General features: G+C 43.7%; 38 protein-coding genes and 1 tRNA gene. 22 read left to right on the top strand and 17 right to left on the bottom strand.

All coding sequences use genetic code 11. The features are described from left to right. Nucleotides 1-377: 377 nt before the first annotated feature. The 8 genes from DWY57_RS19060 to DWY57_RS19110 all read left to right on the top strand — a co-directional run bounded on the left by DWY57_RS19060 (nt 378) and on the right by DWY57_RS19110 (nt 9,862). Nucleotides 378-1,529 carry a hypothetical protein gene (locus DWY57_RS19060; RefSeq protein WP_119962278.1) on the top strand — a complete coding sequence of 384 codons (1,152 nt, stop codon included), beginning with the start codon at nt 378-380 and terminating at the stop codon, nt 1,527-1,529. Nucleotides 1,530-1,835: 306 nt separating this feature from the next. Then, nucleotides 1,836-2,777, top strand: a complete 942-nt coding sequence (locus DWY57_RS19065) for a helix-turn-helix domain-containing protein (RefSeq protein WP_007557696.1) — start codon at nt 1,836-1,838, stop codon at nt 2,775-2,777. Between the two features lie 131 nt (nt 2,778-2,908). Continuing rightward, nucleotides 2,909-4,027: a tyrosine-type recombinase/integrase gene (locus DWY57_RS19075; protein ID WP_007557695.1), complete on the top strand. Its 1,119-nt coding sequence runs from the start codon at nt 2,909-2,911 to the stop codon at nt 4,025-4,027. A 228-nt stretch (nt 4,028-4,255) separates the two neighbouring features. After that, a complete protein-coding gene (locus DWY57_RS19085) occupies nt 4,256-5,086 on the top strand; it encodes a hypothetical protein (protein WP_007557693.1) in 831 nt (276 codons plus the stop codon). A gap of 209 nt (nt 5,087-5,295) precedes the next feature. Beyond that, nucleotides 5,296-5,670 carry a helix-turn-helix domain-containing protein gene (locus DWY57_RS19090; RefSeq protein ID WP_040312055.1) on the top strand — a complete coding sequence of 125 codons (375 nt, stop codon included), beginning with the start codon at nt 5,296-5,298 and terminating at the stop codon, nt 5,668-5,670. 5 nt (nt 5,671-5,675) lie between these two features. Further along, nucleotides 5,676-6,824: an AAA family ATPase gene (locus DWY57_RS19095; protein WP_007558561.1), complete on the top strand. Its 1,149-nt coding sequence runs from the start codon at nt 5,676-5,678 to the stop codon at nt 6,822-6,824. 181 nt (nt 6,825-7,005) lie between these two features. Further along, entirely contained in the window at nt 7,006-8,118 is a 1,113-nt protein-coding gene (locus DWY57_RS19105; RefSeq protein ID WP_040312054.1) for a DUF6371 domain-containing protein, read from the top strand. Between the two features lie 277 nt (nt 8,119-8,395). Continuing rightward, a complete protein-coding gene (locus DWY57_RS19110; RefSeq protein WP_171028056.1) occupies nt 8,396-9,862 on the top strand; it encodes a mobilization protein in 1,467 nt (488 codons plus the stop codon). Nucleotides 9,863-9,915: 53 nt separating this feature from the next. Here DWY57_RS19110 and DWY57_RS19115 read toward each other — a convergent pair whose 3' ends face one another. The 7 genes from DWY57_RS19115 to DWY57_RS19145 form a co-directional block, all read right to left on the bottom strand. Further along, nucleotides 9,916-10,683 (bottom strand): hypothetical protein, encoded by a 768-nt coding sequence (locus DWY57_RS19115; protein ID WP_007558554.1) that lies wholly within the window; start codon nt 10,681-10,683, stop codon nt 9,916-9,918. A gap of 89 nt (nt 10,684-10,772) precedes the next feature. Further along, nucleotides 10,773-11,615 carry a DUF4848 domain-containing protein gene (locus DWY57_RS19120; RefSeq protein ID WP_007558552.1) on the bottom strand — a complete coding sequence of 281 codons (843 nt, stop codon included), beginning with the start codon at nt 11,613-11,615 and terminating at the stop codon, nt 10,773-10,775. Between the two features lie 26 nt (nt 11,616-11,641). Next, on the bottom strand, nt 11,642-12,268 hold the full coding sequence (locus tag DWY57_RS19125; RefSeq protein ID WP_007558550.1) for a hypothetical protein: 627 nt from the start codon (nt 12,266-12,268) through the stop codon (nt 11,642-11,644). A gap of 15 nt (nt 12,269-12,283) precedes the next feature. Continuing rightward, nucleotides 12,284-13,264: a DUF4249 domain-containing protein gene (locus tag DWY57_RS19130; protein ID WP_007569488.1), complete on the bottom strand. Its 981-nt coding sequence runs from the start codon at nt 13,262-13,264 to the stop codon at nt 12,284-12,286. A gap of 4 nt (nt 13,265-13,268) precedes the next feature. Further along, nucleotides 13,269-15,830 (bottom strand): TonB-dependent receptor, encoded by a 2,562-nt coding sequence (locus tag DWY57_RS19135; RefSeq protein ID WP_007558544.1) that lies wholly within the window; start codon nt 15,828-15,830, stop codon nt 13,269-13,271. Beyond that, entirely contained in the window at nt 15,827-16,630 is an 804-nt protein-coding gene (locus DWY57_RS19140) for a FecR domain-containing protein (RefSeq protein ID WP_007558542.1), read from the bottom strand. The genes DWY57_RS19135 and DWY57_RS19140 overlap by 4 nt, the downstream gene beginning before the upstream one ends. A gap of 71 nt (nt 16,631-16,701) precedes the next feature. Beyond that, nucleotides 16,702-17,217 carry an RNA polymerase sigma-70 factor gene (locus DWY57_RS19145; RefSeq protein ID WP_007558540.1) on the bottom strand — a complete coding sequence of 172 codons (516 nt, stop codon included), beginning with the start codon at nt 17,215-17,217 and terminating at the stop codon, nt 16,702-16,704. Nucleotides 17,218-17,427: 210 nt separating this feature from the next. On the opposite strand from DWY57_RS19145, the gene DWY57_RS19150 reads away from it, so the two are divergent. Beyond that, a complete protein-coding gene (locus tag DWY57_RS19150) occupies nt 17,428-17,712 on the top strand; it encodes a hypothetical protein (RefSeq protein WP_007558537.1) in 285 nt (94 codons plus the stop codon). Nucleotides 17,713-18,249: 537 nt separating this feature from the next. Further along, nucleotides 18,250-18,903, top strand: coding sequence for a hypothetical protein (locus DWY57_RS19155; RefSeq protein WP_119962279.1), 654 nt, complete (start codon nt 18,250-18,252; stop codon nt 18,901-18,903). 264 nt (nt 18,904-19,167) lie between these two features. Here DWY57_RS19155 and DWY57_RS19160 read toward each other — a convergent pair whose 3' ends face one another. After that, a complete protein-coding gene (locus DWY57_RS19160) occupies nt 19,168-19,902 on the bottom strand; it encodes a hypothetical protein (protein WP_119962280.1) in 735 nt (244 codons plus the stop codon). 106 nt (nt 19,903-20,008) lie between these two features. Between DWY57_RS19160 and DWY57_RS19165 the strand changes: the two genes are divergently transcribed. Genes DWY57_RS19165 through DWY57_RS19185 form a run of 5 tightly spaced genes read left to right on the top strand, consistent with a single transcriptional unit; the run spans nt 20,009 to nt 23,790 of the window. Continuing rightward, on the top strand, nt 20,009-20,371 hold the full coding sequence (locus DWY57_RS19165; protein ID WP_133302467.1) for a helix-turn-helix domain-containing protein: 363 nt from the start codon (nt 20,009-20,011) through the stop codon (nt 20,369-20,371). Between the two features lie 3 nt (nt 20,372-20,374). Beyond that, nucleotides 20,375-22,027, top strand: coding sequence for a phage/plasmid primase, P4 family (locus tag DWY57_RS19170; protein ID WP_119962282.1), 1,653 nt, complete (start codon nt 20,375-20,377; stop codon nt 22,025-22,027). A gap of 16 nt (nt 22,028-22,043) precedes the next feature. Next, nucleotides 22,044-23,015: a BT4734/BF3469 family protein gene (locus tag DWY57_RS19175; protein ID WP_119962283.1), complete on the top strand. Its 972-nt coding sequence runs from the start codon at nt 22,044-22,046 to the stop codon at nt 23,013-23,015. Nucleotides 23,016-23,064: 49 nt separating this feature from the next. Further along, nucleotides 23,065-23,259, top strand: coding sequence for a hypothetical protein (locus DWY57_RS19180; RefSeq protein ID WP_133302468.1), 195 nt, complete (start codon nt 23,065-23,067; stop codon nt 23,257-23,259). A gap of 57 nt (nt 23,260-23,316) precedes the next feature. Then, nucleotides 23,317-23,790 (top strand): hypothetical protein, encoded by a 474-nt coding sequence (locus DWY57_RS19185; RefSeq protein WP_119962285.1) that lies wholly within the window; start codon nt 23,317-23,319, stop codon nt 23,788-23,790. Nucleotides 23,791-24,151: 361 nt separating this feature from the next. Here DWY57_RS19185 and DWY57_RS19190 read toward each other — a convergent pair. Continuing rightward, nucleotides 24,152-24,225: transfer RNA gene (locus tag DWY57_RS19190), tRNA-Met, on the bottom strand. A gap of 256 nt (nt 24,226-24,481) precedes the next feature. On the opposite strand from DWY57_RS19190, the gene DWY57_RS19195 reads away from it, so the two are divergent. From DWY57_RS19195 to DWY57_RS19210, 4 genes are all read left to right on the top strand, one after another. Further along, entirely contained in the window at nt 24,482-24,868 is a 387-nt protein-coding gene (locus DWY57_RS19195; protein WP_005824726.1) for an START-like domain-containing protein, read from the top strand. A 76-nt stretch (nt 24,869-24,944) separates the two neighbouring features. Then, on the top strand, nt 24,945-26,846 hold the full coding sequence (locus DWY57_RS19200; protein WP_119962286.1) for an LptF/LptG family permease: 1,902 nt from the start codon (nt 24,945-24,947) through the stop codon (nt 26,844-26,846). Between the two features lie 14 nt (nt 26,847-26,860). Next, nucleotides 26,861-28,075, top strand: coding sequence for a bifunctional 3,4-dihydroxy-2-butanone-4-phosphate synthase/GTP cyclohydrolase II (locus DWY57_RS19205; protein WP_117967010.1), 1,215 nt, complete (start codon nt 26,861-26,863; stop codon nt 28,073-28,075). A gap of 81 nt (nt 28,076-28,156) precedes the next feature. Beyond that, entirely contained in the window at nt 28,157-29,350 is a 1,194-nt protein-coding gene (locus tag DWY57_RS19210) for a pyridoxal phosphate-dependent aminotransferase (protein ID WP_119962287.1), read from the top strand. A 383-nt stretch (nt 29,351-29,733) separates the two neighbouring features. On the opposite strand, the gene DWY57_RS19215 is transcribed toward DWY57_RS19210, so the two are convergent. The 4 genes from DWY57_RS19215 to DWY57_RS19230 all read right to left on the bottom strand — a co-directional run bounded on the left by DWY57_RS19215 (nt 29,734) and on the right by DWY57_RS19230 (nt 35,926). Beyond that, the gene (locus DWY57_RS19215; RefSeq protein WP_005834872.1) at nt 29,734-29,904 is read right to left on the bottom strand and encodes a 4Fe-4S binding protein; all 171 of its coding nucleotides are present in this window, start codon (nt 29,902-29,904) and stop codon (nt 29,734-29,736) included. 236 nt (nt 29,905-30,140) lie between these two features. Next, nucleotides 30,141-32,102 (bottom strand): HAMP domain-containing sensor histidine kinase, encoded by a 1,962-nt coding sequence (locus DWY57_RS19220; RefSeq protein WP_119962288.1) that lies wholly within the window; start codon nt 32,100-32,102, stop codon nt 30,141-30,143. Beyond that, nucleotides 32,099-33,970, bottom strand: coding sequence for a sensor histidine kinase (locus DWY57_RS19225; protein WP_119962289.1), 1,872 nt, complete (start codon nt 33,968-33,970; stop codon nt 32,099-32,101). Before DWY57_RS19225 ends, DWY57_RS19220 begins: the two co-directional genes overlap by 4 nt. Before the next feature lie 141 nt (nt 33,971-34,111). Continuing rightward, nucleotides 34,112-35,926, bottom strand: coding sequence for a DNA polymerase III subunit gamma/tau (locus DWY57_RS19230; protein ID WP_119962290.1), 1,815 nt, complete (start codon nt 35,924-35,926; stop codon nt 34,112-34,114). A gap of 142 nt (nt 35,927-36,068) precedes the next feature. Here DWY57_RS19230 and DWY57_RS19235 point away from each other — a divergent pair, with 142 nt between their 5' ends. Together DWY57_RS19235 and DWY57_RS19240 are read left to right on the top strand one after the other, a co-directional pair. Next, nucleotides 36,069-36,377: a septum formation initiator family protein gene (locus DWY57_RS19235; protein WP_005824736.1), complete on the top strand. Its 309-nt coding sequence runs from the start codon at nt 36,069-36,071 to the stop codon at nt 36,375-36,377. Then, nucleotides 36,374-36,718, top strand: a complete 345-nt coding sequence (locus tag DWY57_RS19240) for a hypothetical protein (RefSeq protein WP_117601294.1) — start codon at nt 36,374-36,376, stop codon at nt 36,716-36,718. The genes DWY57_RS19235 and DWY57_RS19240 overlap by 4 nt, the downstream gene beginning before the upstream one ends. A gap of 93 nt (nt 36,719-36,811) precedes the next feature. Here the strand turns inward: DWY57_RS19240 and DWY57_RS19245 are convergent, their stop codons facing one another. From DWY57_RS19245 to DWY57_RS19260, 4 genes are read right to left on the bottom strand one after another with little or no spacing between them, the layout of a single operon-like run. Continuing rightward, nucleotides 36,812-38,143, bottom strand: coding sequence for a DUF5125 domain-containing protein (locus DWY57_RS19245; protein WP_117601293.1), 1,332 nt, complete (start codon nt 38,141-38,143; stop codon nt 36,812-36,814). Between the two features lie 27 nt (nt 38,144-38,170). Continuing rightward, nucleotides 38,171-39,670, bottom strand: coding sequence for a glycoside hydrolase family 30 protein (locus DWY57_RS19250; protein ID WP_117601292.1), 1,500 nt, complete (start codon nt 39,668-39,670; stop codon nt 38,171-38,173). Nucleotides 39,671-39,701: 31 nt separating this feature from the next. Further along, entirely contained in the window at nt 39,702-41,228 is a 1,527-nt protein-coding gene (locus DWY57_RS19255) for a RagB/SusD family nutrient uptake outer membrane protein (RefSeq protein WP_117601291.1), read from the bottom strand. A gap of 19 nt (nt 41,229-41,247) precedes the next feature. Continuing rightward, a complete protein-coding gene (locus DWY57_RS19260) occupies nt 41,248-44,232 on the bottom strand; it encodes a TonB-dependent receptor (protein WP_117966992.1) in 2,985 nt (994 codons plus the stop codon). A gap of 370 nt (nt 44,233-44,602) precedes the next feature. Here DWY57_RS19260 and DWY57_RS19265 point away from each other — a divergent pair, with 370 nt between their 5' ends. Then, nucleotides 44,603-46,318 (top strand): DUF6377 domain-containing protein, encoded by a 1,716-nt coding sequence (locus tag DWY57_RS19265; RefSeq protein ID WP_117601289.1) that lies wholly within the window; start codon nt 44,603-44,605, stop codon nt 46,316-46,318. The last annotated feature ends 155 nt before the right edge of the window (nt 46,319-46,473 follow it).

Consider the following 46,473-nt stretch of genomic DNA (forward strand, 5'->3'; position numbering starts at 1 on the left):
AGAGGACGTTTAGACGCAAGAAGGACGCTGAAGAGCTTAGTTGCGGATTTGAGGTTTATGAGATGTAACTTTGTGATGTGCCTTATTTTTTCTAATTTTGCATCGTCATGGCAACATGGCGGACATATTAGAAATTTAAGGTACACGAAAGTGTTTAACTGATTCTCCGGAATAAAGTCTGGTAAACTATTAACGAACGGGAATAAGTTAGCATCTCTCGCGTCATATCCATATATGGCGTGGGGAGACTGTTGCTTGTTTTAGTTCAAGGGTTTTACCAGAGCCTATTCCGTAAAATAAGTTAGCAGCCCTCACGCTTTCGCATTTTATAAACTTCTTCTGTGTGGGCGGGAAGAATGGAATAAATACTGGTAATTATGAAGAAAAATTATTGTTTCGTTTTAAGTTTGTTCCTGTTTGGAACAATGCTGTCAAGTTGCGAAAAAAGTGGGAACTATCAGGAATTTGACCGTAATGAAATTTACAAGCATCTTTCCTCTGTAAATGTTCGCGATGCAAAGATGATTTATACGAAAGAAGGTACTAATACTCGTTCTGGGGAGTCTGGAACTTTTGGTGGAGTGTGGAAAATTGACCAAAATGGCAATGAATCCAAATTAATAATCACAGGTTCTGACGGCAAGACAAATGTTTTGAATATCTATGAAATCAACAAATTATCAGACAATGTATTATTGATGTACCCCGATTTTTTTGATACAAATAGAATCCGCAAGGAATGGGAAAAAGCACATAATGATGACCCGTCAGATTTTACGACGAGTGTTGGACCTGATGGAAAACCTATACTACATGGTGCAGATACATACTACGCAATGCTCTTGAATAAAGAAACCGAAAAATTATATAGGTTTCCGGAAAACGTATCAACACCTGATAAGAATGATAACATTTCCACAGATAAACAAGGTAATATCTATTACAAGGGCTATTTGAAAGGTAATCAGGTTTTGAAGTTGTCACCTGAAACAATGACTATTGAGGCTTTGTTGCCGGATGATATACGCTTTGATAATTTTTCGGTAACAGGTGATGGATTTGTAGTATACTGGAATGGAAACGAGCAGCAATTTAATTGTCGTGTCAAATGTCCGGGTGGTAAAATCTATCCGATTACAGACACTTATACTTTCATCTTTAGTGGTGATTTATATTCGGTTCGTGACAATACGATTATCAAATATGAAACAGTCGGTATTAATGATTTGAAAGAAAAAATAATCTGTACAATACCGGAAGATAATAACTACTGGGCATTTACGCCAAATTATGTACGTAATACAGTCGTAATAAATGGGAATTTGGAGTTTGACGGAGAGCAATGTGTTAAACTGGACAAGTATGTGAATATCGGAAATATTCGTACAAGCAAAGCATGGTATATTCTAAACAATACCATGTTCTCAAAAACAACAATGAAAGATTATCAGGAATCGCAATTTCAAGTTTCGGAATATGTATTTAGAATCTCAAAACAACCAAAAATAACCAGAAATATTCAAGCGTAAGTCTTTATCTATCAGAATATTCTAAAAATTAACACTTTTCGGCTGCTTTTTGATGCTTCCCAAATTTCCACATATTTTTGAGACGTATTTCTGACGTGGAGAATTTGCGGAGCTTGTTTTTTGCCACATCGTGCGGACAGTTGACAAGGGTTTACAACCGTTTACGATGAGCGACAACAACCGCCCTGATATGCAGCAATAGTAACATTGTGCAGAAAGGCGACAACGGTTGACCTCCGTTTACATCCGTTCACCATTTCAGAGATATACGATTGAAGGAATGAACCAGTAAACGATAAAAGCAGCATGAAAACAACCAGAAAATGCAATTTTTGCAGCAAGTCATTTGTAACCCGGAGCGGGGTACAGAAATATTGCAGCGAGGCTTGTCAGGCGGAAGCCAAACGAGCTAGAACGGAACAGAAGAACAACCTCTTCAAAGCTGTCCGCCCCTTGATGGAGATACAGCATCAGGAGTATCTCACCTTTTCCAAAGCAGCAGTACTCATGGGCTGTTCCCGACAGTACATCTATAAACTCGTAGCCCTCGGCAAACTGAAAGCCTCACGTATCAGCAACCGCATGGCGTTTATCCGCAAGACAGACATCGAGCGGATGCTGGAGGGCAATCCCTACCACCGTGTCCTGCCCGGCAGTACTTCCACTCCGAGAAAGTCCGCTTCATCTTCCCCGCTTGCCAAAAAAGAAAAAAGGGAAAAGGAAACCTATGAAGTGCTGGACTTCTATTCTGGCGAGGAGGTGATGTCGCTCTTCAAGGTCAGGCAGTCGTGGCTCTATACCACAGCCAAGCGCAACCGCATTCCCATCTGCCGCATCGCAGGGAAAAACTATTACAGCAAGAAACACGTTGACGAGTTCTTCGGTATGGCTATAGATACAAGCAATATCACCGATTGGCTCCTGATTGAAGAAGCGGAAGAACTGTTCGGCATGAAACCCTCCGCACTCCGGGCATACGCCTACCGCCACAAGATACCGACCAAAAGAGAATACGGGCGCACCTATTACTCCAAATCCCATCTGGACGAACTCCGCAGGACAGACCTCGTGAACGATGAACGCTACTACACCGTGGAGCAAGTCCGGCAGATTTACGGGCTTTCCTCCGCCAACATCAGCCATATCGTCAAGGTGAAGCACATCGAAAAGATAAAAGTAGGCGTGAAAAACCTGCTTTTACGCTCCGATGTGGAGCGTGTCATGGCTGAAAGGGAGAAACAACCGTGAGCAACCGACATTGCCGGAAAATTATTTCAAAATGATTGTCGTGGAGGTATTCACGGTTGTTTCACGTTGTTCCTTTGCCACCGTAAACACGGGAACACCCCCGAAAATGTACAACTTAAAACATCATCAATATGAGCAAATGCAAGACAGTTACCTTGCGCAAGCGCAAGATTAAGAACGGAACACAGTATTCGCTGTGTCTGGACTATTATCCCGGCTACCGTGACAACACCACCATGAAGGTGATTACACGTGAAGCTCTTGGGATTTACATCTTCGCCAAACCTGCCAACCAGCAGGAGCGTGATTTCAACGCACGCATGATGAAAAAAGCGGAGATACTGCGTAATAGGCGTTATGAAGCCATCTTCAACGAGAACAACGGCTTCTTTGACAAAGCCAAGATGAAAGGCGATTTCCTCGCCTACTTCAAGGGGTTGGCAGACAGGAAGAATATCAAGTGGCAGCACGTCTATAAACATTTCGAGCGGTTCGTGAACGGCAAATGCACCTTTGAGGAGGTGGACGTGGATTTGTGCCGCAAGTTCATGGAATATCTGCTTAACGCCCCACAATCCATACACACCAGCCAAAAGCTGCATATCAATTCTGCGGCGGGCTACTGGTCGGCTTTCCGTGCGGTACTTCACACCGCCTACCGGGACAGGAAGATAAAGGAGAACCCAAACGGATTCTTAGACCGCATCGAGTGCATTCCCACCATGAGGGAACATCTGAGCCAAGAGGAACTGATACGGCTTGCCGAAACGCCTTGTGAGGAAGAGGTATTGAAAAGGGCGTTCCTTTTCGGTTGTCTGACCGGACTAAGAAAGAGCGACATCAGGCAGCTCACTTGGCAGCAGATACAGCCGTACACCAACGGCAAGATGTTCGTGACCACCCGTATGCAGAAGACCAAACAGATTGTACACAACCCCATCAGCGATGAAGCCTACGGACTGCTTGGGGAACGGCACGAGGGACTTATCTTTGACGGTTTCAAGGACAAGATGCTGCAAGGACCACTCAAACGCTGGCTCTTGGCGGCAGGCATAACCAAGAAGATAACCTTTCACTGCACCCGGCATTCATTCGGAAGCCTGCACGTGGAAATGGGTACGGACATGGCTGTCATCCAAGCCTATCTGGGACACAAGAACATTACCACCACGCAGATTTATTCCAAGATGGCGGCACAGCAGATGTGCGAGGTCGTGGACAAGATAACCCTGAAACGCAAGGAAGCGTAAGGCGGTTCAAAATCCATGATATTCAGAGGGAGCGGTTATTGTTTGGAGCTTTAACCGTTCCTTTTATTTTGGTTGGTACTTAAAGTATGATAATTGAGTATGATTCCGGACATTTGGTGAAAAACATTGAAAAAGAAACCACTGACAAAGGATAATGAGTAATAATTGAAAGAAGACTATTAAATTTGCGAAAACAGTAACAAGTAACAACCGAATAAGACAAAGAATATGGAACCGTCCGTAAAAGACAAACATATCATTTTAGGATTTGTCGGCTTTGCCATCCTCCTAATATCTTCCATAGCGACACTGATTGTCGCTGAGAAATTCAACCAAGACACCTTTGTAAGGCTGATAGTCTTTGTGTGCAGCAACCTGTTGGGGTGGCTGCTCTACTTCTCCTTCCAGACAGTCATTTTCGATACATACGAAATCTACAGAATCAAGTTCGGCAGGAAAAAGACACCTGCCGAAATCACAGAAATTCAGGAAGACCAGTCCCAAGATGCACACAAGCCTGTAATATCGGCATCAATGCCAACAGGTGGAGAAGCGACCCCGGATATAAAACCGACAGAGATTGCCATATCCCCGGAGCTTCACGAGAAGAACCGTGCCGATTACGAGGACAGGGAGCAGCGGGAAAATGAGGAGCGCATCGCTATGGTCATGGAATACATCCATTTCATCATGCCCCGTATTGCTGACAAGGAGACCGTGAACCACATCTGTGCCGAGGTCAACAACTGGATGCGGCTCCACAGTTACAAGCCCAAGCCGATAAAAGGGCGGCTGACCAAAGATATTTCAAACATTCCGCTCCGCCATTTCGTGTGGAATATCTCCGAGCGTTTCATGTACAAGAAATACTACACGGGGGATAACCGTGCCCGCTTCATCAGCACCCTTTTCCCACGGGAGTTTGCCGATACGGACATAGCTACCATCAAGAACTTCAAGGTAGAGCCGTTAAAGACACTGATTCCCATTGACGAGCCTGAAAACGGCAGACTGGATTTCCATTATCCTGCGGATTATGTGCAGGAGAAGCGGATTTAAGCCTGTTTTAGAGTAATCACGATAATAACGACAAACAGCCAAAACTCATAATCCTCTGTTATACAATAATTCCCGAATAACTTTACCCGTCATTTGCGGTTGGGCATCGTTATTCGGGAATTATTTTGCAATGACCTTTCGTGGAGATATTCACGGCTGTATCATTCCAGTCCTTTGCGCCAAGCCTTACAAAAGAGGCGAGTACGCAAATGGAAAAAACAGTGATTACATTCAACGACCTCCCGGAGATTGTGGCTCAGCTTCGGGACGAGGTGATGAGCCTTAGAAGCCTGCTTACTGAGCAGCGCAGTGTGAACAACGCAAGGGCGGTGGACACCCATGTCCCCATGTCAGTGGAAGAGGCGGCGGAATATCTGGGCATTCCCAAAGGCACGCTCTACATGAAGCTGTCGGAGGGAAGCATTCCCGCCACCAAGCCCGGCAAACGATATTGCCTTTACAGGGACGAACTGGACAAATGGCTGGAATCCTCCCGGAAGAATCCCGTACCCCTGTCCGATGAGGAACTGAGCGAATCCTTATATTCTTCCCACCGCCGCAAGCCCGCTCCGCGTAATTGGTAAACGTCATGGAAGAGGACAAGAATTATATCAGTCTGATACATGGCGACCTGACGAGGGCGACCCAAGTACAGCACGGGATGCCGGACAGCATCGGCGTGATGAGTATCAAGACCGCCAACCGGACGATACTCGAAGCATCGCTGCTGCCCACGCCCCGTGCGCTCTGGGACAGTTTCTGGTATGAGGGGGAACTGTCCTGCCTCTTTGCGGATTCCAATGTGGGCAAGTCCATCCTTGCCGTGCAGATAGCCGACCGTATCGCCCGGACTGACGATGTGCTGTATCTGGACTTTGAACTCTCCGAAAAACAGTTCCAGCTACGCTATACCAGCGAGCATGGAACGCCATACATCTTTCCTGAAAGGCTGTACCGGGTATCGCTTGACTGCAATTCGTTGCTGGAAGCCGATTTCGAGGAAGCCATCATGGGAGGCATAGAACAGATGGCTCTGCAAACCGGGTGCAAAATCTTCATCGTTGACAATCTTACCTACCTGTGCTGCGCCATGGAGAAAGGCGATGCGGCAGGACGGCTGATGATACAGCTCAACAACCTCAAAAAGAGATACGGATTGTCCGTCCTTGTTCTGGCACATACACCCAAACGCTCTTTGGACTGTCCCATCACTTCCAACGACCTTGCCGGAAGCAAACGGCTCTACAATTTCTTTGACAGCGTGTTCGCCATCGGGAAGAGTGCGCAGGACGGAGGGCTTCGCTATGTGAAGCAGCTCAAAGTCCGGTACGGGACATTCTCCCACGATGCGGACAATGTAATCATCTACGAGATTGAGAAGGTGGACGCTTTCCTGCAATTCGTGTTCAGGGGTTATTCAACGGAAAAGGAACACCTGAAGAAACTGGGTGACAACGAATCCAGCCAGAGGGATTGCCAAATCCTGCAATTGTCCCAGTCCGGCAAGTCCGTCAGGGAGATAGCCTCACAGGTGAACTGCGGCAAGTCCACCGTCAGCCGGATAATCCAGCGCAGCAAGGAGGACAGGAATGCAGCCGTCCCAAGTGTCCCGCTGTCCCAACAGACAGGAAGTGGGACAATGGGACAGGTGGGACAGCATGGGACAAGCGGGACAGTAAGAGAAACAAAGCAGGCAGAGTTGTTTACAGGATATGGGAAAGAGGAGAATAAGGCATGAAAAAGCAGTCTGCACATAGCTGTATAAAGGATAACCGCTTCATTTACGGTACAAGGGATGATACAGGCAGAAGCCTGATGTCCCAAGGTGTCCCGGGGTGTCCCACTGTCCCAAGTCTTATAGGGACGGGACAATGGGACAGCGGGACAACAATCGAAAAACTCAAAAACAAAGACAAGCCATGAGCAACTATTCGTTACAGAAATATAAAGGAACGGCAACACGGCATACTTGCCCGAATTGCGGGGACAAGCGTTCTTTCACATGTTATGTGGATGAAAGCGGTATGCTCCTGCATCCGTCTGTCGGCAGGTGCAATCATGAGAGCAGTTGCGGGTATCATTATACTCCCAAGGAGTATTTCCACGACCACCCCGAATGCCATACCGACAAGGGGTTCTCTTTTGACAGGCAAAGGTCAGAACGGAAGCCCGGACAGACATCACCAAAAGCAAGCATAGGCTACATACCGCCAAAGTATGTGGAGAGGTCGCAAAGCGTGCACAGCAACTTCTTCCGCTTCATTTCCTCGCTCCTTGATTCCTATTACGGCAGCAAGGCAAAGGAAGTGTTGAAGCGGTTGCTGGAAGAGTACCGTCTTGGAGCAACCCGTGACGGGGCTGTCATCTTCTGGCAGATAGACCGCACAAACAGGGTACGCACGGGCAAGGTGATGCAGTACAATCCAGAGGACGGACACCGTATCAAGGGAGGAGAGGTGTCGGCAGTGGACTGGATACACAGCATACTGAAAAGGCAACGGGTACTGCCGGAGGATTGGCAACTTTCCCAATGCCTGTTCGGGGAACACCTGCTGAATGTCTATCCCGACAAGGTAGCGGTCTTGGTGGAATCCGAAAAGAGTGCCGTTATCGGCTCTGCCCTCTTTCCCGGTTATGTATGGCTGGCGACAGGCGGCAAAAGCCAGTTGAGAGAGGAAAAGCTCCGTGTGCTGAGCGGACGAACCGTGCTTCTCTTTCCCGATGCGGACGGATATTCGGAGTGGAAACAGCATGCCAGGGACATGACCTATTGCAAGGTTGTCGTGTCTGACATCATAGAGAAGAACGCCACACCGGAACAGAAGGCAGCCCATATCGACATAGCCGACTGGATTGTCTTCCAGATACGAGAAAGTAAAATAATGTGTACAGCCAATCATCTTGTAGAGGCGGAAAAAGTCCTCCGGCGGATGATAGAGAAGAACCCCGTCCTGCAAAAGCTGATAGATGATTTCGACCTTGTACTGGTCAGTACATCCCCAATCGGCAGTGGCGATGAAAACCCTCCTTAATGGAGGAGAGCGGAAGCCGTAGGCTGTAGCGGACAGACAAGGGCTTGCCCTTGATATAGCCCACTATAACTACACGCTCCGCTTTCGTAGTTGTGGGCTCTCCCGAGGGGCTGGGCGTTGCCCCGTCCCACTCAGGGCGTTTCACCCCTGAGAACCCCGAGCAAAGAGTGACCCTCTCTTTGCAATCTCCCTTATGGGCACAGCCTCTAAGAACCCCATAGCGGTTATGAGCGAACAGCGGCAAACAACTTTAGTTAATAACCAAATCAACATAAAAATGGCAACAAAATCAAGCATACATATCAAGCCCTGCAGAGTCACATCAAGTGGGGCTCATAACCGGAGAACTGCCGAATATATGCGCAATATCGGCAAGTCTCAAATCTACATCGTACCCGAATTGACTGCCGGTAACGAGCAGTGGATAAACCCGGGCTTCGGCAATCCCGACCTGCAGGCGCACTATGACTACATCAAGCGGATGGTCAAGGAAAAGACAGGACGTGCGATGCAGGAGAAGGAACGTGAACGAAAAGGCAAGAACGGGAAAATCACCAAGGTGGCTGGATGCTCGCCAATCCGTGAGGGCGTGTTGCTCATCAGACCGGACACGACACTGGCAGATGTGTGCAAGTTTGGCGAGGAGTGCCAGAGACGCTGGGGCATCACTCCTCTCCAGATCTTCCTGCACAAGGACGAGGGACACTGGCTGAACGGTCAGCCGGAAGCGGAAGACAGGGAGAGTTTCAAAGTCGGCGAAAGATGGTTCAAGCCGAATTACCATGCCCATATCGTTTTTGACTGGATGAACCATGACACAGGCAAGAGCTGCAAGCTCAATGACAAGGATATGACAGAAATGCAGAATCTGGCATCCGACATACTCCTGATGGAGCGTGGGCAGTCAAAGGCTGTTACAGGCAAGGAACATCAGGAACGTAACGACTTTATCATTGGGAAGCAGAAGGAGGAAATGAAGCGGCTTGATGCCACGAGGCAATACCGGGAACATGAGCTGGAAATGGCGAACAAAAAGATGCATGAAACGGAAAGCATTACCAACGCCCTTATCGAAAAGGCAAATGAAAAGGAACGGCAGAGTGAAGACCTTGACAGGGCTATCAGCGAGAAACGCTCCAGACTGAACAAGGAAAAAGGAAGTGAACTTCTGAACGCCGCTGTCGGCTGGGCTACCGGGAAATCGAAAGCCCTGAAAAATGAAATAGAGGATTTGCGCTGTGAGATTTCCACGCACGAGGAAACCATCGAACGGTTGCAGGATAAAATCCAGACCATACAGAACGACCACAGCCGTGAGCTGATGCAACTGGAGGCCAAACACCGGTCCGAACTGAACCGCAAGGAAACGGAACATGTACAGGAAACTACGAGACTCAAGAACCGGATTGCATGGCAAAGCCATATTATCGGCTGCCTCAGTTTCCTGCTGCTAAAAACAAGCGACATCTTCCGCAAGGCGGTACACAGTATCATCCGTTTTGCCCGTGATTATTACAAGTCCCGTTTTGACACGGAACAGGTATATGACATCAAGAACGCCCTTAACCTGTTCGGGGATGACAGACAATCACATCAGGCGGCAGGGGATTTCCTGTACTTCACTGCCAGGCAAAAGGGTGAATTTGACAACCGGGAGCAAATCAAAGCCAGACGGGAAGTTGACAATGTGGTGGAAGGGAATTATGACCAGCAGCAGAAAAGAGGTTTTTCGATGAAAAGATAATACCTTTATCTTATAATCCTCGCTTCAGGAGTAACGATAGAAATCAGTGCAGGTTATTTGAATAGCAAATTAAATAATCCGCCACCGATATCAATACCCAATTTGTTGCCTTTATACTGAAAATACGGAGCTACTATCGGAAGCGTTTTCGTTTTATGCAACGGAAAATCGGTATGGCTTCTGACGCCGAAATCCATCCCCCAGTTGGGAATGATGTCATAGGAAACGAATCCCCCGTAATTCGAGGAACTGAAAGGAGAAGAAAGAATGAAGGAGTATGAGGCAAATGTGTTTAGACGAATTTTCTCGTTGACGGGATATGTCAACAGCCCGGACAATCCCAATAGCTGACTCTCGCGTCTGGGGACACTCCATTTTACGGTATATGCCTGCAAGTTAAATGACCAGCAACCGGGAGAATATACATATCCGATACCTGCATAGTTCATTGTTCCCAAGCCGATGAAGTTTTCCTGCCTGCCTATGCCGTAAAAATAGCCGGAAGGATAGCTTTTAATGATACCGGAGGTCGAATATTCCCCCTCATGCAAAGGCGATTTGTCGGTAGGGAATGTCGGATTATATGGGTTCTGCACGTCAAATGTTATCTGGGACGGGCAACTGCCGGAAGAAAGATCAACCGCTTTCCGTATATCCAAAGGCTTTGGGGTAATGCTTCTTTCGTTATGAGGCGAAGTATTTCCTTCCTGAACGGAAACCTTGACGGTGTCACGCGACACTTGAAATTCCTGACCGTAAGAAGCGGCTTTATTTAGAAAAAAGAAAATCACTATAAAACAAGTAAATACTTTCCTGCTCATAAAATGATAATTTTAATATTCGGGACGAACATTTGGCTATATCAGAGATTCGTCCCGAATGATTGGTGAATAATCCGGTTCAATAAGGATTACAATTGCACAGTCATTATTCCGCAGTTTTCTTCACCGGTACCGCGAGTCCACATATACAATTTCGCTCCATTTGGGAAAGGATTGCCCACGATCATAATGTCATGACCGCTTTTCACTTCTTTACCAAATTGTACAGGGCCGTTAGGCGTGTATTTCCAATAGTACGCAGTCGTATATTCCACCCAGCCCCATAAAACTTTTTTAGACGCATTTACACGGATAGCCTGTTGGTTTCCTCGCATACCAATCTGTGCGGTGAACTTTCTTTTCTTCGTTTTCACGTAAACCCTGTTTATACCATTTTCGATCGTTACACCCAGCGGGACAGGATAAAGTAAAGAAAGTTCTTTTTTATATCCGTCATAATTTTCAAACTCCTTCATGTTCTTTCTCTCACCGGCGATACATACGAACCCTTCGGGGGTCAATGTGATTGCCTTGCTTACATTCAACACCGGCATATATATCGACAAATCGGTGCTGTCCTTGTCGTTGAATATAAAATCAGTCTGGTAAGCAGTCTTAATGGATTCATATTCTTCCTTGCATGTGGCGTTTAATATCTGTCCCAAGGCTTCGCTGTGCATCCTGTACATGGAGGTGAAGCCTTTCTGTCCGGATTCCCATTGCAGAAGTTCCTCATCGGACAACGTGCCCAAGGAATCGAGCAAGGCATTGTATTCCTCCTCACTGGAAAAGGAAAGAATATTTTCATGCAAACTTCTGGAGGCCGGGAAAGAATGGTTCTCCTCATTCATCGGATTGTTCACTATGTCATCAGAACTACATGATGATAAGACAGCCATTGCCAAAGCAAGACTAAAAAGCGTTTTTCTCATAATTGAAAAAATTTAATAATTGGTTATTATTTAAACATGGGCACATATAATGATATGCCGAACTCTTTGTTATTCTTTGTATTGGAGGCAAAAGCATTGTCATACAATGGCTTGAAACCATGCTTGTAGGAAGCGGACAATTTCATGCCGTTCTTAAACTCATAGCCTAAGGTGAGGACTATCGGAAAGTCGAAAACCCGCCCTTCCAAGTTTTCCTTCAATTTATCGGTTTTGAAATAACCGGTGGGTTCAATGCCAATACCGGCATACAGTCCGGAACAGATGCGGTAATTGATTGAGCCGTTCAAAGCAAGTCCCCATATCCATGCCTTGTCAGACCAGGGAACAACGTTGTTTCCATTCAAATCGAAGGACTCTGCTTTTCCCTGAACGGCTTTTCCCAATATGGAAGCATCAATCCAGAAACGGTTGGAAAGATCGAAGCCAAACTGGTAGCCCAAATTAAAGCCTACTCCGGGTGTCCATCGGGTTTCGGGGTAGGAAGAGTTGTTCGCCGTTCCCGTACTCATGTAAGCATATCCCGAATATTTTCCCAAATGTCCGTCCGTCACACCGATGATAATGCCGGATTTTTGTGCAAAGCATCCTATTCCTGCCAGCAAGAAAAGCATTGATAAAATTGTCTTTTTCATTTTTTTTATTATTATTTAGTTTTCCTGTAAATTGTCTATCCATTTCGTCTGGAACATCCTGCATCCTCCCACGACACCTATCCCGTTTATGACATTGGTGTAAGTAGAGCGTATGGGAGCCAGTTCAGAGTTTCCAAGCCCGTTGTTTTTCTGGTCGTTCAGTGATTTCAGATACCTGTAAAACTCTTCCGAAAGGCTGTACAGGCTGATTCTGTATTTCACTTGGCGTTTGATATGTTCGGTTCCGTCAGGGGTTATGAAGTCGTCTTCATAGTCTGCCTCGTAATTGGTATTCAGACGAACCGTGTAGCTTTTCCCTTTAATTTTCGTATCGTCCCAGTAATACAAATTCCGGTAGAACCCGTTTTCAATCATCAGGATATCGTCTAACCCGGAAGATGTATTCAGCAGAGGTTCGTCGTCCAAGTTCAACGCGAGGGTACTGCTTTCTTCCGAATACTTGCCATCGTTCCAGAACAGTTGTTTACGCTCCACCTTCAACGCATAATAGTCTTTTGTCTGCGCATTGTCTGTAAAGCCTATCCGAAACTGAAGCAGGTTCGGTTCACCGTCTTTGAGAGCCAATTTGATTGATGTCAAAGGGAATCGGGACGGGACAACCGTAGCGGATGAAACCGCTTTCATTCTTTCTGCCGCTGCGGTTATGTTGACCTTGTCGCCATCTTCATACGCCTTTACCGCGTAATAGCTTTGGGCGGGGACTCCCGGTATGGAATCGTCCGTCCATGCAAGGGGTACCGCTTCACCGTTTACGGACAGGTGGACGTCCGCTCCCTTCAGTCCCCGGACGAGCTCGCCTTTCTGACTGACGGGAAGGCTGCGTGAAAGGTGGACTACCGTTGTGTCGCCGCTTCCCGGATAGCTGTATAGCACCAGTTTGGGAGAAGCGCCCACATCGTCCAGTTCAAAATGATAGGTACAGGACGAAAGTAAGCCGATATACACGGGCAGTAATATATGATATAAATGTTTCATGCACTTAAAATTTGAGGGTATAACTAAACGAGGGTATAATCGGGAAAATGCCAAATCCCTTACCCCTGAAACCGCCGTCGGGCAGACGCTCTATCCGGGTATAAAACGCATTCATACGGCAATAGGCGTTATAAATGCTGACGTTCCAGATACGCTCGAATCCCCTTTTGGTAGTACGCCGGAAATTGACACCCAAATCGAGCCGATGATATGCCGGGAGCGTGATGTTGTTCGGTTTCTCGTAAACCAGTTCCGGTTCGCCTGAATCCGGTATGCCCGGAAAAGAGGGCCCGTTTACATACTGGTTCGGGACGGTGGCACGGTCGCCGCTACGGTAAACCCATGCGGCGTAGGCATCTATACGGTCATTGAACTTATGCCGGTAGGCGATGTTCAGTTTATGCCGGTTGTCGAACTTGCTGGAATACCAGCCGGGATAAAAATCAGTAAACTTTTGCAAGCTCCATGAAAGCGTATATCCTGCTTCGATGACATTGTAACGGTCTTTGTATGCCAATGACAATTCTACGCCGTAAGACTTTCCCTTGCCGGTCTTGACCAGATTGTCCCAGTTCTCGGCAGGAAGCATCAGGCTGTTGCCCCCGTCGTATTCCAGCAGTTGGCTTGTGGTACGGTAATATCCTTCCACGTTCAAACTGATATGCCAAGGCAACTCCGTATATATCCCGGCTGCCACTTGCCTTGAACGCATGGGACGAACTTTGCGTGTGGAAGGAACCCAACTGTCTGTCGGCAGGTTCAGATAGGTGTTTGACAGTTGGTGCGCAAATTGGCTCATTTCCGTATAGGACACTTTCATCGTGGCTTTTTCCGAGCATTGGTAACTCATGGCCAGTCTTGGCTCCAAGGAATGGTACATCTTTCCGTCTGTCTGATAAAGGGTGTAATGCAGTCCCGCGTTTAATTTCGTCCTGGAGGACAGCCGCATTTCATCTTCCACATAAAAAGCGACCTCGTTACCCTTATAGCTGCTTGCGTTTTCTGTCGATAAGGTATCCCTGTCCGTCTGGTTTCTGGAAGCCGTGCTTTGCGGATGATATATGTGATGCAGATAATTGCTGCCAAAGCGTATATGATGATTCGTGCCGGGACGGTAGTCGAACTCCATGCGGTATCCCATGTCGTCGATTGTGGAACGGTTGGACCGTTCCATTCCCGTCATGGAAGTTTGTTCCCCGTCGGAAAAGAAACGGCTGCCTTCCACATAATCATACATGGAGATATTGCGTGAATAGACACCGGTGAAACTGCCGGACAACTTCGGGACGATTTGACAGTTCCACGTCAAAGCCGTAGTCAGGTTGCCCCATTGAGCCTTGAAATCGGAGTCGTAATGTTCCCCGTCTTCGAACGTCTGCCGGGCTTTTGTCTTCAGCAGGTCATTTCCGGAATACACACTAAGGGACAGTTTATTATTGTCCGAAAAACGGTGGGTGATTTTCCCGTTGATGTCGTGAAAGGCATAGCGCACGTTCTTTTTGTCATCGGGATTGGAACGGTTGAGCAGGAAGAATGCCGGAGCTGTGAAAAGATCTGCCCAACTTCTTCGCATGGCTATGTTGAACGAGGTCTTGTCTTTTATGATCGGGCCTTCAAACTGGACTCTGCCATCGAGCAGCCCCAAGGAGAAAGTCCCGTGAAACTCCTTCATGTTCCCCTCTTTGGTGCGTACATCCACTACGGAAGAAAGTCTGCCGCCGTAACGTGCCGGGAAACCGCTTTTATAGAAATCCACGTTTTTGATAATATCCGTATTGAAAGCGGAGAACAGCCCGCCCAAATGGTTGATCTGGTAAAGCGGTGTTCCGTCCAGCAGAAAAAGGTTCTCATCGTTCTTGCCTCCGTGTACATACATGCCGGAAAGCAGCTCCGTTCCGGAAGCCACACCGGGAATATTCTGGAGGGTCTTTACCAAGTCCGGTGAACTAAGCAGCGAAAACTCCGTATTCAACTGTTCCGAGGTCAGCGACACTTTGCCGGTCTGTGTCGTGCGGAGGGAAGCGTTCAAGTCTGCAACCACTACTACTTCTTTCAGCGAAGTATTGCTTTCTTTCAGGTAGATGACACCGTTGTAATTGGATGTCAAATCCACCTCCTTCACCACATCCTGATAACCTATATAAGAGAAACGAAGTTTGTGTTTCCCCTCCGGCAGCGTAATGCTGAAAAATCCCTGTTCGTTACTCAGTGTTCCCGTTTGGGTATTCAAATCGAAAATGGTCACGTTGATCAGCGTTTCTCCCTTATCCTCGCATATGTGGCCGGAAAAAGTATAGTTGTTCTGGCGGAACAGCAGGACATATTCTCCCTGAATCTCCCATCGGATGCCGGTTCCGCTGAAAATCCTTTTTAGGTTCTCAGGCAAGGAACTGCTCCGCTGGAAGATACCTTTGGGCTTTATATTTGCCAAGGAAGAATCGTATACGAAATGAACAGAATACATTTTTTGCATGGCATCTATGGCTTTTTTCATTTCGGTTGAATCCTGTTGGGCTTTAGCACCCAGAGAGACACACAATATAATCGCAATGATTGTTAACTTCATTGTTTTACTTTTTCTATCTTTACATTCAACACTTTCTCTATAAACCTGATTATTTCATCAAGGCTTTTGTTCTTGAAGCTGGCCGTCAGGCGTTTATTCTCATTGCTTGCGGATAGTTTGACTTTATAATATCGGGACAATTCCTCAAGTACCTTTGGAAGTGGGGCGTTGTCGAAAATAAAGCTGCCCGCTTTCCGTTCTTTGATTACCTGTACGTCCGGTTGTTCTTCCGTCACTTGCGCTGCCATGCCTCCGGTCAGTATCACAACGTCCGGTTGCCCGATTGCTGAGAACTGCACCTTTCCCGATGTGACTTGCACGATAGCTGTGTCTGCACGGCTCTCATCGACGGTAAAGACAGTACCCAATACCCTGACTTGGGACAGTTTCCCTTCTACCGTAAACGGGTGGGCATTGTCATGCTTGACAGAAAACGCGACTTTTCCTTCCATGTGAACTTTGCGGCTGGATTTCCGGTAATCTTTTGCGTGGAAACGGACGGAAGAATGCGGGAACAGGGTTATGGAGGAACTGTCCGGAAGCATATAATCCACGGGGTGCGAGTAAGCCGTTACCTCCTTCCATGCTCCGTTTTCCCGGAAGCGGGGATAAATAAGGACTGCGACCAGAATGGCTGCCGCCATACCGGGAAGTATCCACCACAAGCGGAAGGATTTCCGTTCCTGTTCCGTTATCTGGTATTTCTCTTTGAAAGCCTTCAATGCTTTTTGCGTATCCAACTTGTTCTTCTGATAGTGGCGCAAGACAAAATGAAGGCATTTTTCATCCGTGGTTCTCATACTCTTTTATTTTGGTTTTCGTATTAATGACTGGGATTACAGACAAATTCACTATGCGGAATTTGTGAATATTAGTTAAATAAGAATGCGTAAACTTTCTGTGTCCCTTCCCGTATCAGTCGGAGCGCCTTGCTGATGTGGTTATCCACCGTATTTACGGAAATCTGGAACTTGGCGGCTATCTCCCTGTATTTCATGCCGTCGCGTTTGTTCAGCAGGAATATCTCCCGGCAGCGTTCGGGCAAGGCATCAATGGCAGTCCACATCCGCGCTTCCCTGACCGAACGTTCCTCCGCTTCCTCATCGCTCAACGTATCTTCAAAATCAGAAGGGGAAAGATTCGGATCATAAATCTCCTCCTTCTTCAGATAGTCCAGGCTGCGGTTGCGGGCAGTCGTATAAAGGTAGGCTTTGACATTTTCTATCTCGGCTCCACTGATACTTAATTTCTCCCACAAGGCAGAAAAACTATCTTGTACGATGTCTTCTGCAATATCCGTATCATGGACATAGTGCAGCACGTACAAGCATAACGAACGATAATGGTATTTAAATGTTTCGTCTATGTCTATTGTAAATTTATTCATACAAATAGGCTTATTATTCTGTGTGTCTACATAAAAGGACACAAAATAAGGCAAAATTCACTATTTCATATTGTTAAAGAAATATAACGTACCCCTTTCCCATATACACATGGTGGAAAACATCACGGGGTTTCCGCACTTTCCTTTCCGTTTTTCCACATTCTTTCTTTTTTTCCGTCCTATATCTATCGGAAAATAAAAAATACGTTTATGGAAGAAAAAGAAGTTGCGCAAGGTTTATTTGATGGTGGAGTTCGGAAAACCTTTTGCGGTAAAAAGGAGATGTATGTAGCCCTCATGGCAGAACCAACTTTTTCGCAGTTCTCCAAGTTCATGCCCGTATCCAAGAAAGACGAGGTATCGGCTATGAGAACGCTTATCAAGGACTGCTTCATCGAAGGTGACCACGAACTGGTAAATAATAATTTCCGGTTCCTCTTCGGCTTGATGGGACAACTCACCGACTTATTATCACCCGCTAGAGCACGCTCATAAATTAATAGAATGTTGGGCGGTACGTGACGACCAGCAACATCCGGCAACAGATGATTTACGCGCGTCACTACTTTCCCGGCGTCAACCAACATAAGGTGACGGACGAGGAGCCCGAACAACTTTCGGAAGAAGTACTCTGACTGTACGAACAGGTGATAATAAGTCAAATAAGCTAAGAAATAATAAAAATGTTAAATCTTCATCCTTTAGAATGTACAATTAAAGACAACGACCATATTCCTGACTTATTGCTTATAAAATATTGAGGAATAATTAGTTGTAAATACAGCTGTTGAAATACAAAGTCTTTCGGCAAATTCTGAAAGTTCTAATATCGCATTCACCGGTTTCAGATATTCGGACGGTACCAATGTTGTAGGAACTATCACAGAATCAGATGAAGTTGTAATCAACAGTATTGCTGATAATGGAAACAAAATCATCAATCTTATTTCGTTGAACTAATATCAACTCAAAATAATATCCTCTTGTTGCTTATGCAATGAGAGGATTTTTTATACCCAAAATTTTAAAATTATGAATAACAGAATTACCCCTTATAACATTACGGAACTGAAAACAAATGAAATATTCGTGTTCGGTTCAAACTCAAACGGTGTACATAATGGAAATGCCGCAGCAACAGCGATGAAATTCGGAGCTATTATGGGGCAGGCTGTGGGAATACAGGGGCAGACCTATGCGCTACCTTCCAAACACATTGAGAATCTTAAAAAACATATTGATGATTTTCTACTATATGCAGAACAACATTCGGAATATACTTTTTTAGTTACAGAGATAGGATGCGGAATATCCAAACATTCGCCATTTGAGATTGCGCCGTTATTCAAAGAAGCGGTTCATATAAAGAATATCAATTTGCCTTTGTCCTTTTGGGATGTTCTGAACGGTGGTATACAAGTCAGAATCAAACAGGTTGCCGAAAAAGAATCTCCTTCCGTTCCCGATTTTTGTCAAAGAACGGGATTGTCTTTTACTATACTGATGAACATTTTATTCAGAAAAGAACTTCCTACCGTCTGGATTGTGCAAAAGATACTAATCACCTTTCCGTCTATAAATGCAAGGTGGCTACTTTTGGGAGAAGGCGATATGAAGCTCACGAAACGCAACAGTTTTCTCACAAGAATAAACGATTTTCTGCATGTCCTTTTCGCTTCCAAATAGACGTGAAATTATTATTTCCCCATACCAAAAATGAGGCTGTTTTCGTCTCACGTATTGAGCTTTTCTCTTGCCTCTAATACTCGGTATAAAGAAGCATGAGCTTATCTCAAATATGGAAGAATAAACTATAAGTAGAAAAATATTACATAATGAACAAAATGAATAGTATTATAGAAAAAGTATTTTTTAAAAGAAAAATATATGATATATGAAATAAAAAAATAATGTTCTATAAAAAGGTTCATTTTGTTCATTATTATAGCTTTAACTACAAATAATCAAGGCTGAGTGGTTATCTTCTATTTTGTAATCTTTGGGTTTGAAGAAAATTCCAGGGTATAATGAACAGCCACTTGCGGATATTTTATTTTCTGTTTCTTTATTTATACATGTCTCTTTTTCTCCATTTGGCATTTCTTCCTTATAACGGCAAACTTCATAGGCGTAGATTAAACCGAAACCATAAGCGGTTATTTTCTGTCCGAGTTGAAAACGTTGCCGTAAATTATAGGACCGCGATGTAATTTCAAATATATAGTTACCTAAATATTTTAATTCGACGAAATATTGTGGAAACCATCCAAACCTAAAAGTATATCCTTCTGCCATGTTTTCTACTTTGAAATCCTTAGGGTCAAAGTAACTGTCTATTTTTATTGCTCTACGGGTGATTTCTTTAAAACAGTTCCAATTGTCATATCCCATACTGACACAGATAATATCCAATTTTCTGGGATTAGGCCGTTCATCATTATTTTCTTTATCAGTCTTTTTGTCTTTGTCTCTTGACCAATAATATCTCAATGTGCGTGGAGAGACTTCTTCTGTTTTTCCCTCATCATTCAATTCTGCATTATTAGAACTCCTCTTTTTAAAATATTCATCGTTTATATATTGAGCCGCTTTATCATAATCGGATAGACTGACTTTAAATTTTTCTTCAAATTTAAAATCAAGTTCTTTCATTAAATCCCAAAAGTCATCGTCTGTATCTCTCATTGCGTGTGGTTAAAATATGTTTAAAACTTGGTCGAAAAATAACTCTGCCAACTTCTGCAAATTTAAAAATCAATATTTGCAGGCAAATAATAAATATGCAATGTATATGGAAAAAGAAATCACATTTGACTCGTTACCTGCTGCTGTAATGAAGTTGTCAGAAAAAGTAGATTTGATAATAAATTTACTGGGTACAAATATAGAGAAAAGGGAGGAAATTCCCAAATATTTAAGTACGGAAAATGCACTGGCCTATTTAAAAAAGACAGGCTTTCCAATGAGCAAATCCAAATTGTATAAACTTACATCTTATGGAAGAATACCTTTCCATAAAAGCGGTAATACATTATTGTTCATTCCGGAAGAACTTGACAAATGGTGCGAAAGCGATATTTACGCTGATGATGAGAAACATCTTAATAAATTGATTATTAACAAGACCCCAAAAATGAGTCATAAAAATAAATAAATTATGAGTTGCGAATATGTTAATGGCTTAGAAAAAGTCGAAAGTACAGACGATGTATTAACTGGCAATGTAGGTAAAGAGTTTGTTAGTTATTGTACGCGGTACATGAGGGAGTTAGAACAGTACAGTTTACTTAAAAGTCTTCTTGACGCAGTTGAAAAGATTGATTTTCTTCTCGCATATTATGCCGGAAAGGATACAGAATCTTATATTCTAGAATTGCGTGAAGAGTTCACGAAAACCAATGATGAGAAACGAAAAAAGGAGATAAAAAGGTCCTTAAAAGAAATCGACCCTTCAACAGAATCAAAATTGACTATTGTTGTTGAAAATTTGATGAGTATAACTGAGCATAAAAAGTTCGGTTTGGGTGTCATGAATGAAACACCATACTATTATAATGGTTGTTATTGGGAAATCCTTCCTGAAGGACTTGTCAAGCACTATCTTTCTGCCGTTGCGGAGAAAAGTGGTCTGCCCCATTTTCAAGTGGCAAAGGTTAAAATACAAGATGTGTTGTATAAGCAGTTCTTAGCTACTGCCGCGATGCCTCCAAAAAAACAGAGTGTTCAAAAAGTTATGATTAACCTTAAAAATGGAACTTTTGTTTGTGAAAACGGAAGCTATGAAATACGTCCGTTCTCACCGGAAGACCGGCTGACATATCAATTATCATTTGAATATGACCCTAATGCAAAAGTGCCTAAGTTTTTGCAATTTCTGGATGAAGTTATTCCGGAAAAAGAGGCAAGAATGGTTGTTGCCGAATATATCGGCTATATTTTTGCCAAGCATCTGAGGTGGGAAAAATGCCTCGTTTTATTGGGAAGCGGTGCAAATGGAAAATCCGTTTTGATTGATATTGTCACTGCTTTACTTGGGGCGGAGAATGTATGTCATTTTTCTTTAAATCGTTTAACTGAGGCCAACGGATATTATCGGGCAGAACTTGAAAAATTCCTCTTAAATGCTTGTTCCGAAATAGGAATCAAGAATAGTGAATCCGAAATGGTAAAACAGTTGTTTAGCTGTGACCCAGTTGCTGCCCGTTCTCCTTATGGAAAGCCGATAACCGTATCAAACTATTGTCGCTTTATGTTCAGTGCCAATTTAATATCGAACAAAGACTTGGAGCAATCTCATGGATTTTTTCGAAAATTCATGTACGTAGAGTTCAATGCACCGGTTCCAGAATGGAAAAAGAATCCAAATCTGGCAAAAGAAATTATTGAAGAGGAACTAAGTGGAGTTTTCAATTGGGTACTGGAGGGATTGGGAAGGATTTTACAAAAAGGAAAAAAAGGATTCACTTTTTCCGCACACATTGATAATGTAGGTAAACGTATTGAAAGAAATAGTAATAGCATTGCTTTATTTATGGATGCATATAATTATCAACGTTCTTCTAATCATACTGACTCGAAAACTCTATATTCTGAATATAAAGACTATTGTGATGAGAATCGTTATGGGGCTACTAGTAAACAAGTATTTCTAAGTCGTCTTGAAGAACAGTTGAAATTCGAAGTGAAACGTAATGCTACTGATAATGCAACCTGGGTGTTTTGTGAAAGAAAGATGCTTCCTGCTACAGATGATGAAGACAAAAGAATAGCAGATGAGTTGGAAAGAGCACTGAAGAAAATCAAAAACTAACTTATATTTAGAAAGTATGCTGAAGATTAAAGTCTCAATGTTTAGCCATCGTTTATCAACCACTCCTATAAAAACAATCAACCTTTGGGAGTGGTTGCTATTGGAAAATAAATATACTCCATATATAAACGATATTCGTGCTTCCTCTAATGAAGAAGAACGTAAATTTTTGAAAAGTAAATTGCCTGCTATTACTCCGAGTGGTGTTTTTTCTAAGCGGAAAGCAGATTGTTTGGTAGAACCTACAAATCTAATCTGTATTGATATTGACGGAAAAGACAATCCGTCAATATCCGATATGGAAGAGCTCAAGAAGAAGTTGAGTAAGTTATCTTATATAATGTATTGTGGTTTGTCTGCAAGTGGGAAGGGGCTGTTCTGTATCATTCCTTATAAAGATTACAGAAATCACAAACTACATTTTAATGCGCTTGAACAAGAGTTTAAAGATATGGGAATTGTCGTTGATTCAAGTTGCAGCGATATAGGACGATTACGATTTTATTCCTATGATGAATATCCTTATGCTAATCCTGATGCGGAAATATATACACGTACATTAGAGAAGGTGCCCGAAATAAAACAGTCGAGATTTCATCAAAAAACAGATATTGTACATAATTCTAATCAAACTCATCAAAATATTGATAAGAATACGATGTCATTGGAAGAGTTTTTCTTAAGTCCGACAAATATGGATTACGCAAGTGCTACTCCATTGAGTAAAACTCAAAAAGTTGAGAGGCTTTTGAAACGAGTAATTGAAGAAAAAAAAGACATCACGCTAATACAAAAGGATTGGATTGCTATCTGTTGCATAATTAAAAATCTTTTTGGTGATGAAGGTCGTGAATTGTTTCATCAAGTCAGTAGCTTTTATCCAAAATACGACTATGATGAAGCGGATGATGAGTATTCTAAAGATAGAAGTAAATACTTATATAACACTGACCGCTTATTTGAAATAGCTGCAAAATATGGATTTTAATAACAGAAAGGAGATACTTTTTATCTTTTTAATTAAATATTTAATAAGTATGAATCACAATTTAAGAGTAAGCAATGGTACAAGCGAATTGGAAGTCAATGTTTCTTTAGAAAAGAATATTGCTTCCATAACTGAAAATGTTATTGTAGTGGGACAAGGTTCAGGAATGAGTTTCTGTGCGGAACAGATTCTATTATTTATGAGGAACTTTAATCAGCAACAAATTACATCAATTCATAAATAATTGAATTCATAGGAAGAAGATACCTTTTTATCTTCATTAATTTTAATTTTTTTAGCAATGAAAAATTATGTTCAAATTGGTAACAACAGAGTCAATACAAAAAACACTGTTGGAGTTAAGAATCGTACTTTGCCTAAGTCTACTTTGGATGGGAAGCAAAGTCTTGAGCAATTCATGTATGATTGCAATGTCTTTCAATCAGAAAGGGAATATGTGTCACTTCAAGATTTATATCAGGAGTATAGAGCATATTGTGAAAATGAGAATAATGATGAGTGTTGCTTTATTCCTATAAACATAAAGGAATTTTTGCGTTACATGGAGAAGCGTTGTTTGATGAAACGTCATAGTACAAACTATCAGACACGTCTTTATCTGAAAAAGTCACCATGTTCTTGTGTGAGTGGACTGGCGGTAGATGAAATTTTGCAAAAGAATGATTTGGCGGCTATTAGTGAATCAGAACTTCTCAAACCTTTGGATGATAAAGGAACTGAGGAAATTTTGATTACTGATAAAGTTGATTGTTAAGAGTCCGCTGTAATGTAACGAAGTGAAATAATAAGGCTTTCGTCTTTTATTTGATTTTGTCGCGATTAAACGAGATAACTACCGGTGTGTAGCTTATCTCGTTTTTCACATCTATTGGTGCAATTTCTTGTGCAAAAAGCCTCAACTCAGGCAGAACCCCCATGTATTACTAAATAAAGCCAAGCAATGAAAAGAAAACAGAAGAAAGAGATTTTAAAGTAGATTTATCTTACGTTTTCATTGATTATCAGTGTTTTACATCGGAATTCGTGCAAAATCTGTGCAAATGCCCTTATAAACAAAAAAGACAACCAAGAGTGGAATCCTCCTAATTGCCTAATTTACAAGCCTTTCGGCTTAGTAGCGGGACCCGGGATTGAACCGGGGACCTCATGATTATGAATCATGCGCTCTAACCAGCTGAGCTATCCCGCCATCATTTCTCGATTGCGGGTGCAAAGATATAGCTTTTATTTAAATTGCCAAAACTTTTATGGATATTTTCTGCTTTTTCTTTTGCTGATAGGGTGCTGAAGTGGTTTGCAGTACTTTTTATTAAACGTATTTGTATAACATTATCAATGAATTAGGGGTGTATGGAAAGGGAGATATAAATAAATTTGATGATTTATTTTCTGTAATTAGAAAAAAGTATTTATCTTGGCTGGCGCAATAAAAAGCAGAATAGACTATGGAAAGAAAGAAAATACATTTGGAATATCTCTTGAATGCGACTTCTAAAAGTATTCTTTGGGCAGCGATAAGTACCCCTACTGGTTTGGAGGGCTGGTTTGCTGATAGGGTTCAGTCAGACGATAAAACAGTAACCTTTTTTTGGGGAAAAACAGAAAAACGTGATGCCGAGATTATTGCCGTGCGAGCGTATTCATTCATCCGCTTCCGCTGGCTGGACGATGAGAACGAGCGAGAATACTTTGAACTGAAGATGACAAACAATGAGTTGACCAATGATTTCGTATTGGAGATAACAGACTTTGCCGATATAGACGAGGTGGGTGATTCGCGTGAATTATGGGAATCGCAAGTGGATACTTTGCGAAGAACTTGTGGTTTTTAGTTAACTTTAGATTAAAAATTTCCCGTACTCCCTTTTTTGTACTACTTTTGTGCTCTCATTGCATGAAACGAGTAAAATGCTGCGCATAAAAAAGTTAGATATATTTGTTTTGAAGAGCTTTTGCATGCTCTTTATGGGTACTTTCTTCATTTGCCTCTTCATCTTTATGATGCAGTTTTTATGGAGGTATGTGGACGAAATGGTAGGAAAAGGATTGGAGATGACTGTCCTTGCACAGTTTTTCTTTTATTCTGCGCTTTCGTTGGTACCTGCGTCGTTGCCGCTGGCTATTCTGCTGGCTGCCCTTATCACCTTTGGAAATTTCGGAGAACGTTTTGAATTACTTGCCATGAAGGCAGCCGGTATTTCTTTATTGAAAATCATGCGGCCCCTGATTATCTTTATTTGTTTCATCTGTTGTGTCTCTTTCTATTTCCAAAATGTCATAGGACCAAAAGCCCAAACAAAATTATGGACTTTGCTTATTTCCATGAAGCAGAAATCTCCCGAAGTGGATATTCCTGAAGGTGTGTTCTACGATGAAATAGATGGTTATAATCTGTATGTGAAGCATAAGAACCGCAAAACTGGTATGCTGTATGACGTACTGATATATAATTTTGAGAAAGGTTTTGAGAATGCTCAAATTATCAAGTCTGATTCGGGACGTCTGGAGATGACGGCTGACAAACAGCATTTATATTTGCATTTATACAGTGGTGAGCAGTTTGAGAATTTGAAATCGCAGAACATGAACCAAAGGAATGTGCCTTACCGGCGTGAGACATTCCGCGAAAAGCATGCAATCATTGAGTTCAATTCGGATTTCAATATGGTGGATGCAGGTATCATGAGTAATCAGTCCAACAGTAAGGATATGAAAATGCTGCAGGCGGACATTGACTCCATGAAATTGCAGAATGACAGTGTGGGGCGTGGTTATTATAAAGAAGCTATGGCAGGAACTTATAAGGTGACAGCCGGCTTGTCTAAAGAGGATACATTGAAGATTGAAAAGGCTTATTTAGGGGAGTACAATGTAGACAGCCTCTACAATGTGGCTACACTGATGCAGAAACAGAAGGTTATATCCACGGCCGTCAGCCGTGCAGAGAGTGCGGGGAGTGACTGGAGTTTTAAGAGCTTTAATATATCGCAGACTGAAAGCAGCCTTCGACGGCACATGACTTCCTGGCATGAGAAACTGACTCTTTCTCTGGCATGTCTCATCTTCTTCTTTATTGGCGCGCCACTCGGAGGAATTATCCGTAAAGGAGGCTTGGGAATGCCGGTGGTGGTTTCTGTATTGATTTTTATTATCTATTACATCATCAACAATACAGGGTATAAGATGGCCCGTGACGGGCAGTGGGTTGTCTGGATGGGTATGTGGACCAGTACCGCTGTCTTGGCCCCATTGGGTGCGTTCTTGACATATAAATCCAACAATGATTCAGTGGTATTGAATGCTGATGCCTATATAAATTGGTTCAAGAAGGTTGTGGGCATTCGCAGTGTACGCCATCTGTTCCGTAAGGAAGTAATCATCCATGATCCTGATTATACACGTATTCCGGAAGAGCTGAAGGCTTTGTCCGTAGACTGTCGTGAATATGCTGATAGAAAGGGGTTGAAACGTGCTCCCAATTACTTTAAATTGTGGATGACTGATAGCCAGGATGAGGCAGTGGAAGATATTAACGAACGTTTGGAGAGTCTGATAGATGAGATGTCGAATACAAGATCCGTTACTTTGTTGACAGCGCTGAACACCTATCCGGTCATCCCCGTCCATGCGCATGTCCGTCCGTTCCGCAATTATTGGTTAAACTTGCTCTGCGGTATTGTTTTCCCGATAGGCTTGTTCTTTTATTTCCGTATCTGGGCATTCCGTATCCGTCTGAATAAGGATATGGAGCGGATTATCAAGACAAATGAAGATGTGATTGGAATTATAGAAAGAGATCAGAATAAATAAAAACAAAATAGATTATGGAAAATGTAAAGTTGAATACGATAGAAGAGGCCATTGAAGACTTCAAAGCCGGTAACTTTGTGATTGTTGTGGATGATGAGGACCGTGAGAATGAGGGTGATTTGATAATTGCAGCTGAAAAGATTACACCGGAGAAAGTAAACTTTATGTTGAAGCATGCCCGCGGTGTGCTTTGTGCTCCAATTACAGTTTCGCGTTGCAAGGAACTGGATTTGCCGCATCAGGTATCGGATAATACTTCTGTATTGGGTACTCCCTTCACAGTTACTGTTGATAAATTGGAAGGCTGTAGTACTGGCGTTTCTGCGGCAGACCGCGCTGCTACTATCCAGGCGTTGGCCGATCCGGCTTCTACTCCGGCCACTTTCGGGCGTCCTGGCCACATTAATCCGTTGTATGCCCAGGAGAAAGGTGTGTTGCGCCGTGCTGGACATACGGAGGCGGCTATTGATATGGCACGTTTAGCTGGACTTTATCCGGCGGGAGCCCTTATGGAAATAATGAATGAGGATGGTACAATGGCTCGTTTGCCCGAATTGCGTAGAATGGCAGATGAATTTGGCTTGAAATTGATTTCCATCCGTGACTTGATTGCCTACCGTTTGAAGCAGGAGTCTATTGTAGAAAAAGGAGTGGAAGTGGATATGCCTACAGACCACGGTCATTTCCGTTTGATTCCTTTCCGCCAGAAGTCGAACGGTTTGGAGCATGTAGCTTTGTTCAAGGGTACTTGGGAATTGGATGAACCGATTCTGGTGCGTGTACATTCTTCTTGTGCCACTGGTGATATATTCAACTCCAAACGCTGTGATTGTGGCGAGCAGCTGCATAAGGCAATGGAGATGATAGAGAAAGCCGGTAAGGGGGTAGTTGTATATCTGAATCAGGAAGGTCGCGGCATTGGTCTGATGGAAAAAATGAAAGCATATAAATTGCAGGAAGAAGGCATGGATACTGTAGAAGCTAATATTTGCCTGGGACATCTGGCAGACGAGCGTGATTATGGTGTAGGTGCCCAGATTCTTCGTGAGATAGGAGTGCACAAAATGCGGCTGATGACCAATAATCCCGTGAAGCGTGTAGGCTTGGAGGCTTACGGTTTGGAAATAACGGAGAACGTAGCTATTGAGACTACTCCGAATCCATACAACGAGCGTTATCTCCGTACCAAGAAAGAACGTATGGGACATACACTTCATTTCAATAAGTAACTGTCTTTTTGTTTTCTTATATCAAAGAAAATCGCTTATTTTGCAACCGGATTTGCGTAACAATCATTAAATAGTAACAAAATGAACCAATTATCAGATCGTTTAAACAGTTTGTCGCCTTCTGCGACACTGGCTATGTCTCAAAAGAGCGCAGAGCTGAAGGCTCAAGGCGTAGACGTAATTAACCTGAGTGTGGGAGAACCGGACTTCAATACTCCCGACCACATTAAAGAGGCTGCGAAAAAGGCGATAGACGATAACTTTTCTCGCTATTCTCCAGTGCCGGGTTATCCTGCCTTGCGTAATGCAATTGTAGAGAAGTTGAAGAAGGAAAACGGTCTGGAATATACCGCCGCACAAATTTCTTGCGCCAATGGTGCCAAGCAGTCGGTTTGCAATGCAATCCTGGTATTGGTAAATCCGGGTGACGAAGTAATTGTGCCTGCTCCCTATTGGGTCAGTTATCCGGAAATGGTAAAGTTGGCTGAGGGTACGCCGGTTATCGTACCTGCCGGTATCGACCAGGACTTTAAGATAACACCTGCACAGCTGGAGGCTGTCATCACCCCGAAGACAAAGGCGCTGATTCTTTGCTCTCCCTCTAACCCTACGGGTTCGGTGTACAGCAAGGAGGAGTTGGCAGGCCTGGCCGCAGTATTGGCAAAGCATCCGCAGGTTGTTGTGATTGCCGATGAGATTTACGAACATATCAACTATATCGGCAAGCATCAGAGCATAGCGCAATTTCCCGAAATGAAAGAGCGTACGGTCATTGTGAATGGTGTTTCCAAAGCATATGCAATGACTGGTTGGCGTATCGGTTTCATTGCAGGTCCGGAATGGCTTGTGAAGGCTTGCAATAAATTGCAGGGACAGTATACTTCCGGTCCTTGTTCTGTATCTCAGAAGGCTGCTGAGGCTGCTTATACGGGTACACAAGCTCCGGTGGAGGAAATGCGCAAGGCTTTCGAGCGTCGTCGTGATTTGATTGTAAAGTTGGCCAAGGAAGTTCCGGGTTTCGAGGTGAATGTACCGGAAGGTGCTTTCTATCTGTTCCCTAAATGCGATTCATTCTTCGGTAAATCTGCCGGCGAACGTAAAATCAATGATTCAGATGATTTGGCCATGTATCTGTTGGAAGTGGCTCATGTGGCTTGCGTAGGCGGTGCTTCTTTCGGAGCTCCTGAATGCATTCGTATGAGTTATGCAACCAGCGATGAAAATATAGTTGAAGCTATCCGTCGTATAAAAGAAGCACTGGCTAATCTGAAGTGATTCTAACTTCTTCTACAAACTTATTTTAGCAAGACATCTGTCATGCTGTCACGAGCAGTTCGTTTCATCAAAGCGGACTGCTCGTTTTGTTATGGCAAACACTCTGCTTCATTATGGCAAATACTTTGTTTCATTATAGCGAACACTCTGTTCCATACAGTATAAACACTTTGTTTTATACTGTACGAACATTTTGTTTTCTACAGTATGAACACTTTGTTTTCTACTTATGGAACAAAGTGTTCATGTCTGTGAACTAATGTGTTATCCGTATATAGAAAATAACAATGAAGGGTTTGAAGGTACTGAATCTTACGTGGGGGATATAAAAAAGCGCAGGCAGTTTATCTGCCCACGCTTTTGTTTTTGATACTGGGATTGTATTATTCTCCCGGATGAATTGCTTCAGAAGGACAAACATCTGCACAAGTACCACACTCTGTGCAAGTCTCAGGGTCGATATGATAGATATCACCTTCAGAGATAGCGCCAACCGGACACTCGTCGATACAAGTTCCGCAAGCAATACAATCGTCACTAATTACGTAAGCCATTTTCTTTTAGATTTAAATTATTATTAGTACTAATTCGTTCGGCAAAAATAGTGGTTTTCTTTATTACTTGCTATCAATCTTGATTAAAAACGTATAATTTGTATGTCGTCTAAATAAGGAGTCGAGAAAGCGGCATAGTATACCGCAGAGACTGAAAAATGTTCATTTTTGAACTTCGTAAACGAATTGCTCTGATACTATTGGCTTTAGCTGGAACTTAAGCAGGTTTTCAGCTTTTAAGAAAGAGTCGGATAGGTAAAAGTAATCACTGCGATTTCTCCTTCTTCGACATTCTCGGTTTGATAGGTACCTTTGAAATGTTCAAAGAACAACTGGTTGATTTTCTGTTGCACTGATACTTTTTGAGAGGCAAACCTGGGATCGGCTATCGGGCTGTTCTCTATCCGGCATGCTATGATGTGTTTGTCCGGATGGTTGACCAAGAACATGCTGACTTTGCGCGTTTCTTTACAGTCGTTCGGATAAAGCAGCATACTTGTCACTATTTGTGTAAGGCGGTTGACGTCGGTATGGATACGCGCATCTCCTACCTCCACTTGTAGTTTCAGGAGGATATGGCCTTCACTGCGCATTTGTATTAGAAAACCTAGTTCGTTGCACCATTCTTTTACATAACAATCCTGCAATTGAAATTTCATCATATTCGCTTCCAGGCGTGAGAGGTCCAATACGTCGTTTACCAGTTGGATAAGCTCACCCGAATTGGCCTGGATAATACCGGAATACTCTTTTCGCTCTTCTTCATCCAGCTCGTTGTCGGTGGAAAGCAGTTGGGAGAAACCGACTACATTGTTCAGTGGAATACGGATATTATAACTCATATTGGCAAGGAAACGGCTTTTTACTTCGTTGGCTTCTTCGGCAATAATTGCCAATTTACGCATTTCCTTCTCATCTTGTTGCAGCCGCTTCCTGCTTCTATACATATGTAGGTTGAAAAGTAACAAGGCTATAATGATGATAATGGAGGTGACCAGACAGATACGGTGAAAACTGGCTTGCCGCTGTTCTTTTTGGAGAAGCAGTTGGTCCATATTATATAGGCTTTGTATCTGTTCTATCTGTGAGGTGGAGAATACTGTATATAACGAATCTCTTGCCTTGGTTATTTGTTTATAGATAGGAAGTGCGTCGTCCGGAAACCCCATCTTTACTAGTATATCCGCTTTCTGAAGTCCATAAATCATGGCATCATCCAGTGAAATAGGGGTTACAAGTTCAATGGCGTCTTCTAAATAAGCCAACGCTTTGTCGTATTCTTTTGTCAGTTGGTAATATTCGGCATATGCTGCCAAACGTATCAACCGATAAGGAAGAAATGAAGATGTACTGAGATGCCGTTCTGATTGCTGCAAATATTCCCATGCTTCCGCAGGCCGTTGAAGGCGGGTATAGTAAAGGGCGTATTGTAAATCTATGAGCAGATACAAATTGGTATAGCCGTTTGTCAGTACGGTGGTGCCTTCTTCCTGCAATCTATTTTTGGCATTGTTGAGTTCCTCCAGATACCGGAACATGTTGCCATTGTCATGCAGATATGAGTAAGCCAGTACCGCTTTTGTCAATAAATCAATCTGAGTGGCAAGGGAGGAGTCCGGATTTGTCAGTTCAAAAGCCTTGTTCAGGTAGGTGATTCCTTCTTTGTAACGTAAGGTATTGAAATATCCGGTCATCAGGCATAGGCATGCTTCGCGCATACCGTCATGGTTGCCGAGACTTTGAGCTTTGTCGTACATGTCTTGTGCTTGTTTGAGGGCTAATTCAATCTTCTGGCTGATGATATAGCATTCTATCATCATCTTTTTGCCTCTGAAGTAATGGCGGTAGTAGTTGTGCTCTTCAGACAACTGTTCGAGCCTCCTCAGCCATTGTTCTGCACGTTTTTGGTCCAGTAGGTTGTAGTAATAAATAATGTGCGCATATATGGCCGCACTCTGGTAAAGTATATTTTTCTGGGCGATGGCCTCTTCCAGTAATTTGTTCTCGTAATAGATGAATGTCGGTGACAGTTGGTCAAGCAGTGCTATCTGATATAGGGTTTCCAATCTGGTGGTATCGGCTGGGGAGGCTAGATATATACGTAGCAGGCTATCCTTGACTTCTGCCCGTCGCACATCTGCGTGTGTGGACGGCAACAGCCAGCATAAGGCAATGAGCAATGTAAATATCTGTTTCATTTTCTGTTCTCCTTTCTGGCTGTCTGGCTTATGGGGTGGGTGAAACAGAAGCGTGAGCCTTCGGCATACTCTGAATCAATCCATATTTGTCCTCCGATATGTTCTATGATAAGTTGGCATATGGAGAGCCCCAACCCACTGCCTTGAACATTTTCATTCAGCTTTTCAAAACGTTGGAAAATGTTGGTTTGCCTATCTTTGGGAATGCCGCAACCGGTATCTGTTACGGTGAATAGTACGGTGTCGTTCGTTTCTTTTTCCAGCTTTAGGACAATGCTGCCTTGTGGGGTAAATTTGGTAGCATTTATCAGTAGGTTAATCAGGACTTGCTGTAGGCGTGAGTCGTCAGTCTCGATGGGCATTTCTTCCAGCTCGGTGGTGAATGTAAGTTCAGCTTGTGTCTGTTTCACTTTATTCACGGTATCTATCACGTTTTTGCAAATGCTTACGGCATCATGTTGTGCAATACAGAATTGCAGTTTGCCGAATTCAAGACTCGATAGATCTATCACGTCGTTAATAAGCTTCAGCAATAGTTCTGAGTTCTGTTGGATAACTTCATTGCACTGACGGCGTGTCTCATCGTCCAGTCCCTCTTCCGTCAATAGGGATGAAAAGCCCGATAATGCATTGAGCGGGGTACGGATTTCGTGGCTCATGTTCGAGAGGAACACGCTTTTTGCACGCATGGCATTTTCGGCATTTATCCGTGATGTTGCCAGTTTTTGGGTGGAGAGCTTCACCTTTTCCCGCTGCCTTTTGAGTAGGATGGCAAGTAGAACAAATAACGTTACTAATGCCATCGTTCCTACCAATATGCTGGTTATGATTTTATTGTATTCGTTATTGCTGGCCGTCTCTATCTTATCTACCTGGTATTTTGCCTTTATCGTATTGATTTGCCGGATATAGTTTTGTGAAGCGAGTGTATCTATAGGAGGATACAATTCCTGGTAGATTCGGCAGGCTTCCATGGCCATGCCTTGTATTTTGCAGAGATAGATTTTTTCCAGCGAAGTCCAGCGGTAATAAGTGGAGCGTTTATTACCGGAGTATTCTGCTTGCAATTTGGAGTAGATGTCCAGAGCTTGTTTCCAGTATTGTTTGTCCCAATTTCCCATGGCTCTATAGTAGGCGGCAGTGGTGTAATCCAAGTGAAACCGGTAGAACTTCTCTGGGTGCAGTTGGTAGATGGAATCCATTTTGTGGAGCCAGATGTTTGCTTCATTAAGATAGTCTTGTGAGAGGTGTCCATGGGAAATGGCAAAATTCGTCTTTTCGATGCAGAAAAAGAAGTCTGTCGGGTAGTCAGGCTCCTGATATAATATTTTCTCCAGTTCTTCCAGGATTTTTTCCGCTTCTTCCAGACGTCCTTTCCGTTGCAGAACGTTGGACATTTTTAAAAGAAGCTGTGCCCTATATGGATGCTGGCCTGAAATGTTGGATAGTTCAGTCAAAGCATCTTGGTATGATTCCAAGGCTTTATCCCCCATGTTGGCTATTGTATTATAGGCGTCTCCAATGGCCTGGTTGGCCACTACCATACCAAATTGGTAGTCTGTAGCTTTGGCTTCTTCGTACATAAGTTGTGCCCGGTTCGTTGCTAAGCTGATATCGCCGCGCAATGTGTAGGCATTGGCCAATTGAAGTTGTAATAGAAAATACGTCGTTCTATCTTCATTTGATTGTAGGGTGGAAAGAAGTTGCTCACTCCACGTAATGACGCTGTCTATGGATATGGAGTCATCATAGAGAACTTGTCTTTTGACCAATGATTGCAGAATACTCTGCTTTTCTTGATTGGCTATTGTATGTGCTGATAAGACAGAAGTATACAATAGCTGCCCCAATAGCATCCATATAATCATTTTTGTTCTCAAATGTTTGTTTGCCTCTTTTGTTTATTATTGGCAAAAATAAATATAAATGAGTAAATAAAAAATAAATAGATGCTTTTTTCTCCTTTATACTCAATTTGTTAGCAACTTTATGCAGTCGATTGGAAGGAATTAATACAGTTCCAAACCAAACTCTTCTTTTAGTTGTAACAGTGCACTGTTCTTTTGTGCCATCATCTGGAATTTTTCAACGCGTCCATAGGCACGTACCTTTTCGGTAGGAGCACTAATCCGGACAGTCATGGTGACTTTGCGGTTCTTTAGCCGGGTACGTAGGTAATTTTGCAGAGTGGGTATCATGCCGGTAAATTCCTTGGCAACGATTTCATTATCTACCACAGCCTCAAAAGTTGTGTCATTTATTAAAGTGATGCGCATGTTCTGCATACGCTTGGCTATGGCTACTTGCTCCTTGGGCATACGTCCGGCATACTCCTGCCAGTAATAGTTCAAATCCCTTTCATTGAAGATGTAGTCTTCTTCCGGTTGTGCTGCTTGGTGGGCGGCAGTAGGGTTAGATGAAGGGTTTCTTTGTTCCTCTTCTATATGGGGGCGTTTGATGGAGACCCCTAATCCGGACATTTTCATGACCGGAATTTTTTTCTCTTCTCTCCCTTGCGCCATTAATACGGCAGCAGGTGTAGCATGTGGAGTTGTAGTATTGCCATGCTGCGTAGCAGCAGGTTGAGGAGTTCTGTTTGGTTGTACTGCCGGCTGTACAGTTTGTTGGGGCATGGCAGCAGTGGCTTGTGGCTGCTGAACGGCGGCAGGCTGCGTGAATATGGGTTTTATAGCTTGTTTAGGGCTGCGCCCATTGGTACCGTCGTCCTCCTCGGCGGTCAGTTGTGCCACTTGTATCAGAGTAAGCTCTACCAGTAGCCGTTTGTTTTTACTGGCACGGTAGTTCAGGTCACAATCGTTGCAGAGCTTCATGGCACGGTAAAGAAAAGGGAGGGGGCATTGCTGTGCTTGTGCTTGGTAACGTTCGCGGATGCTTGCGCCCACTTCAAGCAACGGCAGTGTCGCCGGGTCTTTGCTGACAAGCAAGTCGCGCAGGTGGGATGAAAGTCCGGTGATGAAGTGGCTGCCGTCGAAGCCTTTGTTGAGCACATCATTCAGTAATAGCAACGCGTCACTGATTTTGTTCTCAAGAAAGAATCCGGTTAGTTTGAAGTAGTATTCATAGTCCAGCACATTGAGGTTTTCAATCACGCTCTTATAGGTGATGTGTCCTCCGGTGAAGCTTACCACCTGGTCGAAGATGGATAGTGCGTCGCGCATACCGCCGTCTGCTTTGAGGGCAATGACATTCAACGCTTCCGGTTCAGCAGTGATACCTTCTTTGGAGGCGACATATGCGAGGTGTGCTACGGTATCTTCCACACCAATCCGGCTGAAATCATATATTTGGCAGCGTGAAAGGATGGTGGGCAGTATCTTGTGCTTCTCGGTAGTGGCAAGGATGAATATGGCATGGCGTGGAGGCTCTTCCAGTGTTTTCAGGAAAGCATTGAAAGCCGAGGCGGACAGCATATGTACCTCGTCAATGATATATACTTTGTATTTACCTATCTGAGGTGGTATGCGTACCTGCTCCACCAATTGGCGGATGTCATCTACAGAGTTGTTTGAGGCGGCATCCAGTTCATGGATATTGTAGGAGCGTTGCTCATTGAAGGCAGTGCAGGATTCACACTGGTTGCATGCTTCACCGTCTGCTGTGGGACTCATGCAGTTGATTGTTTTAGCAAAGATACGGGCACAGGTCGTTTTTCCCACGCCTCTCGGACCGCAAAAAAGATAGGCATGCGCCAATTTTCCGGTGGCAATGGCATTCTTCAAGGTAGTGGTCAGTGCACGTTGGCCTACCACAGACTCAAAGGTCGAGGGACGATATTTCCGTGCAGATACGATATAGTTTTCCATATTCGGGATATTCTTTGCTTTTTGTGCAAATGTACACAAAAAAAAGAAATCTTTCGGTTATTCCTCTTATCTTTGTGACGTGAAGTTATATGATGGGCAAGTTCCATCATGAATGATAAATTGCTAAATAGTAGATAACGAGATGGATAAACTTGCTTCTCTCTGGTCTTTTGTCCGCAAGCATAAATATTTGATTACGCTTGCGTTGTTTGCTGTAATTATCGGGTTCCTGGATGAGAACAGTGTTGTACGCCGTTTGGGTTACGCCCGGGAAGAAAGCCGTCTGCGCGATGAAATAGAAAAGTACCGCAAGGAATACGAGGAGAATACCGAACGGCTCAATGAACTTGCCGTCGACTCCGGTGCCATCGAACGGATTGCCCGTGAGAAGTATCTGATGAAAAAGCCCAATGAGGATATTTATGTATTTGAAGAAGATATAGAAGAATGAAACAACTGATACCCGCCCTTTTTGCAGTAGGGGCCGTGATGCTCCTGGCTGGAGCTGCCGTTTATATTACGGGCTGGCCTCTTTCACCTTATATATATACTGTCGGTGCTACGATGGTTGCTTTGGCACAAATCAATTCTCCGTCCAAGTGTAAAAGTCCCACCGTCAAACGCCTGCGTCGGCAGCAAATATTCGGTGCACTTTTGCTGGTGCTTACGGGGGCATTTATGCTCTTTACAAGGGGCAATGAATGGATTGTGTCTCTGACGATAGCCGCCATTCTTGAGCTTTACACTTCGGTACGTATTCCACAAGAGGAGGCGAAAGAAGGTTTAAGCTAAATCCGGAACATATATTCTGCATAAACAAGAGGGGCTGAACTCTTTTATAGAGCCAGCCCCTTTCTCATTTAGTTAATCTTCTGCGTTATCCGTCTATCTTTCTACCTTTTCTACTGTCAGAACTGCCGAAGAGATACCTGCCGTTACGTCAACAGTGAACCGGTAAGCAACACCGTTTTCCAAACTTTTGCCTTTTACGAGTCCCAAGTTGCCGGCATCACGTCCATTGGTACCGTCACCTATAAATACTAGGTCACTGGTGGTAGACAAGGCATCGTTTTTATATTCACCTCCCCAACCTTGCTGGTGGAAGAACTTGAAGTTGATGTCATCTGATTTGATTTGCTCTCCCGCTACTACCGTCACCTGATATTTCTTTGCTTCAATCTGTGACATGCAGAGCCCTTTCTCTGTGGTCCAACCTACGGCATTGGTTGCTACTGAGGGCTTACCGATGCCATCACCGATAATCCAAAGGGCACCGGTTCCGTCATCGTTCAGTGTATCGGTACTTGTTCCGTTCATTTTCAATACTTCCAAATAATTTAGGTCCAGATTGGCAATGATACGGTAAGTTCCGTCGATGGGTAAAAATTTCAGTGAACCGTCTTCATTCTTTTTGAAGAAGTCGGGATCTATCCAGTACTGGTTGAAGTTGGGAATATCTGCGGTGATGTTGTCCCCTTGTTTCAGGTTGAGGTCGATGCTGTAATGGTTATCATCCACCATTTCCATTTCAGAGCCGTTCAGTAACAATTTCACGAAAGGGGCGGCCGCATAAGTCAGCGTGTTGAAGGAGATGGAATACTTCCCGGCTGACAGACTGGAGAAAGTAATCTCACTGGAAGTACCTTGTGTGATGGCACCGTTACTCCATCCGAAATTGATTTCATTGCCGTTGGCGCCTACTTTAGGAGCTTTGATGTAACCTTTCACTTTTTGTGCAAATTCACTGGTCACACTATACTGATTGGCTGCGACTTTTTCCATGCGGTATTCTTGGTCTCCAGAAATCAGAGTCAGGTAGGGGAAGTCCGGACGACTCAGCGCCACGTCGTAGCTTTTTTCTGTAATCGTAAAGTTGATGTTCTGCAGGATAAACTTCAGTGTAGCTGTTCCGTTGGGAATGTTTGCCAGATAGGGAACATATATTTTCCCGTTATACTCTTGTCCGCTAACTTTGGTACGGATTACAGTTTCGGAAACCATTTCGTCACTGAAGTATAACTGTGCTTTCAGTGTAGAAAGAGGTACATCTGCGTCCGAAGCTTTGATTGTAAAAGGCAGACTGTCGCCGAACAAGGCTGAAGAAGGTTCTGCCTGAAAGTCCATTGTCGGGTTGCCGGGAACCGGATCGTCATCGCTGCAGGCATTCAGCATGGCTATGCTTGCCAATGCCATCAGATAGTATTTAAAGTTTTTCATTATAATCTTCTGTTTAATTTGTTAGTCTTATTTTTTCCAACGATAAGAAACGACTGCTTTAGCCGGTACTTCGTAGGAGAAGTAGTGAGTGCCGTCACTTACAGTAATTCGTTTGGCATCTGCATTGTTGTTTGCCAATACGAAGGCATAGGTGCCGTCAGTGTTTTCAAAGGCCGAGTAGGTGACCCCATTGGCAGTGTAACCAGTCGTTCCGATACGTACAGCACCTGGTTTCACGACTGAAGACATGTGGCCGATAAGGTAATAATGGGAATTGCGGACAATTTTAGAATAGTTTGTATTGTCGATATCTACTGCACCGTAGCAGGTCTTGCAAGAACCGTCTGAAGGGCTTACCGGTCCCAGGTCACTGTCTAACATCAGGTTCCACACAATGGCACCGCGGCACCAGTTGTTGGCTGTCCCCAATGCTATTTCTTCCATATCGTTAAGCAGACGTGCTTCTAAATCGCGGCCGGAGTTCCAGGTGCCGATGGATGTTTCTGTGAAAAGCAATTCCTTGTTGGGGTAAAGCTTATGGATGTTCAGCAGTTCGGAACGGTTACCGCCATAATTGTGGTAGGCAGCACCTGCAATGTACTGTGAGGCTTCCGCATCATCATAAATCTTGGTGGGGTAACTTTTTTGATCGGCCAGATTGTCGTAGTTATAGTTATGGTCGAAAACATAAATCTTTGTGGCAACTCCGGCTTCTTTGAAAGCGGGACCCAGGCCGGTCTTGATGAAGTCACGGGCTTCTTCCCATCCCATAAACAAGGATGCTGAGTTACCGTGGTTCAGCGGTTCGTTCTGCGGAGTCACAGCGTGGATTTTGATACCTTCCTTTTCGAAAGCTTGTATCCATTTTACGAAATATTCGCCATACGTTCTGTAATATTCGGGGTTCAAGTGTCCGCTGGTCCATGAGTCAAAGGGTACACGTTCTTCCAGGCTTTTCACTTTCATCCACTTCGGACATGTCCATGGAGCAGCAATCACTTTGACAGTAGGATTGATTGCTAGAATTTCCTTCAATATAGGAATTACATACTTGGTGTCTTCCATCGGAAGGGCAAAGTGCTCAAGTCCCTTTTCGTCACAGCAAGTAAATTCACTGAATGAGAAGTCGGAACAACCGATGGCAATACGTACATAGCTGAAGCCGTAGCCTTCTTTATCCGAGAATGTCTCAGTCAGAAACTTCGTGCGGTTCTCTTGTGTCATTTGCATCAGGTTGTAACTGGTAGAGCCAGTAATGGCTGCGCCAAAACCGTCCATTTCCTGATAACGGGTGGTGGGGTCGAGTGTCACGGTAGAAGGTGACATGTTGCTTCCGGTGCCGAAGGCCAGTCCAGACTTTTTCAAGTCGTAAGTACGGCTGGTGTTCGTCACATAGATAGTAACATCTTTTGCCTCTTCTGTAGGTTGGTCTGGTGTAGGAGTGACGTCACTGTCATTATCATTGCCGCAGGCTGCCAATACAGCGAAGCAGCCTAATGCGGTAGTGAATATATTTTTCAAATTCATATTCTATTGATTTTTATATTACTTTTTATTGTTAATAGCCTGGATTCTGTACCAAATTCTCATTCTGGTCAATGGCTCCCTGAGGGATTGCGAGTAGATAAGAGTTTTCATTAAACAAATTCTCTTGTGCAAGGCGGCCACTGTCTTTGGCATAAACGGCGTTCATCACTTCTTCTACCTTATTGAGGCGGCAAAGGTCGTACCAGCGTTGTCCCTCAAAAGCAAGTTCCATACGGCGTTCGTCCATATAAGCTTGGAGCAATGCTTCTTTACTGCTACGGGTGCTTTGTGGAAGTTTACCCAGTCCGGCACGGTTACGGATGCGGTCAATAATGTCGGCTGCACCGTTCAGGTCGGGAGTTTCTCCCATAATTTTGGCTTCAGCCTTAAGAAGTAGGATGTCGGCATATCTCAGATAAATGATACTGTTGAAAGCAGAGCGGCATTTGTACATGAAAGCATAATGGTCTGCCGGATAATAGTTGCTCCATCCGCACTCGTACCATACAACAGACTCATTGTAGCGTTTCGTGTCTCCTTGCTCCTCATAGAGGCGGATAAGGTCGCGGGAAGGGGTAATCCATTTGGCCCAGGTAAAGCTTTCATCCCAGTTGCTTAAGTTGCGGCCAAACATCCACGTACACCAGTTACCTGAACCAGGAGGAAAATGAGCTTCGAGAATAGCTTCTTTAGTATTGCGTACCCGGCAGTCTTTTTTTTCTGTATCATAAGCCCAAAGGTCGCTGAAGTCTTCTACAAGGTCGAAGCCGTCGGCAGCCAATTCGTCGGCATATTTGATAACTTTTGCATAATCGCGCAGAGGCTTTTCTGCATAGACTTTGGCAAGCATGGCACGTGCCACCGATTTGGTAAGTATGCTCTTGTCGGATGCATCGTTTGTCGGTGTGTTGGGGTTTTCCACAGCTTCAGTCAAGTCTTTTTCTATTTGGGCATAAGCCTCTTCAGCTGTATTCTGTGGAGGAAAGTAGGTCGGGTACATCTCTTCTACGTTGTCTTCGGTGATGTCACCACCCACGGTAGTGATGACAGGGAAATTCCCCCATAAACGTACCATATCGAACATTACCATGGCACGGAATATCTTGGCTTGTGATTGATATTTGCCACGTTCACTGTCGCTGAGGGCCTTGAGTTGCTCACAGCCTACGATGATGCGGTTGGCTTCGGCAATATCACCCAGAAAACGGTCCCAGTCACGTTTTAGTACGGAATTAGATCCTTCAATGGAATTGGTTTCATAAGGTACTACTTCTGCACCCGTTGTTCCGGCGTATGCATTGTCGGAGTGGGCGTCACCGATAAGCAGTTTGTCGACATACCAGTGCTCCTGCTGGTCGCGGAATTTTTTATGAAGGGTTACCATTGAGGTTTCCACATCTTGCACACTGTTGAAAATAGGTTTTTCATCTGTTTTGTCCACTCCTTCCGTTACATCCGAGTAGCTGTCTACCGGATTATAGTCCAGATCACATGAGGTTGCGGTTAGTGCCAACAGTACACCGCAAGCTATACTTTTATATATATGCTTTGATTTCATAAGTTATTTCTTCTTTTTTTTAGAATTCAACATTGATACCGAAAACGAATGCTTTACTCTGTGGATAGGTTCCATAGTCGATACCTTGTACGGAACCGCTGTTGCCATATTGGTTTACTTCAGGGTCCATACCGGAATAACTGGTCCAGGTTAGCAAATTGCTTGCAGTGAAGTAGGGTTGTACGCGGCTGATACCCCATTTCTTAAACTGGCGGCAACGGATGTTGTAAGAGAGTGAGATGTCTTTGACACGCAGATAACTGCCATCTTCTACAAAGTAAGTGGAGTTCTTGATGTTGAAGTTGGCTCTCGGAACACTGGTAATCTGTCCGGGAATCCTCCATCGTTTCAAAACTTCTGTTGATTGGTTTTTACCGTCATACATACCTTCGGTTTCCATGCGGGACACATTGAAGATGTCGTTTCCGTAGCTTCCCTGAATGAAGATGCTCAGACTAAGGTCTTTCCAAGTAAAAGTGTTCGTCAATCCGTAGATGAAGTCGGGATTCGGATCGCCGATATAGGTACGGTCAGAAGTGGAAATTTTGCCGTCTTCGTTGAGGTCGCGATAAATCAAGTTACCGGTTTCGGGATCTACACCGTCACTGATGTAGCCGTAGAAGCCACCCAAAGGACGTCCCGGTTCATTGCGTACGATGTTTTCCTTTACTACCTCGGCACTGCTTGCTGCTGTATAGACTTTTTGTAATGATAGCTTAGTCAGCTTGTTCTTGTTGAAAGATATGTTGAAGTCTGTGTCCCAAGAGAATTCGCCGGTCAGGTTGTGAGAATTGAGTGAGAATTCAAATCCTTTATTGGTCATTTCGCCTTCATTACGGGTGATGCTGGTAGTTGCTGCTGCACCTGCAGGCAGACTTACATTCATCAACATGTCTGTTGTCTTCTTGTAATAGTAATCCATGCTGAAGGTCAGTCTATTGTTCAGCACAGTTAAGTCAAGACCGATGTTGGTTTGGCTGGTGGTTTCCCATTTCAGGTCACTTGTTCTAAGGTTGGCTTGGCTGATACCGGGAACTGCATGGTCGTTGCCTTCTTCAAACCACGGTATGCGGTTGATGTTGTAGCGTTGCAGATATGAGTAATCACCTATGCCGCTTTGGTTACCGGTCTGTCCCCAGCCGCCGCGAAGCTTCAAGTCATCAATCCAAGTAATGTCTTTCATGAATTTCTCTGACGAAATACGCCAGGCAGCCGAGAAGGAGGGGAAAATGCCCCAGCGATGGTCGGGATGCAGCTTGGATGAACCGTCGGCACGCATGTTCATGGTAAGCATGTACTTACTGTCATAATTGTAGGACACACGGGCAAAATAGGAAGAGATAGCCCACTGTGAGGCTCCTGATCCGGTACCGTCCCATGAAATTTTATTGGCGGCATTCAGAGTGTGTATTTTATCGTCCCGGAAGTGTGAACCATTAATATAGCTGTTGGTATAGTCTGATTTGGTGTAGGAAGAACCTGCCATGACGTCGATACCATGTTTCTTGATGTTGGTGTTGTAAGTTAATACATTATCGAAAACCAATACGGTATTCATGTTTCGGTTGTCAGAGGCTGTTCCGAAACTGTTGCGTCCGTCGGTAGTTGATATTGGATCGAGAAATGTAGTGCTTACACCGTTGCGGCGGTCCAGTGCTACAGATGATTTCAACTTCAGGTTGGGCAGGAAGCTGATGGTAGCGGCTCCGGATGCGATGAGGCGGTTTTCCTTGTTTTTGTTGTTTTTCTGGCGGGCTAGGTTTTCCATCGGGTTCATGATATTTACCCCATAGAAGTTCTTATTGTATTGATTCGGCTTTTCAGGGTCCCAAATAGGAGCATAGGTCGGTGTATTGATAACCGAAAGGACTACACCTCCACGGTTGGCACCTGTTCCGGAAATGATGCCGGTGTTTCCGATGTTATCGGAGTAGGAGATATTGGCACTTACATTCAGCCAACTGCGTATTTGGTTGTCGATATTGGCACGGAAGCTGTATCGTTTGAAGTACGTACCTTCCAAAATTCCTTTTTCATCCAGATAACCGGCAGAGAGGAAGTATTTCATCTTTTCGTTTCCGTTAGACACGGACACTTGATAGTTCTGAGTCTGTCCGGTTTTGTAAACCTCGTCAAACCAGTCTGTTTGGTCTGTTAAACCTTCAAGGTCAGCGGGATTGACGGCGCCAATCTCTTTCTGTAATTCACGGTATTGCTCTGTATTCAAAGCCTCCATGCTTTTGGCCACTTTCGTCATACCATATTGTACGTTCAGTGCTACTTTGGCATTGCCTTCTGCTCCGGCTTTGGTCGTAATTAGTACTACACCGTTGGCTGCACGTGAACCATAGATGGCTGCCGATGAAGCGTCCTTTAAGATAGAGAGGCTTTCGATATCATTGGGTGATAAGAAGTTGATATTGTCTACAGGTACACCATCCACTACGTAGAGCGGGTCGTTGCTACCATTGAATGAGGTGGTACCACGTACACGGATACTCATACCACCGCCCGGTTCGCCGCTGGGCTGCATAACCGACACACCAGCTGCTTTGCCTTGTAGGGCTTGGGCGGCCGATACAATGGGGCGCTGATCCAAATCCTTTGTAGAAACCGTAGATACGGCAGTGGTTACGTCTTTGCGTTTTACACTTCCATAGCCGATGACTACCACTTCGTCCAGCAGTTCGTTGTCTTCCTGCAATGTGACATTCATGTTGGTGGTTGCTTTTACCTCCATCGTTTTATAGCCGATGAAAGATATTACCAGTGTGGCATTTTGTTCTACACTTAGGGAAAACTCTCCGTCTAGATTGGTGACAACACCGTTTGTTGTTCCCTTTTCCAATACAGATGCGCCGATGACCTCCAGGCCTGCGGTATCTACTACTTTACCCGTAGCTGTCAATCGTTGGGCAAATGCATTTGTTGACATTAGCAGTACGAGTAATGTCAGAAGGAGCTTGTAACTCCGCGTAAGAAGATTTCTTGTAATCATTCTCATAGTACTTTTATTAAAAGATTTGATTTATTTAGAAAAGTATGTTCTAATAGGGATTAGTTGTTTTTCCATAGTACACTTTCCTTTCTGTTTGCAAAGATAGTGGACAACCCTATTTGTCTGATAGGTGGGTAATGTGTGGAAGTAAGTCTGTATAAAATTTAAATATCATAAAATCAGTGTATTATAATGTTTGTGGTTAGTGGGTAAAGTAAAGGTTTGCTACTATGGAAGTAGGTTTGGACATACTGTGTTATTACTTCAAACGATCGAAATAGCTCTTAATTTTAGTGTACTTTTTTAGGGTAGAAGTAGCTTATCTTTAGATAGATTAATTTATCTTTGTGCTCTCTGCTTTATGTAAATAATAGAAATGAAAAGAAAAATCATAGCTTTGCTGTTTTTGCTGGTGGGGTGTACTTTCCTGAATGCGGCACCTTACAGTGAAAAGATAAAAGAACTACTGGTACGCCTTGACTCTCTGATTGCGCAGAAAAACACGTTTGTTATGCTTAAAGAGGCGAAGATTGCTCAGTTGCACAAGCTTCAAAAGGATGTGCGTACTTTGGAGGAGAGATATTGGTTGAATAAAAATCTTTATGATGAGTATTGTGTCTATAATGCCGATTCTGCAATGAATTATGTGGTAGATAATTTGGATATAGTTTATAGGCAGAATGATAAATACCGGCAGATGGAGTGGAAGATAAAAAAGTCTTTTCTGTTGGCTGCCACCGGTTTGTTGAAAGAAGCCCAGGATGAATTGCGCGGAGTTTCAGGCGGTTCGCTCCCCAAAGAATTGTTAGTGGACTATTATGGACAAATGCTGTATCTGTATTCGCATTTCAATCAGTATACCGGTAGTGAAATGGCCACTTTGCATGAACATTATGCACAGTTGGAACGTGTTTACAAAGACTCCTTGAATATGGTTCTTACCCCTGAACATCCCTTGTTCTTGTGGTATAAGGGGCAGGTAGTGCAAGGTACGGACAGTATGTATGTTTTTAAGGAGCGTTTGCAGAAGGGAATCTTTAATTCTGCATTCGATACTCGGCGTGATGCCATGAATGCTTACGTGCTGGCTTGCTTTTATCGCGAGTCCGATGAGCAAGAAAATTATCTGACTTACCTGATATATTCTGCTATGGCCGATGTACGTATCTCCAATAAAGATATTGCTTCGCTGGAAGAGCTGGCGGGGGTGCTTTTTAGTTTGGGTGATATTGACCATGCCTATGTCTACATGAGTTACTGCTTGCAGAATGCCTTGGCATATCGGAACCGGGTGAGAGTAGTAGGCATCTCTGCGGTGCAGGACACCATTCATCAGATTTATCAGGAACGTAATCAGAAGCAAGAAGCGCGGTTACGTATGTATTTGGTATTGGTCAGTGTCTTGTCCTTGATATCCTTGTTTGCTTTTCTGTATATATATAAGCAGATGAAGCGGTTGAAGCAGTCGCGCCAACAGCTGAATGAGGCAAACAACCGCTTGAATAAGCATGTGGAAGAACTTTCGAAAATGCACGGACAAGTGGCAGAAACGAATGTACAGCTTACTTCTTTGAATGAACAGCTGAGAGATACCAATAATCAGCTTCGTGAATCCAACTATGTGAAGGAGGAATACATAGGTTATGTTTTTTCCATTTGTTCCAATTATATCAGCAAGCTGGATGAGTATCGGAAAAATATCAATCGTAAGCTTAAGGCAAATCAGTTGGAGGATGTGAAAGCATTAACCGATACTCATTCTATGGCACAGAATGAGCTGAAAGAGTTCTATCATAACTTTGATGCTATCTTCTTGCACATTTATCCGGATTTTGTAAGTGACTTCAATGCCTTGCTCCATCCTGACGAGCAGATTGTGCTAAAAGATGGTGAGTTGCTGAATACGGAATTGCGCATTTATGCTTTGGTGCGTTTAGGTATCACTGATAGTGTGAAGATTGCCGAATTCTTGCATTATTCACCTCAGACCGTTTATAATAATCGTTTGAAGACACGTAATAAGGCTATCATTCCTCGGGAAGAGTTTGCTGCCGCTGTGCGTTCTTTGGGTAGGGCACAGAAGTGGACTTGATAAAGGCTTCTACTGATTGTCGCTGTATGACGTATAGATGGTAGCTAAGAATTAGGATACAAACTGCGATGTACCACCTTATTTTTCCCTAAGAACTAATCTTTCCACACCCGTGTTTCTTTCTTACCACAGCTGTGGTAAGAAAGAAACACGGG

The sequence above is a fragment of the Bacteroides sp. AF25-5LB genome (genome assembly GCF_003602965.1).
Classification (GTDB): domain Bacteria; phylum Bacteroidota; class Bacteroidia; order Bacteroidales; family Bacteroidaceae; genus Bacteroides; species Bacteroides uniformis.

Excerpts from the sequence above, each read along its gene's own strand:
- DWY57_RS19060 (WP_119962278.1), top strand. The coding sequence starts at position 378 with ATGAAGAAAAATTATTGTTTCGTTTTAAGTTTGTTCCTGTTTGGAACA.
- DWY57_RS19065 (WP_007557696.1), top strand. The coding sequence starts at position 1,836 with ATGAAAACAACCAGAAAATGCAATTTTTGCAGCAAGTCATTTGTAACC.
- DWY57_RS19075 (WP_007557695.1), top strand. The coding sequence starts at position 2,909 with ATGAGCAAATGCAAGACAGTTACCTTGCGCAAGCGCAAGATTAAGAAC.
- DWY57_RS19085 (WP_007557693.1), top strand. The coding sequence starts at position 4,256 with ATGGAACCGTCCGTAAAAGACAAACATATCATTTTAGGATTTGTCGGC.
- DWY57_RS19090 (WP_040312055.1), top strand. The coding sequence starts at position 5,296 with ATGGAAAAAACAGTGATTACATTCAACGACCTCCCGGAGATTGTGGCT.
- DWY57_RS19095 (WP_007558561.1), top strand. The coding sequence starts at position 5,676 with ATGGAAGAGGACAAGAATTATATCAGTCTGATACATGGCGACCTGACG.
- DWY57_RS19105 (WP_040312054.1), top strand. The coding sequence starts at position 7,006 with ATGAGCAACTATTCGTTACAGAAATATAAAGGAACGGCAACACGGCAT.
- DWY57_RS19110 (WP_171028056.1), top strand. The coding sequence starts at position 8,396 with ATGGCAACAAAATCAAGCATACATATCAAGCCCTGCAGAGTCACATCA.
- DWY57_RS19115 (WP_007558554.1), bottom strand. The coding sequence starts at position 10,683 with ATGAGCAGGAAAGTATTTACTTGTTTTATAGTGATTTTCTTTTTTCTA.
- DWY57_RS19120 (WP_007558552.1), bottom strand. The coding sequence starts at position 11,615 with ATGAGAAAAACGCTTTTTAGTCTTGCTTTGGCAATGGCTGTCTTATCA.
- DWY57_RS19125 (WP_007558550.1), bottom strand. The coding sequence starts at position 12,268 with ATGAAAAAGACAATTTTATCAATGCTTTTCTTGCTGGCAGGAATAGGA.
- DWY57_RS19130 (WP_007569488.1), bottom strand. The coding sequence starts at position 13,264 with ATGAAACATTTATATCATATATTACTGCCCGTGTATATCGGCTTACTT.
- DWY57_RS19135 (WP_007558544.1), bottom strand. The coding sequence starts at position 15,830 with ATGAAGTTAACAATCATTGCGATTATATTGTGTGTCTCTCTGGGTGCT.
- DWY57_RS19140 (WP_007558542.1), bottom strand. The coding sequence starts at position 16,630 with ATGAGAACCACGGATGAAAAATGCCTTCATTTTGTCTTGCGCCACTAT.
- DWY57_RS19145 (WP_007558540.1), bottom strand. The coding sequence starts at position 17,217 with ATGAATAAATTTACAATAGACATAGACGAAACATTTAAATACCATTAT.
- DWY57_RS19150 (WP_007558537.1), top strand. The coding sequence starts at position 17,428 with ATGGAAGAAAAAGAAGTTGCGCAAGGTTTATTTGATGGTGGAGTTCGG.
- DWY57_RS19155 (WP_119962279.1), top strand. The coding sequence starts at position 18,250 with ATGAATAACAGAATTACCCCTTATAACATTACGGAACTGAAAACAAAT.
- DWY57_RS19160 (WP_119962280.1), bottom strand. The coding sequence starts at position 19,902 with ATGAGAGATACAGACGATGACTTTTGGGATTTAATGAAAGAACTTGAT.
- DWY57_RS19165 (WP_133302467.1), top strand. The coding sequence starts at position 20,009 with ATGGAAAAAGAAATCACATTTGACTCGTTACCTGCTGCTGTAATGAAG.
- DWY57_RS19170 (WP_119962282.1), top strand. The coding sequence starts at position 20,375 with ATGAGTTGCGAATATGTTAATGGCTTAGAAAAAGTCGAAAGTACAGAC.
- DWY57_RS19175 (WP_119962283.1), top strand. The coding sequence starts at position 22,044 with ATGCTGAAGATTAAAGTCTCAATGTTTAGCCATCGTTTATCAACCACT.
- DWY57_RS19180 (WP_133302468.1), top strand. The coding sequence starts at position 23,065 with ATGAATCACAATTTAAGAGTAAGCAATGGTACAAGCGAATTGGAAGTC.
- DWY57_RS19185 (WP_119962285.1), top strand. The coding sequence starts at position 23,317 with ATGAAAAATTATGTTCAAATTGGTAACAACAGAGTCAATACAAAAAAC.
- DWY57_RS19195 (WP_005824726.1), top strand. The coding sequence starts at position 24,482 with ATGGAAAGAAAGAAAATACATTTGGAATATCTCTTGAATGCGACTTCT.
- DWY57_RS19200 (WP_119962286.1), top strand. The coding sequence starts at position 24,945 with ATGCTGCGCATAAAAAAGTTAGATATATTTGTTTTGAAGAGCTTTTGC.
- DWY57_RS19205 (WP_117967010.1), top strand. The coding sequence starts at position 26,861 with ATGGAAAATGTAAAGTTGAATACGATAGAAGAGGCCATTGAAGACTTC.
- DWY57_RS19210 (WP_119962287.1), top strand. The coding sequence starts at position 28,157 with ATGAACCAATTATCAGATCGTTTAAACAGTTTGTCGCCTTCTGCGACA.
- DWY57_RS19215 (WP_005834872.1), bottom strand. The coding sequence starts at position 29,904 with ATGGCTTACGTAATTAGTGACGATTGTATTGCTTGCGGAACTTGTATC.
- DWY57_RS19220 (WP_119962288.1), bottom strand. The coding sequence starts at position 32,102 with ATGAAACAGATATTTACATTGCTCATTGCCTTATGCTGGCTGTTGCCG.
- DWY57_RS19225 (WP_119962289.1), bottom strand. The coding sequence starts at position 33,970 with ATGATTATATGGATGCTATTGGGGCAGCTATTGTATACTTCTGTCTTA.
- DWY57_RS19230 (WP_119962290.1), bottom strand. The coding sequence starts at position 35,926 with ATGGAAAACTATATCGTATCTGCACGGAAATATCGTCCCTCGACCTTT.
- DWY57_RS19235 (WP_005824736.1), top strand. The coding sequence starts at position 36,069 with ATGGATAAACTTGCTTCTCTCTGGTCTTTTGTCCGCAAGCATAAATAT.
- DWY57_RS19240 (WP_117601294.1), top strand. The coding sequence starts at position 36,374 with ATGAAACAACTGATACCCGCCCTTTTTGCAGTAGGGGCCGTGATGCTC.
- DWY57_RS19245 (WP_117601293.1), bottom strand. The coding sequence starts at position 38,143 with ATGAAAAACTTTAAATACTATCTGATGGCATTGGCAAGCATAGCCATG.
- DWY57_RS19250 (WP_117601292.1), bottom strand. The coding sequence starts at position 39,670 with ATGAATTTGAAAAATATATTCACTACCGCATTAGGCTGCTTCGCTGTA.
- DWY57_RS19255 (WP_117601291.1), bottom strand. The coding sequence starts at position 41,228 with ATGAAATCAAAGCATATATATAAAAGTATAGCTTGCGGTGTACTGTTG.
- DWY57_RS19260 (WP_117966992.1), bottom strand. The coding sequence starts at position 44,232 with ATGAGAATGATTACAAGAAATCTTCTTACGCGGAGTTACAAGCTCCTT.
- DWY57_RS19265 (WP_117601289.1), top strand. The coding sequence starts at position 44,603 with ATGAAAAGAAAAATCATAGCTTTGCTGTTTTTGCTGGTGGGGTGTACT.